This window comes from Streptomyces sp. NPDC058678, from assembly GCF_042714835.1.
Classification (GTDB): domain Bacteria; phylum Actinomycetota; class Actinomycetes; order Streptomycetales; family Streptomycetaceae; genus Streptomyces.
Map to the genome: position 1 here is coordinate 1 of NZ_JBHXSG010000001.1, position 57,671 is coordinate 57,671.

Below are 57,671 nucleotides of genomic sequence, written 5' to 3' on the forward strand. Positions count from 1 at the left end.
GCCCCACCCGGGGCGGCCCGCGCGACGGTCGGTTCGTGACCCGGGGGAGGGGTATCAAGATGACGGCGTCGAAAGGGACGTGATGGGGCCGGGAACATCCAGCGGGTCGACGGCACTCGACTCCGCCACACGTGAACTCACCCGCGCGGTACTGCTGTTCAGCCTGGCCGGCCGGATGCGTCCGGCCGACTCCCCGCCGGGCGCTCTCGTCGACCGCTACGACTTCGGCCGCTTCGAACCGCACCTGAGGTCCAGCGAGAAGGTGCTCCCCGTACCGGTCCTGGCCGTGCCCGCCGCACCGGAGGACCTCCACCTGCCGCACGGCAGCCACGGCCTTCCCCTGGCCACGGTCGAGATCATGGTCGCCGCCACCCCGCGCGGTGACGTGACCCTGCTCCTGGACTGCGGCTTCGCCGCCGACACCGAGCCCGCCGCCCTCGCCGCCTGGCTCGCGGACACCTGCTTCCACCGCGAACGCATCCGCCTCGGCGGCAGACCGCTGCTGGACGTGCTGAACGAGCGGCTCGCACTGCCGACACCGCTCGCCCACGGCCAGAACGTGCACCAACTCGTCTTCCCCGGCGGACGGCTGCTGCACGCCCTGCTCGCCGACGGCGACGGCGACGGCGACGACGAGGCCCGCCGGCCCGCCCTGCTCAACGAGATCGTCTACCGCGGCAAAATGCCGGCGACCCACACCCCCGACCTCGACGCCACCATGCCGCCCAACCTGCGCGCCCACGGCGTCACCCTCTCCTCCCACGGCCGCGGCGTCTCGGTCCAGGCCGGCTGGGCCCCACACGTGGAGAACGGCCTGACCCTGGTCGCGCTCGGCATGATCTCCGCGCTCGCCACCCTCCAGCGCACCCGCCTCGCCGCCTTCGAGACGATGCGGGCCAACGAACGGGCCCTGACGGACTCGCCGTACGAGGTCCGCTCCCTCATCTCCCGCCTCTCCGCGGGCGTCAACGAACTGCAACTGGACCTGGCGTTCGGCGTCGAGGCCTACGTCGACAGCCTGCTGATCCCCGAAATGCTCATGGAGAGGTTCCAGTCCTCGCTGCGCGACGCCCTCGGCATCCGCGACAGCCTCGACAACTCGGCCCGCATGGTCGAGCGCCTCACCTCCGTGATCAGCGCCCGCTCCGCCGCCCTGGACGCCGAACTCGCCGAACGCGACGACCGCCGCGACCGCACCGTCTCCGCCCTCGTCGCCGCGGCCACCCTCATCGCACTGCCGCCGACCCTGCTGCTGACGTTCTTCGGGATCAACGGCACCAACGTCGACGCCGGCCGCTCCATCCTCGACCTGCACACGTACGGCACGGCGTACGCGCTGGCCTGGCTTCCCTTCGTGGTCCTCGTCGTGATCGGATACGTCCTGCTCAGGCGGGTCAGCCGACGCTCCGGCACCCTCCTGTCACCGCCCGACGGCGGGCCGCCCGCACCGGTGCCGCCACCCCGATCCGCCTCCGGGAGCTGAGTCGACCATGCGCCTTGGAAGGTGACCTGACCGTGCCGCGACGACCCGCCGTATCGGCCCACCGGGGAGGATCCGAACGCGCCGCGGCCGCCACCTGGGCGGCGTACGAGGACGCCATCGCCTCCGGCGCGGAGTACGTCGAGTTCGACATCCGGCGTACCGCCGACGGTGTCTTCGTCGTCTACCACGACCCCCGAGTCGCGCACTCCGGCCCGCTCCTGTCCCGGATCACGCACGCCGAGCTGAGCGAGCGCGCCGGGTACGCCGTGCCGGTCGTCGACGACGTCATGGCCCTGATCGCCGGGAAACTGTTGGGGCACCTGGACCTGAAGGAAATGGGGCACGAGCGCGAACTGATCGACCGGGCGATCGCCCTCCTCGGTATGGACGGTTTCGTCGCCACGACCCTGGAGGACGCCTCCGTCGCCGCCATCAGGCGGGCGTTCCCCGCCGTACGCACGGCCCTGTCCCTGGGCCGGGACCGCAGGGACGTCGGCCCGGCCCGGCTGCCGGGGATCCGGCTGAGCGAGCTGCTGCCCATGCGGCGGGTCCGCGCCTGCGGCGCGACCGGTATCGCCGTGCACCAGGGGCTGGCGCGCGCGAACGTCCTGCGCGAGGCGGCCCGGCACGGCCTCTACACCATGGTCTGGACGGTCAACGAGGACGCCCCGATGCGCGCCTTCCTCGCGGACCCGCGGGTGGACGTCCTGGTCACCGACCGGCCTCGGCGGGCGGTCGCCCTGAGGGGCGGAAGGCAGGACGAGCGCAGACTGGGGTACCCGTCCGTGTGACGGAGCCCTCCACCGACCAGACCCACCCATTGACAAGAAGGCACTCAAGTTTTGTGCTGGAGTGCGGGAGGCTCCCTGGCGGAAGGGGACAGCGATGGGACGTGCGGTCGGAATCGATCTCGGGACCACGAACTCGGTGGTGGCCGTGCTGGAGGGCGGCGACCCCACCGTCGTCGCGAACGCGGAGGGGGCCAGGACCACACCGTCGGTCGTGGCCTTCGCGAAGAACGGCGAGGTGCTCGTCGGAGAGGTCGCCAAACGGCAGGCCGTGACGAACGTCGAGCGCACCGCGCGCTCCATGAAGCGTCACATGGGCGACGCGAACTGGCGCTTTCCCGACCAGGGCGCCATCGACGGCAACCGCTACCGGGCGCAGGAACTGTCCGCCCGGGTGTTGCAGAAGCTGAAGCGGGACGCCGAGTCCTACCTCGGCGAGGACGTCACCGACGCGGTGATCACCGTCCCCGCCTACTTCGACGACGCCCAGCGCCAGGCCACCAAGGAGGCCGGGGAGATCGCGGGCCTGAAGGTGCTGCGGATCATCAACGAGCCCACGGCCGCCGCCCTCGCCTACGGCCTGGACCGGGGCGAGGAGCAGACCGTCCTGGTCTTCGACCTCGGCGGCGGCACCTTCGACGTGTCGCTGCTGGAGATCGGTGACGGCGTCATCGAGGTCAAGGCGACGAACGGCGACACCCACCTCGGCGGTGACGACTGGGACCAGCGGGTCGTCGAGCACCTGGTGAAGAAGTTCAAGGGCCAGTACGGCATCGACCTCGGCAACGACAAAATGGCCCTGCAGCGACTGCGCGAGGGCGCCGAGAAGGCCAAGATCGAACTGTCCAGCTCATCCGAGACCACGATCAACCTCCCCTATGTCACCGCCTCCGCCGAGGGCCCCCTGCACCTCGACGAGAAGCTGACCCGCGCCCAGTTCCAGGAGCTGACCGCCGACCTCCTCGACCGCTGCAAGACCCCCTTCCACCAGGCGGTCAAGGACGCCGGCATCAAGCTCGCCGCGATCGACCACGTCATCCTCGTCGGCGGTTCCACCCGCATGCCCGCCGTCACCGAGCTGGTCAAGGAACTCACCGGCAAGGACCCGCACAAGGGCGTCAACCCCGACGAGGTCGTCGCCGTCGGCGCGGCCCTCCAGGCGGGCGTCCTGCGCGGCGACGTGAAGGACGTCCTCCTGCTCGACGTCACCCCGCTGTCCCTCGGCATCGAGACCAAGGGCGGCATCATGACCAAGCTCATCGAACGCAACACGACCATTCCGACGCGGCGTTCGGAGATCTTCACCACCGCCACCGACAACCAGCCCTCGGTCGGCATCCAGGTCTACCAGGGCGAACGCGAGATCGCCGCCTACAACAAGAAGCTGGGCGTCTTCGACCTCACGGGCCTGCCGCCCGCGCCTCGGGGCGTGCCGCAGATCGAGGTGGCCTTCGACATCGACGCGAACGGCATCATGCACGTGTCGGCGAAGGACCTCGCCACGGGCCGCGAACAGAAGATGACGGTCACCGGTGGCTCGGCCCTCCCCAAGGACGACATCGACCGCATGATGCGGGAGGCGGAACAGTACGCCGAGGAGGACCGTAAACGCCGTGAGGCGGCCGAGACCCGCAACCAGGCCGAGCAACTCGTCTACCAGACCGAGAAGTTCGTCCGCGAGAACGGTGACAAGGTCCCCGCGGACACCAGGTCGGAGGTCGAGTCCGCCGTCGCCGAGCTCAAACAGCTCCTGGAACGGAACGCCGAGACGAACGACCTGCGCACAGGCGTCGAGAAACTCGCCTCCGTCAGCCAGAAGATGGGCCAGGCGATGTACGCCCAGGCAGCCGCCCAGCAGACGCCCACCGAGGACACGGACGCCGGCCGGCACACCTCGCCGCAGGAAGAGGAGGGTGTGGTGGACGCGGAGATCGTCGACGACGAGCGGGACCAGGACGGCAGGGGCGGCAGGGGCGAGGCGGGAGGGGCGGCTTAGCTCTTCCCGAACCGGACTGCCGGTGGTCGTGCGGATGTGCGGGGTGGGCCGCGTGGGCCAAATGGGTCATGTGGGCCGCGCGGGGTCGGCTGCGCGGCGCTCAGAAGTCCTCGCGGCGCTCCCGGAGCAGCTTCTTGGTGCGCTCGGCCGACGCGGCGCGCGCAGACATGTGGTCCAGAACCTCCAGATGCGTCGCGACCTCCTTGCGGGAGTCGAGATAGAGGGCGCCGGTCAGATACTCGGTGAAGACCATGTCGGGCAGCTCCGGCTCGCCGAAACGGAACAACGAGAACGGCGCGTACGTCCCCGGGTGCGGGCCCTCCTCGAACTCCGCGATCTGCAGCGTGACCCGGTCACGCTCGGCGAACTCCAGGAGCCTGTCCAACTGCTCGCGCATGACCTCGCCGTGGATGCTCACCGGGCGCCGCAGTACCGTCTCGTCCATGATCACCCACAGGTGGGGCGGGTCCGGACGCTCCAACAGCCGCTGCCGCTCCATGCGCAGTGACACATGCCGGTCGGTCGTCTCCGGCCCCGCCTGCCCGATCGTCCCCGCCTCCATCACGGCACGCGCGTACGCCTCGGTCTGCAACAGACCCGGCACGAAGTGCGGTTCGTAGGAGCGGATGATCCGGGCGGAGCCCTCCAGGCTCACGTACATGCTGAACCACTCCGGCAGCACGTCGTGGAACCGCTGCCACCAGCCCGGCTGGTTCGCCTCCTCGGCCAGGTCTATGAAGGAGGCCGTCTCGTCGTCGCCGACACCGTACGTCTCCAACAGCACCTGGACATACGGTATTTTCAGCGCGACCTCGGCCATTTCCATCCGCCGTACGGTCGCCGGGGCCACCCGCAGAACCTGTGCGGCCTCCTCGCGCTTGAGGCCGGCCGCCTCCCGCAGTTCCTGCAGGCGTCTGCCGAGCACCACCTGACCCACGGTGGGCGCAGGACGCCGCTCACTCACGCCACGCCTCCCCTACGCGTCGAAGCTTGCGTGCAGTGTGCCATGTTCGATGGCGGTCTCATCAGTCCCAGGGGCCGGGAACAGGCCTCAGGGATGGGGGGCGATGCGCTTAACGGCGACCGGGATTACCTCAGGGGTAATCGACCGGGGCGTCGGCGGGCGGGATCGTGGTGGTACGGGTTCCGGGCCGGCGCACTCCGGTCCGGGATCCGCATCCGGCATCCGCATCCGGGATCCGGCATCCGCATCCGGGATCCGGCATCCGCATCCGGGATCCGGGATCCGGCACGGGATCCCACGCGAATGCGGCGTCCCGGATCCCGTCTTCCCCACTCGATCTCCACGGAGGGTGATTCGTCATGTCCGCGACCCAGCTCGCCGCGCTCGCCCGTAGCTCCGACCCGCACACCGTGCTGCGTCGCTTCCTCGTCCTGGACGCCGTGGTGACCGGGGCGAACGGCCTCGCCTACCTGGCCGCCTCCGGCCCGCTGGGGCGTTTCCTCGGCACGGACTCGGGACTGCTCCTCGGACTCGGTGTCTTCCTGACCGCGTACGCGGTGGCCGTCGGCCTGATCGCGGCCCGCGCCCACCCGGCCGCGCTGCCCGTCCGGGCCGTGATCGAGGCCAACCTCGCCTGGGCGGCGCTGAGTCTCGTCGCCCTGGGCCTGTGGCTGTCGCCGACGACGGCCGGCACGGTGTGGACCGTGCTCCAGGCTCTCACCGTCGCCGGGTTCGCCCTCCTGCAGTACGCCGCCCTGAGGAATCGTCAGGACATCAGTGAGTGAAGGTATTTGACCGTTGTCGGGTCGGCCGGGAGCAGCGTCTCGATGGCCAGCTCGGCGACGGTCACGTCCATGGGCGTGTTGAAGGTGGAGATGGACGAGATGAACGACAGCGTCCGTCCCTCGTGCTCGATCTGCATCGGCAGCGCGAAGTAGGCGAACGGCTCGGCCGGTTGTCCGTCCCGCACCTCGGCCGCCTCCTCCGGCACCGGGTACGAGGCGACCTCTTCGTACAGCGCCCGCAGCGGCTCCGAGCGGTGCAGGGCGATCTGCCGGCCCATCTGGGCCAGCAGATGCCCGCGCCACTCACGGAGGTTGCGGATGCGTGGCGCCAGGCCCTGCGGATGCAGGGTCAGCCGCATGGCGTTGAGCGGTGGCGCGAGCAGGGACTCCGGGATGCCGTCGAGCAGCATCAGGATGCCCCGGTTCGCCGCGACGACGTTGTACATCGCGTCGACCACCAGGGCCGGGTACGGCTCGTAGCCCTGGATCAGCCGTTCCATGCCTTCGCGGAGGGCGTCCAGCGCCGGATCGTCCAGCGGGGTCTCGGGGTAGTGCGGGGCGTAACCGGCCGCCAGTAGCAGCGCGTTGCGCTCGCGGACGGGGATGTCGAGGTGTTCGGCCAGCCGCAGCACCATGTCCTCGCTCGGACGGGAGCGGCCCGTCTCGATGAAACTGATGTGCCGGGCCGAGGACTCGGCGCGCAACGCCAGCTCCAGCTGACTGACCCGCCGTTGCTCCCGCCAGGCCCGCAGCAGCGGGCCCACCCCCTTGTCGGCGGGGGCACCGGCGGACGCGGCGGAACCGGACGCGAGAATGGTCATACGGACGACCGTAGCCGAGGAACGGCCGCGGTCGACGGGCAGTCGCAGCCGGGATGGCGGCGACCGTCGGCGAACAACCGTAGTCGAAGAACGGGCGACTGCAGACAATGGACAGTCGCCCGTGGTGAGTCGAGGAGTGGGCGCATGAGCCGGCCGCAGAAGCAGACACTGGAGACCGCCGCGGTCCACCGCGCCAGAGTGCGCGGCTGCCTCCTGGGCGGGGCCGTCGGCGACGCCCTCGGTTACCCCATCGAGTTCTCTTCCCTGGACCGGATCCGCGCGTCCCACGGTGAGCGCGGAGCGACCGGGTTCGTGCCCGGCGCGCACGGTGCGGTCGGCCGCATCAGTGACGACACGCAGATGACCCTGTTCACCGTCGAGGCCATCGTCCAGGCCCACGCGCGGGAGCGGGAGAAGGGCATCGGCGGCAGCTGGGCCGTGCTGCTGCGCTGGGCGTACGAGCGGTGGCTGGAGACCCAGACGAAGCCGGGCCCGGAGCAGGCCGCGCCGCCTCCGAGCGGCGCTCCCGCCGGCGGTCTGATCACGGAGGCCTGGCTGTACTCCCGCCGTGCCCCCGGCAACGCCTGCCTGTCCGGGGTCGCCCAGATGTACGCCCCCGACCCGTGGCTGGAACTCGACGGCAAGCCGGGTCAGGTGAACTCCGACTCCAAGGGCTGCGGCGCGGTGATGCGATCGGCCCCCTTCGGTCTGGTCAACCGCGCTGACGTGGCCTTCGCCATGGCCGCCCGCGGCGCCCAGATCACCCACGGCCACCCCACCGGCTACTACGCGGCGGGCGCGTTCGCCGCGATCGTGGCGCACATCGTCGACGGGGACTCCCTCGAAGGCTCGGTCCTGCGCGCCCTGCGCGAGCTGGAGCGCCACCGGGGTCACGAGGAGACCTCGGCAACGTTGCGTCAGGCCGTCGACCTGGCGGCGCAAGGCGCGCCGACGGCGGAGAAGGTCGAGTCCCTCGGCGCGGGCTGGGTCGCCGAGGAGGCCCTCGCCATCGGCGTCTACTGCGCCCTCGCCGCGACCGACGTGAAGGACGCCCTGCTGCTTTCCGTCAACCACTCCGGCGACAGCGACTCCACCGGCTCCATCTGCGGCAACCTCCTCGGCGCCCGGCACGGTGACGTCGGACTGCCGCACGCGTGGGTGGAACAGGTCGAGGGCCGTGCCCGGATCGCCGCCCTGGCCGACGACCTCGCGGCCTCGGCCCCCCTCTGGGGGAGTGTCCGCGACTGACCACCGGGGAACCCTCCTGACCAGGGCCGAAGCAGCCCGGCTGTGGCAGGCTGAAGGAACACCCGACATCCACGAAGGAGCGAGGTCATGCCCGTCGAACCGCTGTCGCAGAAGGACATCGAGGACCGTCTCGCGGAGCTGCCGGGCTGGTCGCTCGACGGCGACCGCCTCGCCCGTTCCTACCGGCTCGGCACGCACTTCGCCGCCACGGCGATGGTCGTCCACATCGCCCAGGTCCAGGAGGAACTCGACCACCACTCGGATCTCACCCTCGGCTACAACACCGTCTCCCTGACGGTGAACACCCACAGTGTGGGCGGGGCCGTGACCGAACTGGACTTCGAGCTCGCGGCGAAAGTGGAGGCGCTCGCCCCCGGCCACGGAGCCCAGTGACGCAGGTGCTGGACTACGACAAGGAGGCCGACGCCTACGACGCCACCCGCGGCGGCGAGCCCAGAGCCGCCGCGGCCGCAGGCGCCGTCCTCGGCATGGTCCCCGCCGACGCCCGCCGCCTGCTCGACGTCGCCTGCGGCACCGGGATCGTGACCCGTCGCCTGGCGGCAACCCGGCCGGCGCTGCGGGTGACGGGCGCGGACCTGACGTACGGGATGGCCCGGACGGCGTCCCTGCGGCTGCCCGGGGCGATCGTCCTCGCGGACGGCCGCCGGCTGCCGTTCCCCGACGGGGCGTTCGACGCCGTCACCAGTGTGTGGCTGCTCCATCTGCTCGACGGGCCCGACGACGTCCGGGCCGTCGTCGCCGAGTGCGCCCGCGTGCTGCGGCCGGGCGGCGTGTACGTCACCACCGTCGACAAGGCCGCCGCGCACGACGTGGGCAGCGACATCGACGCGGTGCTCGCGCCGCGCCCGCGTCGGCCGGCCCAGGACGGGCACGGAGCCGTTGTGTCGTATGCAGTCGCCTGTGGACTGGATCCGGTGGGAGAGACCCTCTTCCCCGGCCTCGGTCAGGGCCGCAGCCCGCGCAGTACGGTCGCGGACCTGCGGCGCGGCTGGTTCACACGGCTGCCGCCCGGCCATCCGCTCGTCGAACGGTTCGCCGCCGGCCTGCGGGCGCTGCCCGACCAGGACCGGCCGCGGCCCGACCCGGTGTTCACGGTGCTGGCGTTCCGGAAGACCGGCTGAAGTCCATGGACCAGTTGGTCACCCAGGTGTCCCCGTCGTCCACCGAGAAGGCCTGTTCCCAGCGGGCCGTGGTGGCGGAGATCCCCGACCACACGAACCGCACCCGCACGTCCTTCCCGTCGTGTGTGTCGTCGCCGTGGAACACGCCGTGCCCGCCCTCGAAGCGGCCGATGACCGGCGGGAACAGTCTTCCACTGCGGCTGGAGGACCAGTTCAGTGACCACTGCCGGCTCTCCCGGTCGAAGAGCCGTAGCGTCAGCCCCTTCCATCCCTGACCCGGCACGTCCAGTTCGTCGATGTTCGCGGCCCCGTCGAACAGGCTCCAGCAGCGGCCGGCGGCATCGAATTCCTCCCAACCGCTGTCCGGGTCGAGGCCGACTGGTGTCCATCCTGCTGCTGCTCCAGACCCGCGGCCGGATGACCGCCGCCCAGCTCGCCGAGGAACTGGAGGTCTCCGTCCGCACGGTCTACCGGGACGTCGAAGCGCTGAGTGCCGCCGGTGTCCCGCTGTACGGGGACGCGGGCCACGCCGGTGGCTACCGTCTCCTCGACGGCTACCGCACCCGTCTCACCGGCCTGACCGCCGGAGAGGCGCAGGCACTGTTCCTCTCCGGGGTCCCCGGTCCCGCCGCGGACCTCGGTCTCGGTGCCGTCCTGGCGGCCGCCCAGCTCAAGGTGCGGGCCGCCCTGCCGACGGAACTGCGCGCGCACGCGGACCGGATCAGCGGGCGCTTCCACCTCGACGCTCCGGGATGGTACGCGGACGGGGTCGAGACGCCGTACCTGTCGGCAGTCGCCGACGCGGTATGGAACAACCGTATCCTGAATATTGTATACCGTCGCTGGCGTGCGCCCACCGATGTGGAGCGCCGCCTCGAACCGTACGGACTGGTCCTCAAGGCGGGCCGCTGGTACGTCGTCGCCGGCCCCGAACCACGCACCTTCCGCGTCGACCAGATCCTCGAAGTCACCACCGGCGCAGCGGAATTCTCCCGCCCCGACGACTTCGACCTGACCGCGTACTGGACGGCCCACCAGCGCGACTTCCATGCCCGGCTCCGGCAGGGCGAGGCGGTGGTGCGCCTGGCGCCGGGCGTGCGGCTCGCCAGGCAGACAGTGGCCGACGGACATACCGACGACGACGGCTGGACCGTGGCGACGGTCCCCATCGAGTCCCTCGACCACGCCCACGCCGAGTTCCTGCGCCTGGGCACCGGCATCGAGGTGCTCGAACCGCCCGAGCTGCGCGCGAAAATCGCCCGCACGGTCGCCGAATTGGCCGAAAGATACGGCAACTCGATCGCGCACGGCGGCGACTGAGGAGGAACGGAACCCGCCCGTCCTCCCAGGAGGTTCGCCCCGTGCAGAACCCGCACCCGCACGCGCAGTCACACCCCCAGCCGGACCCGGAGCCGCTCCCGCGCAGGCACCGCAGACGCCGAGTGCTCCTCACGGCGGCAACCGCCGTCGCGGCCCTCGTGGGCGCCGGACTCACCACGTCCCTCGGCGCCGACACCGCCGAGGCAGCCACCGCCCGCCAGGTCGAGAAACTCGACCGCGGAGTCGTCAGCGTGCACATCGACAGCGGCAACCTGGTCAGCTGGCGCTGGCTCGGCACCGACCCGAACGACGTCTCCTTCAACGTCTACCGAGCCGGCACGAAGGTCAACTCCACCCCGGTCACCGGCTCCACGAACTACTTCCACTCCGGCGCCCCCGCCCAGGCCGACTACACCGTCCGCGCGATCGTCGGCGGCGTCGAGCAGAGCGACTCCGTCCACGCCGTCCAACTCCGCACCGGCTACAAGGACGTACCCATCACCCCGCCCGCCGGCGGCACCACACCCGACGGCGTCGCCTACACCTACGAGGCCAACGACGCCTCCGTCGCCGACCTCGACGGCGACGGCGCGCTGGACTTCGTGCTGAAGTGGCAGCCGACGAACGCCAAGGACAACTCTCAGTCCGGCTACACCGGCAACACGATCGTCGACGGCGTCAAGCTCGACGGCACCCGGCTGTGGCGCATCGACCTGGGGCGCAACATCCGTTCCGGCGCGCACTACACGCAGTTCCAGGCGTACGACTACGACGGCGACGGCAAGGCCGAGGTCGCCATGAAGACCGCCGACGGCACCAAGGACGGCACCGGCGCGGTCATCGGCAGCTCGTCCGCCGACCACCGCAACTCCAGCGGCTATGTGCTGTCCGGCCCCGAGTTCCTGACCATGTTCAACGGCCAGACCGGCAAGGCGATGCAGAGCGTCGACTACGTCCCGGCCCGCGGCACCGTGTCGTCGTGGGGCGACTCGTACGGCAACCGAGTGGACCGTTTCCTCGCGGGAACGGCGTACCTGGACGGCTCCCGCCCCTCGCTCATCATGGCGCGCGGCTACTACACCCGCTCGGTGATCGCCGCCTGGGACTGGCGGAACGGCACCTTCACCCGCCGCTGGACCTTCGACACCTCCTCCTCCACCAACGCCGGCAAGGGCTTCGACGGCCAGGGCAACCACAGCCTGTCCATCGCCGACGTCGACGCCGACGGCAAGGACGAGATCGTGTACGGCGCCATGACCGTGGACGACAACGGTTCCGGGCTGTGGACGACCAAGACGGGCCACGGTGACGCCGGCCACGTCGGGGACCTCAACCCCTCGCGGGCGGGCCTCGAGTACTTCAAGGTCTCCGAGAGCACCAGCCAGCCCGGCTCGTGGCTGGCCGACGCACGCACCGGCGCCCTCCTGTGGCAGACGGCCTCCGGCGCCGACAACGGCCGCGGAGTCGCCGCCGACATCTACGCCGGCAGCGCGGGCGCGGAAGCCTGGTCCGCCTCCGACACCACCCTGCGCTCCGCGACCGGCGCCTCCCTCGGCCGCGAGCCCTCCAGCATCAACTTCGTGAGCTGGTGGGACGGCGACACCGTCCGCGAACTCCTCGACGGCACCCGCATCGACAAGTACGGCACCTCCGGCGACACGCGCCTGCTGACCGGCTCGGGCGTCCACTCCAACAACGGCACCAAGGCCACGCCGGCCCTGTCCGGTGACATCCTCGGTGACTGGCGCGAGGAGGTCGTCTGGGCGACGTCGAACAACACGGCACTGCGGATCTACTCGACCCCGACCGAGACCAGCACCAAGATCACGACCCTGCTGCACGACACGATGTACCGCACGGCATTGGCCTGGCAGAACACCGCATACAACCAACCGCCGCACCCGAGCTTCTTCATCGGGAGCGGGATGGCGACGGCACCGCGGCCGACGGTCTACACACCCTAGTCACCGCCCGTCCCAGCCACCGTCGCTGCGGTGGCTCGGTACGGAGGGCGCGTGCCGCGGCCGGCACGCGCCCTGTGAGTTCGTCAGCTCACCTTGCAGCTCTGATCACCGAGCTTGAACGCCGCCGGTTTCGTGTTCGTCCCCGACCAGCTCCCCGTGAACCCGAAGCTCACCGACGAGCCCGCCGCCACGTTGGCGTTCCACCCGACGTTCTTGGCCGTCACCGCCGTGCCCGACTGCGCGTACTCGGCGTTCCACACCTGCGACACCTTCTGCCCGTCCGCGAAGGTCCAACCGAGTGACCAGCCGTTCCACGCGGTTGAGCCGGTGTTGGACAGTTGCACGTCCGCCTGGAAGCCGCCCGACCACTGGTTGGTGACCTTGTACGTCACCGCACAGGCGCCGGTCGGGGTCGGGTCGGGGCCCGGTCCCGGATCCGTTCCGCCGCCTCCGGTATCGGAGCTGTCGCCGTAGATGACGCCACGGCCGTTCGTCGCCACGTACACACGGCCGTACACCCGCGGGTCACCGGTGATCGCCGCACCCGTCCAGCCCCATTCGTGGGCATCGTCGTTGATGCGGGTCCAGGTCGCGCCCTTGTCGGTGGAGCGGAAGATGCCGCGTACTCCACCGATCTTCGCGCTGGTGTAGAGCGTCTGGTACGACGCCCCCGTCGCCGCCTTGCCGAAGCCGATCGTGTCGGCCTGTTCGACGCCGGAGAGCTTGGCGAAGGTCGCGCCGCCGTCCGTGGAGTGCCACAGCCCGTACGCGCCGTCGCTCGCACCGCCCGCCAGCCACACATCGCCCTTCGTCCCGGGCAGCGCCTTGAAGCGGACGCTGTCACCGCTCGGCAGGCCGGTCGCCGAGGACGCGGTGAAGGTCGCGCCGCCGTCCGAACTGACGTAGAACTTCCCGGACTTGAAGCCGTAGAAGACCTTCGGGTCCACCCGGTCCGACTCGACGATCGCGCCCGCGGGGATACCGCTCGACGCCGCCCAGGACGAACCGAAGCCCGTCGCGTACTGCACACCCGTGCCCGCCGGGCTCCACACGAACCGGCTGCCGTCGGCCGCCGCCGCGACCGTGCCGCCGCCGCTGACGCCCGAAGGGTCGGTGCCCGCGAACCAGTTGGCGCCGTTGTCCGTCGAGAACGCGATGTGCGGCCCCGAGTCGAGGTTGCCGACCCGGACGACCGTGTTCGGGGTGGTCTCGGCGAAGTCCAGACTGGTCGTCGAGGTGAAGTTCGGCGAGGTGAACATCATCGAGGGGACCTTCGTCAGGTCCGTGTGCCGGAAGCCGCCGATGTCACCGAGGGCGCTCAGCAAAGGGGCGCCGGAGGGAGGCGACGCGAGGTCGTTGACCGCTGTCTCCTCCAGGCCCTGCACCATCGGCTTGATGGTGAACTGGCTTCCGCTGTCCCAGTTGGTGAGGTTCTCCGTGCCGTAGACCGTCGCGCCGGTCCCGTACATCATCCGGTCGGAGTCGAACGGGTCGATCTCCAGCGACTCGGTCATCCAGCCCAGCTTCGGGGCCTGCTCGGGCGGCGAGGGGTTCGCGCCCCAGGTCAGCCACGGGGAGGACGACACGTCCATCGTGTAGCGGTTCGAACGGTTGGGATACGAGGAGTAGTCCCACGCCTTCGTCCAGGTGCCGCCGCTGTCCGTGGAGCGGAAGATCTGGGTGTCCGGCCACCAGGAACTGTAGGCGGTGGCCATGACGGTGCCGGGCTTCTGCCGGTCCACCGTCAGCCCGCTGAAGCCGTAGTAGGTGTCGGCCTCGGCGACCGGGCTGATGTTCGTCCAGGCGCCGGTCGCGGTCGCGTACCGCCACAACTGGCCCTTCCCGCCGTCGTACGGGCCCCCCTTGTCGCTGTAGGCGAGGTACAGGTAACCGTTCTTGGCGTCCAGGACGCCCTTGTGCGCGAGGTATCCCGTCGGCTGCCCGGCGAGCCTGCCCCAGGTCGCGCCTCCGTCGGTCGACCCGTACACCGAGTTCTGCAGGTCCGCGACCCCGACGTAGACCGTCTTCGTCGCGTTCCCGGCCGTGCCCGTGGACTCGTCGAAGGTGACCCAGGCGATGCCCTGGTTGTCGCTCGAGTACCCGCTGGTGTCGGACGGGTCCGCCACGTAGTTGCCGACGTTGGGGAAGTTCGTCACCTGCGACCAGGTGACACCGGAGTCCGTCGACCTCCACAGGCCCTTGCCGCTCGGCGCGCCGAGGTACAGCACGCTGTTCTTGTTCGGGTCGATCGCCAGCCGCTCGCCCATGCCCCGGCCGGGCATGTTGCCGCCCAGCTTGAAGGGCAGGTCGGTCCTCTGCCAGCTGGCGCCCCGGTCGGAGGACCTGAGCACGGCCCCGTTCCCCGGATCCCAGCTGTTCGTGTACGTGCCGACAGCCGCGTACACCTTGTTCGGGTCCACGGAGTCCGAGGCCAGACCGGCCACGCCCGTGTGCCCCCAGTCGTCCCAGCCGACCGAGTCCAGCAGGGGCGTCCAGGTCTTCGTCGACTCCTGCCAGCGGTAGGCACCGCCGATGTCGGTACGGGCGTACGCCAGGTTCTTCTCGGTGCGGTTGAAGACGATGCCGGGGACGAAGCCGCCGCCGTCGACGCGCGCGTTCTTCCAGGTGTACGTGTCGGCGGCGAGCGCCGGCTTCGCGGTGTCGGCGGCCAGTGCGGGCGGGGTGCCCGCGAGCAGACCGGCCGCGAGTGCCAGTACGGCCGTGAGGATGCGGGTTCTTCGCACGGTGGGGGACCTTCCTTTCGGGAGGGCCTTGCGGGGGGAGGGCCGTGCAGGAGGGAGCGTGCGAGGGCCGGGCGGCCCCCAGTGCGGGTGGGGGCCGCCCGGCCAGGTGGCCTCGTCGTCAGGTGACGAGACCGCGTACGCGGAGCTTTCAAGCGGTTCCGGCGAAGTGCGGTGAGCCACCGCGCCCTTCAGGGGCGCGGGGAACTGCGCGACCAGCCACACACGGCCCGCAGCCGAACACCGCCCAACCCGCGGAGCGCTTGGCGGGGGCTATTCGAGAAGCTCCGCGTACGAGCCCATGGCCAGGGCGATGTCCGCCTGGGCCCAGAACCGGTGGTACGTGAAGGAGGGCGCGGCTCCGCCCGCCAGGTAGGCCTCGATCTTCGACCAGGCCGGGTCGTCCTCGTAGAAGGAGCGGATGGAGTCGAAGGTCGACGACGAGTTGATCGCGTCGCCGTTCGGCATGGTGCCGGTCCAGCCGCTCGGGACGTACACGCCGTCGTCGAAGCGGTTGTAGTCGGCGCGGGTCTCCGGGACGGCGATGCCGAGGCTGTCCTGGTAGTTGCCCCACATGCCGTCGAGCAGTGCCTTGGCCGTGGTCGCGGCCTGGGTGTCGCCGGAGCGGTCCGCGTAGTACGTCAGGGTCTTGGCGTACGCGGCGGCCACACCGACGTCGTTGGTGTAGTCGGCGACGGTGACGTGCAGGCCGCTGTTGGCGCCCGGGCTGGTGGCGTTCCAGGTGTCGGGCTGGCCCGACCACTGGAGCGTCGACGGGATCAGGTAGGTGCCGTCCGGGTTGACCGTGGTCTTGGACAGCGCCCAGTCGACCCACTTGTCGAGGACCGCCTTGGCCTTCGCGTCACCCGTCTGCTGGTAGTACTCGGCCACCCGCTCCATCGACCACGCCTGGAAGCCGAACCACTGGTTGGACGGCGGGTCGTGGTAGACGGGCTGCTGGTCGTAGTACATGCCGTAGAACGTCGACTTCCCGGCCGGCGGCGTCGCGTAGCGGCCCGCCCAGCTGTTGGTCGCGCCGCCCGCGATGGCACCTTCGTCCGACTGCAGCCAGCGGTAGAACTCCAGCTGCCGGTCGAGCGACTTGGCCCAGTCCGCCTGCCCGGTCGCCGACTTGGGCTTCAGGTCGGCGTAACTGCTCAGCGCGTACGCGGCCAGGGGGTTCTGGTAGCCGCCGTGCGCGTGGCTGGAGCCGATGCGCCAGGCCCAGCCGGCCGAGGTGTCGGTGGCACCACCCCAGGCGTAGTACCAGGACATCAGGTACATCGAGGCGTCCTTGCCGGTGCCGGCCGCACAGGCCGACGGTCCGACACAGTTGCCGATCTTCTTGAAGTACTTGTCGTACATGGAGTAGCGCAGGTAGTCGCCCATCTTCGCGGCCTTGCCGACGGTCGCGGAAACGGCACTGCCCTTGCCCTGCTCCTTCGCCCAGACGTCCGCCCAGTACGCGGCCTGCACGGCCCGCGCGTCGGCGTCCGGGGCGTTGGTGAACTTCCACTGCTTGGCGTACGACGCGTCACCCGTGAACAGGTCCAGGTAGCCGTTCTTGCCGCCGTACTTGAAGGCGTCGCAGGTCGGCTGCGGCACCGTCTCCCACACCGACTCCTGCGCGCCGCGCTGGAAGGTGTTGATGTACGACGGCCCGGTGTCCGTCGGGCCCGCCTCGCACTTGCCGGGCGAGTTGCCGTAGCCGTAGACGTTGTCGACGTCCTGCAGCCAGTGCATACCGTAGACATCGTCCGTACCGTATGCAGTCTTCAGTTCACCGGCGATCGGATCCGAACCGACCGGGACCGACGCGTCGAGCTTCGCCGGGTACTCGTTCGGGGTGTCCAGCTCGGGCGCGTACGTCGCCGGCTTCGAGGCGTTGTAGAAGGAGTTCGTCGGCTGGTCGGCGTGGGTGGGGATCATGAACTTCTCCATGATGTCCCAGGCGCCGTTGAATTTCGTCCAGTCGCCGGTGACCTTGCCGTACATGGCCTGCAGCCACAGAAGGTAGCTGTACGCCTCCGACGTCGTCTCGTGTCCGTGGTCCGGAGCCTCGACGATCAGCGTCTCGACCGAGTGGTAGGGGATGCCCTCGGGGGAGAAGTAGCCGCTGGCCGGGTTGGTGATCTTGCCGTACAGCTCCAGGAAGCGGGCGTCGTACTCCTTCGACGCCGCGATCTGGGTGACCGTCACCGTGGACTTCGCGTGGCCGGTGGCCGTCGACTCGAAGGTGGCCGCGCCGGTGCCGGAGGCGTTGGCCGTGATGGTCACCTTCTGTGCGGTGTTCCAGTTCGACGGGGTGAAGGTGAGCGACGCCCCGCCGGTCACCGAAAGACCCGTGTTGCCGCCGGTGCGGGCGGTCGTGACCGTCACGTTGGCGGACGGCTGGGTCGACAGCTTCACGTCGAACGTGCCCGTCTTGCCCTGCTGGACGGCCAGCTGGTTGGTCGAGGCCACCACCGCGGGACCCGACGCGACCGTGATGCCGACCGGCGTGGACTCCGCGGACGCGCCCAGACTGTCGTACCCCTTCGCGAGGAGCGAATGACTGCCCACGGTCAAACTGGAGGCCGAGAGCGAGTACGGCGCCGTCGTGTCCGTGCCCAGCAGCGTGGTGTCGTCGTAGAACTCCACCTTGCTGATCGTCGCGCCGTCCGCGGCCGCGGCGGTGGCGGCGAGCGGAACCGCGTCCCCCTGCGTGTAGACCGCGCCCGCCGCCGGGCTGGTCAGCACCGTGATCGGCGGCTGGTGCGCCCCCGTACAACTGGTGCCGTTCACCGCGAAGGCGGCCGGATTCGCGTTCGTGCCGCTGTAGGTGAACTGCGCTCCGGTGGAGACGGCGGCACCGACGGCGATCGTGCCGTTGTACGACGCGTTCTTCACCGTGATCGCCTGGCCGGACTGGGACCAGGAGCCGTTCCAGCCGGTGCCGCTGAGCTTCTGGTTGCCCGCGTAGCTGTAGGTCAGGGTCCAGCCGGCGATGGGATCCGTGCCGCGGTTGGTGATCGTCAGGTCCGCGGTGAAACCGGAGCCCCAGTCGTTCGTCTTGTAGTCGACACTGCACTGAAGTGGCGCCGCTTGGGCGGGAGTTGAACCCGCACTCAGCATGGTGAACGGAAGTGCCAGGGCCGCCACGACGGCGGTCCACAAACGCCGGGCGGTCCGGCGTCTTGCTCTGGGGGGCATGGGCTGGTTCCTCCTCGCGGCTCGGAGATGTCAAGGCTTGAACCAGTGGGAGCGCTCCCATAGTGGGGACGGGGGTGGAAGGGGTCAAGGTGCTTGAAGAGTCGAAAAGATTCGACAATCGACGTTGAGGGAAAGTCAGTAACTCCTCTGTTCTTTGCCGTCACTTGGCGCTAGCTTCGTTGACACCAGTGGGAGCGATTCCATCAGTCGACGCGTCTGTCACGACGCGCCCGAACTGCAAGGACTCGCTCATGCGACACCCCCCGCGTTCAGTACTTTTAGCCGTCGCCGGCGCTTTCGCACTTGTCGGGTCCATGACCGTCACGGCGGTCACGGCGTCCGGCGCCGCACCCGCCTGCACGGTGGAGTACTCCGTCACCAGCCAGTGGGACACCGGCTTCCAGGGCGCCGTCAGAATCACCAACAACGCAGCCTCCGTGAGCAGTTGGAAGCTGACCTTCGACCTCACCAACGGCCAGAAGGTCAACCAGGGCTGGAACGCCAAGTGGTCCCAGTCCGGTACGACCGTCACCGCCGCCAACGAAAGCTACAACGGCTCGCTCGGCACCGGCGCGAGCATCAGCGCCGGATTCCTCGCCACCTCGTCGGGGAGCAACGCCGTACCGACGTCGTTCCGGTTGAACGGCACCACCTGCAACGTCGACGCCGAACCGTCACCCACCCCGGATCCGACCGATCCGCCGGACCCCGGGGACGGCACGGCACCCGTCCTGCGCGTATCCGGCAACAAGCTCGTGGACCCCGAGGGCGACACCCGCCGCATGCTCGGCGTGAACCGGTCCGGCGGCGAGTTCATGTGCGTCCAGGGCCGCGGCATCTTCGACGGCCCGGTCGACGACGCCTCCGTCAAGGCGATCGCCGACTGGAACGCCAACACCGTCCGTATCCCCCTGAACGAGGAGTGCTGGCTGGGCCTGACCAACATCCAACCCGAGTACGCCGGCGCCAACTACATCAACGCCGTCAAGGACCTGGTGGCGAAGGTGAAGGCGAACGGCATGACGCCGATGCTCGAACTGCACTGGACCTACGGCCAGTACACCGGCAACTCCTCAGGCTGCGCGGACGTGCACGCCAGCTGCCAGAAGCCGATGCCCGACATGCAGTACACACCGTCCTTCTGGACCTCGGTGGCGAACACCTTCAAGGACGACCCCACCGTCGTCTTCGACCTGTTCAACGAGCCCTACCCGGACCGCGCCACCTCCACGACCACCCAGGCGTGGCAGTGCTGGCGGGACGGCGGCACCTGCCCCGGCATCGGATACGAGGTCGCCGGTATGCAGGATCTCGTAGACAGCATCCGCACTACCGGCGCCAGAAACCTGATTCTGGCAGGCGGGATCGCGTACTCGAACGACCTGAGCCAATGGCTCACGTACAAGCCCACCGACCCGGCGGGCAATCTCGCCGCCGCCTGGCACGTGTACAACTTCAACGCCTGCTCCAACGAGAGCTGCTGGAACTCCACGCTCGCCCCGGTCGCCGCCCAAGTGCCGCTCGTGGCCGGCGAGATCGGTGAGAACACCTGCGCGCACGGCTTCATCGACCAGGTCATGAAGTGGTTCGACGACCACGGTCTGTCGTACCTGGGCTGGACGTGGAACACCTGGAACTGCAACACCGGTCCCGCCCTGATCTCCAGTTACGACGGCACGCCCACGGCGTTCGGAACCGGGCTGCGCGACCACCTGCGCTCCCTGAACGGCTGACAACTCCCGCAACCGAGTCACCCGCAACCGAGAAGGAACCCGCACTCATGAGTCGTACCAGAACCGCGATACTCGCTGCCCTGGCGCTGGTCGCCGGGGCCTCCGGGACGGCCTTCGCCGTCGTTCCCGGGGACGTCGGCGCCGCCGCCATCCCCTGCACCGTCGACTACAAGGTGCAGAACCAGTGGGACACCGGCTTCACCGCCGCCGTCACCGTCACCAACAACGGTGCCGCCAAGTCGAGTTGGGCCGTGAAGTGGTCGTACGCCGGTAACCAGAAGGTCACCAGCGGCTGGAACGCCAAGGTCAGCCAGAGCGGCACCGCAGTCACCGCCACCAACGAGTCCTACAACGGCACCCTCGCCACCGGCGGTTCGGCCAGCTTCGGCTTCCAGGGCACCTACAGCGGCACCAACGCCCTCCCGGCCACCTTCACCCTCGACGGCGTGACCTGCAACGTCGACAACGGCGGCGGCGGACCCACCGATCCGCCGGACCCGACCGGCCCCAAGGTCGACAACCCGTACTCCGGCGCCAAGGTGTACGTGAACCCGGAGTGGTCCGCGAAGGCCGCCGCCGAACCGGGCGGCAGCCGCATCTCCAACCAGCCCACCGGCGTCTGGCTCGACCGCATCGCCGCGATCAACGGCGTCAACGGCGGCATGGGCCTGCGCGCCCACCTCGACGAGGCGCTCAAGCAGAAGGGCTCCGGCGAACTCGTCGTCCAGCTGGTCATCTACAACCTGCCCGGACGCGACTGCGCGGCTCTCTCCTCCAACGGTGAGCTCGGCCCGACGGAGATCGACAAGTACAAGACGCAGTACATCGACCCGATCAAGGCGATCCTCGCCGACGCCAAGTACGCCGGGCTGCGGATCGTCACCACCATCGAGATCGACTCGCTGCCCAACCTCGTCACCAACACCGGCAGCCGGGTCACCGCCACCCCGCAGTGCGACGTGATGAAGGCCAACGGCAACTACCAGAAGGGCGTCGGCTACGCCCTGAACAAGCTCGGTGACGTGCCCAACGTCTACAACTACATCGACGCCGGGCACCACGGCTGGATCGGCTGGGACGACAACTTCGCGCCCACCGCCACCCTGATGAAGGAGGCGGCCACCACGGAGGGCGCCACCGTCAACGACGTCCACGGCTTCATCACCAACACGGCCAACTACAGCGCCCTGAAGGAGAACAACTTCACCATCAACGACTCCGTGGCCGGCAAGTCCGTCCGCGAGTCCAAGTGGGTCGACTGGAACCGCTACGTCGACGAGCTCTCCTTCGCCCAGGCCTTCCGGAACCAGCTGGTGACGACCGGCTTCAACTCCGGCGTCGGCATGCTGATCGACACCTCCCGCAACGGCTGGGGCGGTTCGGCCCGGCCCACCGGCCCCGGTGCCATGACCAGCGTCGACACCTACGTCGACGGCGGCCGCTACGACCGCCGCTTCAACACCGGGAACTGGTGCAACCAGTCCGGTGCGGGTCTCGGTGAGCGCCCGAAGGCCAGCCCGGCCGCCGGGATCGACGCGTACGTCTGGATGAAGCCGCCGGGTGAGTCCGACGGCTCCAGCAGCGCCATCCCGAACGACGAGGGCAAGGGCTTCGACCGGATGTGCGACCCGACGTACACGGGCAACCCGCGCAACAACAACAACATGTCCGGCGCCCTGCCGAACGCCCCGGTCGCCGGGCACTGGTTCTCGGCACAGTTCCAGGAGCTGATGAAGAACGCCTACCCGGCGCTCTGACCCACCGGAAGCCCCCGGCAAGTCCACTGAGACACCTGGCAGTTCCCTGAAAGTCCCCTGACGTGATCCGCCGGGGTCAGCCCTCCCGGGCCAGACCCCGGCGGATCGCGAACTCCACCGCCGAGTAGTCGCCGTCCTCACGCTCCAACACGTAGGGCACGGCGGGACACAGCGGCGGCTGCGCCATGAAACGGGGCCGCGTGCCGTGATGCGGCTGCGCGGCGTGTACCAGGAACGGATGACACAGGTACACGTCGCCCGGGCCGCCGGTGGCGTACGCGACCGGGCGATGCGCGGAGGCCGCCGCCACCTTCGGGCCGAGCTCCATGAACGAGGCGCCCTGTTCGCCGTACGGCTCCAGCACCCGCGGTACGCCGAGGTGCGAGCCCACCCGGATGCGGGTCGGCGCGTCGCCCTCGCTGACCTCGGTGAACAGGAACAGCATCAGCAGCGCGCGATCCCTCGACCGCAGGTTTGTGTGATATGCCGAGGCGCCGTCGGGGAGACAGCTGCCCTCGATGTGCCAGCCCGCGTCGTCCGGTTCCTCCTCGTGCGGAAAACGGAGCGGAAAGCTGCCCAGCGAGTAACGGGGCTCCCAGCGGCCCTCGCCGACCAGCAGGTCGAACGCCTCATGCAACGCGGGGGAGTTGGCGGCCGCCGCGAACGGACCCTGCGCCAGACCGGCCACCCAGTGCACTGGGTCCTTCCAGGTCGCCGGGTCATCGGCGTCGTACCCCGTCTCCCGCCACAGCAGCCGGACGCAGTCCTCGGCGACACGCGGCGGGAAAGCGCCCTCGATCTTCACGCAGCCGTCCGAGAGGAAACGCTCCACCAGCAAGTCGCCCATACGGCCGTCGTGGGTGCCCGGCGTCCGGCTGCGCACCTCATTTTCTCGCGGCCACTGGCGCCTCCCGATGGGACATGGCGCGCCGATTTTTTGCTGTCGCGGCAACAGCGGTGGCCTCACGACGGTGCGTCGGCGCACCCTTGCCGCATCCGGACGAGAGGCTGATACCCATGGCGCATCACCACGACCACGACGCCGGCCACGGCCAAGATCACGAGCCTGGCCGAGGCGGGCAAGGCCACGGCCCCGGGCACCGGCACGGTCACGGCCACGGCGACACGGACATCGACTGGAACGAGATGGCCCCGCTGCTGGAGAACCAGGCGGAGCTGTTCACCCCCCTGTACGAGCGAGCCCTGGCGTGGCTCGGCCACAAGCAGACCGATCCCGGACTGATCGTCGACGCGGGCAGCGGCCCCGGCGTCGTCTCCTGCCTGCTCGCCGACGCCTTCCCCGGCGCCCGGGTCGTCGCCGTCGACGGCACCGAACCGCTGCTGGAACGGGCCCGGGCCAGGGCCGGGCGTCTCGGTGTCGCCGACCGTTTCGACACCCGCGTCGGTGAACTGCCCGGTGTCCTCGACGACTTGGAGTATCCCGCCGACCTGCTGTGGGCCAGCCGGAGCCTGCACCACCTCGGCGACCAGCGTGCCGCCCTCACCGCCTTCGCGGCCCGGCTCGCACCCGGTGGCACGCTCGCCCTCCTGGAGGGCGGCCTGCCCGCCCGGTTCCTGCCCCGCGACATCGGCATCGGACGGCCCGGACTGCAGGCGCGCCTCGACGCGCTCGAGGAGGAGTGGTTCGCGAGGATGCGCGCGGACCTGCCCGGCGCTGTCGCCGAGACCGAGGACTGGCCGGCGCTGATGACCGCGGCCGGCCTCCGGCCGACCGGCACCCGCAGCTTCCTGCTCGACCTGCCCGCCCCGACCACCGACCGGGCCCGCGCTTACGTCGCCGCCTCACTCCGTCGCCTCCGCGACGGCTTCGGCGACCGCCTCGACGCCACCGACCGTGCCACCCTCGACCGGCTCCTTGATCCTGAGGACCGGGCGAGCGTGCACCTTCGGCCGGATGTCTTCGTGCTGGCGGCGCATACGGTGTACACGGCTGTGCGTACTGGATGAGTGTGTACGGGATGCGGTCGTCGGTCGGCGGTCTGTCGGCGGTCGTCGGTCGGTCGTGGACCGTCGACCGCGTGGGCGCATCCCGTATGCACCACCGCGTATACGGGATGCGTTCTACCGACCGCGGGAGGTCGGTCAACAGTGGCCCGGCCGGGCGTACACCGTGATCCGAGCCCCCTGGGCGTGCCGGGTACGACAGGCGACGAAGTACGTGGCAAGGACCTGCCGCTTGACCGCCTCCTGCGGCACACGATCCACCGGCTGCCCGGAAGGGTCGCCCACCGCGAGGATCCGCGCCGTCGTCAGCATCCGGGCGCGAATGACGGTGGCGGGCACCTCCGTGCCGTACAGCGTGTGCGAGGCGACCGGACCACGGTCCAGGGCGATATCGCGCAGGCCGTGCACGGCCCCCGGGTCGGGCAGTGACCAAACCCGGCGCCGGGAAGGCATGAAGACGACCCCGTCGGCGTCCCCGCCCATCGAGCGGACGGCCGCGGCGATGGCGGTGACGTCGTCGGTACGGCTCTGCGGTGTGCGCAACTCAAGGGTGATCGGCAGCAGTGCCAGTGGGGCAGCCCCGGCGGCGAGTACGGCGACGGCCCGGATCCGGCCGGCCGCGCGGACGAGCCGGTCGAGCGCGGCACCGACCAGCAGCGCGGTGCCCGCATGGCCGTAGAGGACGTAGCGGTCGACGTACAGCGGCTTGACCAGTGAGACCAGCAGGAGCAGAAGGGCGGGGAGGATGAGCAGCGGCAGCGCCAGCGCGGTGAGCCCCACGTTCTCCCGGCTTCGGCCGCCGCCCCCGACCAGTGCCGCGCAGGCCACTCCGAGCACGGTCACCCCGACGAAGCCCACGAGGGCGCCGGCCCCGACGCCGCCGATCCACGCCACCTGATCCGACTGGCGTGTACTCAGCGCGACCAGCGGGGCGAGGCCCGCACAGACCGCGAGCGCCACCAGGACCCCCGTCCGGCGGGCCGCGCGGGGCAGCGCCACCAGGTGCGCGGTGAGAGCGAGTACCGCGAACTCGTGCAGCAGACACGAGACCAGCACGACCACGCCGTAAGCGGCCCAGGTCCGGCCCGTGCGCCGCCGGACGGCTCGCACCAGCAGGTACGACGCCCAGACGACCAGGGCACAGACGAGTGCATACGATCGACCCTCTTGCGCATACCGCTGCACCGGCGGCAGCAGCGCGAAGACGACCCCGGCGACAAGCCCCGTACGTGGTCCCGCGAGACGCCGCCCCAGCAGCACCAGCGTCCCCGTCGCCGCGGCGGTCGCCAGCACCGACGGCAGACGCAGCACCAGCAGCGGATCCGCCCCGTCGAACAGCCGGAACAGGCCGTGCAGGAGCAGGTAGTACAGCCCGTGCACGGCGTCGACCTCGGCCAGTGTCGCCCACAGGTCGGGCAGCGAACGCCGTGCCATGTCGTACGTCACCACCTCGTCCCGCCACATGCTCCCCTCCCGCCGGAGGCCCCACAGGCCGAGAGCGAAGGAGAGGGCGACCGGAACCAGCGTGTGCCACGGGGCGCGTGCACCAGGGGCGACAGTGGGCGCGGGAGGCAACCGGGCATGCCCGAGGAGAAGTCCTGGAGTATGTGTGGCGGCGATGGCTGACTCCGGTGCGAGGCGGGAAGCGCGAGGCCCTGCGAGCGGGCCGTGCGACTGCGTGCACCGACGAGTCCAGGCGTCGGCGGGTTGTTGGGCAGCCCCGGTACGGAGCACCAATCAATCCGCTCAAGCTGGTCGTTGGCGTGGGGGACGGCCGTGAACGAGGGGGAGACACGCATGGGACGCCGGGAGAAACCGCTGGACCCCGGGGCGGGAGCGGTACAGCGCTTCGCCTACGAACTGCGCAAGCTGCGCGACGAGGCGGGCACCCCGACCTACCGTGCGATGGCACACCGCGCCGGCTACTCGGCGCCCACGCTCTCCGCCGCCGCGTCCGGCGAACGGCTGCCGACCCTGCCGGTCCTCCTGGCCTACGTCACCGCGTGCGGCGGCAACCCCGGTGAGTGGGAGGACCGTTGGCGGGAAGCCGTCGCCGACTCGGCCGACGCCCGCGAGTCCGACGGCACCGACGGCGACGACAGCCCCTACCCGGGACTCGCCCGCTTCGAGACCGGCGACGGGGAGCACTTCCACGGCCGGGACGAGCTGATCGCCGAACTGCTCCGGCTCACCTCCCGCACGCGGTTCGCGGCGATCGTCGGCGCGTCGGGGAGCGGCAAGTCGTCGCTGCTGCGGGCGGGGCTGGTGCCGGCGTTACGGCTTACGGCCGAGAGTGGTCGGCGGTACGCGGTCGCCGGTGTTCCCGCGTCGCGACCGGCGACGGATGACGGTGGACGGTATGCAGCAGCAGACCGTATCCGCTCCCCGCAGAGGACGACCGGCGACCGGCGACGGTATACCGCCGACGGTCGCCCGGCGCCGCACTCGACAACAGGCGTCAGTCGACTGCATACAGTCGACCCCGTCCCGCCGCACCTCGCCGCCATTCGGCTGTTCACCCCGGGCCCCCACCCCGCCCGCGCCCACGACGCCCTGTTCGCCCCGCACGACACACCGGGCGACACACTCCTCGTCGTCGACCAGTTCGAGGAGGTCTTCACGCTCTGCGCCGACGCCGCCGAACGCGGTCTCTTCCTCTCCCGGTTGCTCGCGGCGACGGACCCGGCCTCCCGGCTGCGCGTCGTGATCGCCGTGCGCGCCGACTTCTACGGCCGTTGCGCGGACCACGGGCCGCTCGCCGAGGCGCTGCGGGACTCCGCACTGCTCGTCGGGCCGATGTCGCCGCGGGCGTTGCGGGAGGCCGTGGTGCGGCCGGCCGCCGCCCGTAGGCTCGTCGTCGAACGTGCCCTGACCGCCCGGATCGTGGCGGACGTGGCCGGTGAACCGGGCGGTCTGCCGTTGATGGCACACGCGCTGCGCGAGGTCTGGCGCCGTCGCGTGGGCAACACGCTGACCCTGGCCGCCTACGAGGCCGTCGGTGGCGTCCAGGGGGCCGTCGCGCACACCGCGGAAGCCGTCCACGCCCGGTGCACGCCCGCCGAAGCGGCCGCCCTGCGCGCACTGTTGCTGCGCCTGGTGAACCCCGGTGACGGCACCGAGGACACCCGCCGCCCCGTCGGCCGCGCAGAACTCGACGCCGACGAGACGACCGCCCGTGTCCTGGAACGCCTTGTCGACGGTCGGCTGTTGACCGTCGACGGCGACACGGTCGACCTGGCCCATGAGGCACTGCTCGGCGCCTGGCCACGACTGCGAGGCTGGCTGGACGAGGACCGTGACCGGCTGCGTCTGCACCGTCGGCTCACCGAAGCGGCCCGGAGCTGGACCGAGTTGGACCGGGAGGCGGGTGCGCTCTACCGGGGCACCCGGCTGACCGAGGCGCGCGAAACCTTCGGAGACGGAGGCGAAGAGGAGCTCTCCTCAGGCGAATTGAACCGCCTTGAGCGCGACTTCCTGGCCGCGAGTGTGGCGGCGTACGAACACGGTCGGAGGGTCGCGACCCGGGCCGCGCGCCGGCTGCGTGCGCTGTCCGGCGCGCTCGCCGTGTTGCTGTGCCTGGCCGTGGTCGCGGGCCTGGCGGCCTGGCGGCAGAGCGAGGCCAGTGCGCGGCAGCGCGACGAGGCCGAGGCCCGCAGCGCTGCCGCGCTGGTCGGCACGCTGCGATCCACCGAACCGCGCACCGCGATGCGTCTGGCGCTCGCCGCGTGGCGTACCGCCGACCTGCCCGAGACGCGGCAGTCCCTGCGGACGGCGGCGGCGCAGAGCGAACAGGACGTGTTCGTCCAGCCGGAGGTGGGCTCACGCGCGCTCAACGCCCCGGCCTGGCTCAGCCAGGACGGCAGGATCCTGACGACCGTCGTCCACGACCAGGCCGTGCAGTGGGACGTGGCGGAGCACCGGCGTGTCCGTTCCGTGGAGCGCGAGGGCCTGTCCGAGCGGGTGGTCGGCGTCAGCGCGGACGGCCGGTCGGTCGCGTACCGTAGCGCCGACGGCGGCGGCATGGTGATCGCCGGGCTGGCGGACGGCAGCACACGTCATCTGCCGATCGGCTCGTGGGGAGACACCGACGTTGCCTTCGGGGCGAGCGGGCGCACGTTCCTGGTACGGCGTCCCGTCCGCGGCTCGGACAGCGGCCGGGCGACCCTCGACCTGTGGGACATACGGCGGCAGAAAATGCTGTTCCGGTACGAGCGGGGCAGCGACGACGGCCCGCTGCCCGTGCTGAGCCGCGACGACCGTCATATCGCCTGGTGTGCGCAGGACGGCGACCAGTTGAAGGTCCTCGACGTCGCCGAAGGGCGCCTCGTCACCACGCCGGTGCCCCGGGCGACCGAGCGGGCACTGTGCCAGGGGGACCTCACCTTCACCTCCGACCAGCGGGCGCTGGCCTCCGGCACCTCCGAGGGGATCGTGACGTGGGACTTCCGTGCCGGCCGGGAACGTCCCCGGCTGCCGATGGCGGGTGGCGCGCACGTCGTGGAGTTCGTCGGCGCCTACGCCCTGGCCTGGGGCAAGGGAGCCTTCACCCTGTGGCGTACGGACCTCCCCGACCCGGCGGACGACAGCGCACGCGAGCCGCTCCTCACCTATCCCGTGGCCGCCTCCGGGATCGGAGACCTCCGGCTGGACCCCGGCGAGGGTGTGCTGCGCTACCGGGAGGGCGGACGGACCAACGTCGTGAGCACCCTCTCGTTGCACGGGCTGACGGGAAGCACCTGGCGGGACGAGCCCGCCACCGACGCGACACCGCCCGTCACCGTCGCCGGTGCGGAGATCGTGGCGGTCGACACCACCGGCCGCACCGCGCTGACCTCGGAGGGAACGCTCGTCGACGCGTCAACGGGCAGGCGGCGCAAGGAAGCCCGGGGAGTCGACGGCGAGGACTACCTCACCACGGCCGCGTTCAGCCAAGACGGCGGATACCTCGCCGCAGCCGACTATCAGGGCCGCCTCACCCTGTGGGACGCGCACGCCTGGCGCAGGATCGCCGTCCTGCGGGCCGTCGGGTCCACTGTGCAGGGGGTGGCGGTGGCGTTCTCCGCCGACGGTTCGCTCCTCGCGGGCAGCGCGCCCGACGGTTCCGTGCAGGTGTGGGAGACGGCCTCGCCCGCCCTGCCGCCGGCCACGCTGCCGGCCGGGGACGGGCCGGTCCGCACGCTCCGGTTCACCGAGGACGGCGGCCGGTTGCGCATCACCACCCCTCATCTCGCCCAGCGCAGCCGACCGTTGGCGGCGAACCGGGCAGCGGACGAGGTGTGCGCGCGGGCACAACGCGGACTGACCGAGGCCGAGTGGCACCGCTACTTCCCCTCAGCCGAGTACCGCGGCACCTGCGGATCGTGAACTGCCCCCTGCCCCTGCGCCCGGCCCTGCGCCCGGCCCTGCGCCCGGCCCTGTCCCCGCCGGCTCCCCGAACCGACCCCCACCGCCGACCACTTGACTTCGAGAGCGCTCCAACTGATGGACTCCCCGTCATCAACCCGAACGCAAGCTCCACCGAAGCCCCAGGGGGAACCATGACCGACTCTCCGGTCGCGCTCGTCACCGGGGGCGGCAGCGGCATCGGCGCCGCGGTCGCCCGACGGCTGCTCGACGCCGGCGGGCGTGTGGCCGTCACCGGCCGCAGCGAGGCACGACTGCGTGGATTCGCCGAGGAACTCGGCCGTCCCGACGGTCTGTTGACGCTCGCCGGCAACGCGGCCGAGTACGACAGTATCCAGTCGGCTGTCGACCGTACACTCAAGGAATTCGGTCGACTGGATACAGTCGTCGCCAACGCCGGCTTCGCCACCCACGACTCCGTCGCGGACGGCGACCCCGCCGGATGGACCGAGATGGTGCTGACCAACGTCCTCGGTCCGGCCCTGCTCATCCGCGCATCGATCGACGCCCTGAAGGAGACCCGGGGCCGGATCGTGCTCGTCGGCAGTGTCGCCGGGTTCGTGCCGACGCCGGGCAACATCTACGGGGCGACGAAGTGGGCGGTGACCGGTCTCGCCGAGAACACCCGTCGGCAGGTGACGGAGTTCGGCGTGGGCGTGACGCTGATCGCGCCCGGCCGGGTGGAGACCCCGTTCTGGGACAGCAACGGCAGCCTGCCGCCCGGGCATCTGCTCACCGCCGACCAGATCGCCGACTCCATCGTGTGGGCCATGGGGCAGCCCGCCGGCGTCGACGTCAACACGGTCGTCGTACGGCCGATCGGGCAGCCCAACTGACGGCAACTGGCGGTCAGTTGTCGCGAAGGAACCGCTTCGCCAGCCGCTCGCCCAGGGGTGCCGCCGCCTTGCGGCTCTCGATGGGGGACACCCGCGAGTTCCTGAACAGGATGTAGGTCACCCCGAGCCCCGTGCCGCCCGTCGCGGGGTCCGGGTCGATGCCGAGGGACCGTGCGGTGGCGTACGAGGCCTCGCCGATGATCTTCGTGGGACCGGTGTCGCCGACGACGGCGTACCGGACCTTCCCGTCGTGGATCACCGCGACCACGCCGCCGCCCTTGACGCCCGCCCGGGCCGGGTTCCAGATGCCGCTCGCCGCAGGCACGACGACGTACGGCAGGCTGTCGGAGCGCAGGGGCCTGCCGTCGGACTGGCGGAAGGCGGTGTCTCCATGGAACCAGGGGTCGGTCCGCTCGTTGCACTTCGCGGTGCGCCGGCCGTCGCAGTCGATGTCCATGTCGGCCTTCCAGAACACAGCGCCCTTCTTGCCGCACACCGGGATCGTGGCCCGGGTGTTGGCGTCGGTGCGGTACCTGCCGCGGGAGATCTGCTTGCAGGACGTCACCTTCGCGAGCAGGTCGGCCGCGCTGACCGAGCCTTCCCGCGCCTGCGTCGGGCGCGGGGCGGCGTGGGCGCTCGCGGGGGGCGGGAGTTGCCCGGCGGCGAGCAGGGCGGCGGCGGCGAGCGCGGTGAGGGTCAGTGTCCGGAGGTGCACTGCGAGGGGGCCTTCCGTAGGGAAACACGTTAAGGAAATCCGTTAATAACGAGTCCCTACCATGTGGATCCGGGGCCGCTCGCCGACCCGGCCGCGTCCGTCCCCCGCGTGGGTGGCGGACATGGCAGCGCCCCGGGGCCGGCACCACCGAGGTGGTATCGGTCCCGGGGCGCGAGGCCGGGAAAGGTCAGGCAGCGTCGAGTGTCGCCGGGTCCGGGCCCAGACGACGGTCCTCGTTCAGCGCGCTGATCGCCGCCAGGTCCTCGGCGTCCAGGCTGAAGTCGAAGACCTCGATGTTCTCCTTGATCCGCGACGGCGTCACGGACTTCGGGATCACGACGTTGCCGAGCTGGAGGTGCCAGCGCAGCACGACCTGGGCCGGGGTGCGGTCGTGCTTCTGGGCGATGGCGACGATCGCCGGAACCTCCAGGAGGCCCTTGCCCTGTCCGAGCGGCGACCAGGCCTCGGTGGCGATGCCCCGCTCCGCGTGGTACTTGCGGGAGGCGTGCTGCTGAAGGTGCGGGTGCAGCTCGATCTGGTTGACCGCCGGGACGACGGACGTCTCGGCGACCAGTCGCTCGAGGTGCTCGGTGAGGAAGTTGGACACACCGATGGCGCGCACGCGGCCGTCGGCGAGGAGCTTCTCGAAGGCCCGGTAGGTGTCGACGTACTTGTCCGCGGACGGAAGCGGCCAGTGGATCAGGTACAGGTCGACGTACTCCAGGCCGAGTTTGGCCAGCGACGTGTCGAAGGCGCGCAGCGTGGAGTCGTATCCCTGGTCGCTGTTCCAGAGCTTGGTGGTGACGAAGACGTCCTCACGGGGCAGTCCGGAGGCCGCGATGGCCTTGCCGGTGCCTTCTTCATTGCCGTAGATCGCCGCTGTGTCGATGCTGCGGTACCCGGCCTCCAGCGCGGTGGTGACCGCCTGCTGCGCCTCGTCGTCCGGCACCTGCCAGACTCCGAAGCCCAGCTGGGGCATCTCGACGCCGTTGTTGAGGATGATCGGGGGGACCTTGCTGCTCACGAGCTCTTGATCCTTACGGTTGTCGTCAGGTGGTACTCCATCGTCAACGATCACGAGCCGTAATGCATTCCTGACCGGGGAATCGGTGGGAATCAAAGGAAATCGGCTGGAATGTGCCGGTTCCGAGCGTCCTGCCCGGTGCAGCGCGTCATGCCCGGTACAGCGCCTCGACCTCGCCCGCGTAGGCGTTCTCGATCGCCTTGCGCTTCAGCTTCAACGACGGGGTGAGCAGGCCGTGTTCCTCGGTGAAGGGCTGGGCGAGGATGCGGAAGGTGCGGATCGACTCGGCCTGGGAGACCAGGGTGTTGGCGGCGACCACGGCCCGCCGTACCTCCGTCTCCAGATCCGTGTCGCGCACCAGCTCGGCGGGTGTCATCCGCGGTTTGGCGCGCATGGCCAGCCAGTGCTCCACGGCCTCCTGGTCGAGGGTGACGAGGGCGGCGATGTAGGGGCGGTCGTTGCCCACGACGATGCACTGGGCGACCAGCGGATGGTCGCGCACCCGTTCCTCCAGCCCGCCGGGGGAGACGCTCTTGCCACCGGAGGTGACCAGGATCTCCTTCTTGCGGCCGGTGATGGTGAGATAGCCGTCCTCGTCGAGGGAGCCGAGGTCGCCGGTGGCGAGCCAGCCGTCGTGCAGGGCTTCGTCGGTGGCCTTGGGGTTGTTGAGGTAGCTCTGGAAGACGTTCTCGCCGCGCAGCCAGATCTCGCCGTCGTCCGCGATGTGCACGGTCATCCCGGGGATGGCCTGTCCGACGGTGCCGTAGCGGGTGCGCTCGGGCGGGTTGGCGGTCGCGGCGGCGGTGGTCTCGGTGAGGCCGTAGCCCTCGTAGATGTGCACGCCCGCGCCCGCCCAGAACAGCCCGAGCTTGCGGTCCATCGCCGAACCGCCCGACATCGCGTGCCGGATGCGGCCGCCCATCGCGGCCCGCACCTTGGAGTAGACGAGTTTGTCGAAGAGCTGGTGCTGCATGCGCAACCCGGCCGAGGGGCCGGGTCCGATGCCCCAGGCCTTCGCCTCCATCGCGTCCGCGTACTTCACCGCGACCGCGACGGCCTTCTCGAAGGCCCCGGACCTGCCTTCCTTCTCGGCCTTGCGGCGGGCGGCGTTGAACACCTTCTCGAAGATGTACGGCACGGCGAGGAAGAAGGTCGGCTTGAAGGCGGCCAGGTCGGGCAGCAGGGCGGCCGCGTTCAGCTGCGGCTGGTGGCCGAACTTGACCTTGCCGCGGATTCCGGCGATCTGGACCATCCGTCCGAAGACGTGCGCCAGCGGCAGAAACAGCAGGGTCGCCGCCTCGTCGCCCTTCTTGGAGTGGAACACCGGCTCCCAGCGCTCGATGACCGTGTCCGCCTCGTACATGAAGTTACCGTGCGAGATGACGCAGCCCTTGGGGCGGCCGGTGGTGCCCGAGGTGTAGATGATCGTCGCGACCGAGTCGGGGGTGACCGCCTGCCGGTGCCGGTGCACCACCTCGTCGTCGAGGTGGGCGCCGGCTTCGTACAACTCCTGCAGGGCGCCCGCGTCGAGCTGCCACAGCTGGCGCAGTTGCGGCAGCCGGTCGATGACGGTGGCGATGGTCATCGCGTGGTCCTCGTGCTCCACGACGGCCGCCGTGCACTCGGAGTCGTACAGCATCCAGAAGCACTGCTCGGCCGACGACGTGGGGTAGACGGGCACCACCTGGGCGCCGATCGTCCACAGGGCGAAGTCGAACAGTGTCCACTCGTAGCGGGTGGGGGACATGATCGCGACCCGGTCGCCGAAGCGGACGCCCTGGGCCAGCAGGCCCTTGGCGAGGGCGAGGACCTCGTCGCGGAACTCGGCGGCGGTCACGTCCCGCCACCGGCCCGTCTCGTCCTTGCGGCCGAGCGCGATGTGCAGCGGGTCGTCCTGGGCATGCTGGAAGACGACGTCGGCCAGTCCGCCCACCGGCGGTGCCAACGCCAACGGAGGGTTGGTGAACTCGCGCAATCCCCGCTCCCCGCCTCTTGTGACGCTCCGCACAGCGCCGTGAAAGCTACCCCACCCCGGGGACGGGCGGGAGGGGGGCGGAAACCGAGCAGTGCTCACGTATGCACTGGTCAGTGACGGAAAATGCGCTCACATGGGGAAGGGTCGGACAGAAAGCTGACGGTTGAGTAAGTTTCGGTGCCGTAATCTCCACCGAATCTGTACGACCTGATTACGGCCACGGCAGTGACCGGAATACGACCGTCGACCCCGGCCCCGTGCCCTCAGCCGCGCTGTGCGACCCCCTCCTCCGTCAGCGTCGGAGCCACCGAATCCGTCACACGGCCCCGCACCGTCCGCGGACTCCTCACCAGCGCGAGCACCAGCACTCCGGCGACCACGGCCACCAGGCCGGCGACCAGCGCCGCCCGGTCGAGCCCCGCGGCGAAGGCCGCCCGCAGGGTGGGCTCGGAGAACGTCCCGGCAAGCACCTCGGCGCCGCCGCCCGCCAGGGCGTGGGCCGCGTCGTGCGGCAGCGTGTCCTGCATCCGGGAGGTGAGGACCGTGCCGCTGAGGGCGATGCCGATCGCGTACCCGAGCTGCCGGAACGTGTTGACCGCGCCGCCCGCCATGCCGGACCGCTCCGGCGGCACCGCGGCCAGCGCGGCGCCCGCGAGGCCGGGCGACATCAGCCCCGTACCGGCACCCACCAGTACCAGTCCCGGAATCAGCGCGTTCGCGCCGGAGTCCGCGTCCAGGCCCGCCATGCAGAACTGGCCGGCGCCGATCAGCAGCAGCCCGCCCCCGATGGTGATCCGGGCCGGCACCCCGTGCAGCAGCCGCCCTCCGGCCGCCGCCACCACGAACGAGGCGAGGGACATCCACAGGAACTGCACGCCACCACGCACCGCGCTCATGCCGAGCATCGTCTGCAGCCAGATCGAGATGTACGCCAGCACACCGAACGCCGCCCCGTTGAAGGCGAGCGCGCCCGCCATGACGCCCGAGAACGCGGGCTTCGTGAACAGCCTCAGATCGAGCAGCGGGTCCGCACCGCGGCGCTCAACGGTGAGGAACGCCGCCAGCGCCACGACCGCCGCCGCGAACCAGACGAGCGTGCCGCTCTCGGTCCACCCGTGCGACCCGGCCCGCACCGCCCCGTACGTCACCGCCCCGGCGAAGGCCGCGAAGGTCACCGTGCCCGCCCAGTCGACCCGCCGCCCCTGCCGGCCCCGCGACTCGGGTACGACCCGCAGTGTCAGCCAGACCGCCGCCACACTGACCGGCAGGTTCACGAAGAAGATCCACCGCCAGCCCGGCCCGTCGGTGAGCAGCCCGCCGACCAGCGGTCCGACCGCTGCCGCCGCCCCGCTGACCGCGCCCCACACCCCGAGCGCAGTCGACCGCTGCCGCCCCTGGTAGACGGAGCCCAGCAGCGGCAGCGTCGTGGCGAACATCGCCGCCGCGCCCACGCCCTGCAGCCCGCGCGCGGCGACCAGCATCCCGGGCCCGGTCGCGAGGCCGCACCATAGCGACGCGCCCGCGAACAGCACCACGCCCACGACGTGCACCCGCCGCCGCCCCAGCACGTCGGCGGCGGCCCCCACCCCGAGCAGCAGCGCCGCCAGCGCAAGCGCGTACCCGTCCATCACCCACTGCAGGTCGCTCAGCGACGCGTCCAGCGCCCGGGCCATGTCCGGCAGCGCCACGACCGCGATCGTGACGTCCAGCAACAACATGAACGTGCCCAGGCACACCGCCGTCAGCGGCCCCCATGTACGCATCTGCCCCACTCCCTCTGTCACCTGTGTGCTCCGTACGATGGGGCGCGCTTGGCAGATCGCTGCGGTATCAGGCCGCCCGGCGCCGAAATCCGACAGGGGCGAGCCGCATGGAGATGGAATCCCACACCTTCGACAAGCTCGATCTGCAGCTGCTTGACGCGCTGGAGGTGAACGGCCGCGCCTCCTTCAGCCGGCTCGGGGCGGTGCTCGGTGTCTCCGACCAGACCGTCGCGCGCCGCTACCGCAGGCTGTGCGCGGAGGGCGGCGGCCTCAGGGTCGTCGCCGTCCGGGACGCCGAACGCCTCGGGCAGGACCAGTGGACCCTGCGGCTGCGCTGCGTCCCCGACAGCGCCCTGGCCGTCGCGGACGCGCTCGCCAAGCGCCCCGACACCAGCTGGATCGGCATCGCCGCGGGCGGCACCGAGGTGATCTTCGGTACCCGGCCGCGCAGCGCCGGTGACCGCGACGACCTGATGCTCGGCAAACTCCCGCGCACCCCGCGCGTCATGGAGATCCGCGCCCACCAGATGCTGCACCGCTTCTACGGCGGACCGAGCGGCTGGCTCCGCAAGTTCGCCGCGCTCACCGCGGACCAGCTCGCCGCTCTCGGTCCCGGACCGGTCTCCACCGAGGGCCCGGCCCGCATCGACCCGGAGGACGAGGCCCTGGTCGTCGCGCTGGAACAGGACGGCCGCGCCACCTACCCCGAACTGCAGCGCGCCACCGGCCGTTCGGAGTCCGCCGTCAAACGACGCCTCGCCGCCCTGCTCGCCTCCGGCGCGGTCTACATCGACGTGGAGTACCACTCCGAGGCCATCGGCTACCCGGTCGCCGCCGTCCTGTGGATCACCACCACCCCGGCCGCCCTGCACTCAGTCGGCGAGGCCCTCGCCACCCACGACGAGATCGCGCACGCCGCCGCCACCGCCGGCCCCTCCAACATCATCGCCACCGCCGTGGTCCGGAGTACGGCGCACCTGTACGCCTACCTCAGCGGCCCGCTCGGCCGGCTGGACGGGGTCCAGCACGTGGAGGTCTCGCCGTTCCTGCGGCGCGTGAAGCAGCTCACCTACCAGCAGCCGTCACGCTGACGCCCGGCCGTCACGCCGCGTCAGCGTCGGTGCAGCCGGTCCCCGCCCGCCAGGACCGCCGCCGCCAGCGCGTCGGCGGCACCCTGGGCGGCCGTGCGGCGGCGGCCGTGGACCAGGACGAAGTCGACCCGGCCGAGTTCCGGCAGCCCCGACCGGTCGGGGACGCGCACCAGGCCCGGCGGGATCAGCCCCCGGGAGTGGGCCATCACGCCGAGGCCCGCGCGGGCCGCCGCGACCAGCCCGCTCAGGCTGGCGCTGGTGCACGCGACGCGCCACGCCCGCCCCTGCCGCTCCAGCGCCTCCAGGGCGAGCGCCCGGGTGATGCCCGGCGGCGGGTACACGATCAACGGCACCGGCCGGTCCGCGTCCAGACGCAGCCGCTCCGCGCCGATCCACACCAGTTCGTCGTGCCAGACCAGTTGTCCGCGCGGATCCTCGGGACGCCGCTTCGCCAGCACCAGGTCCAGCTTCCCGGCCGTCAACTGCTCGTGCAGCGTGCCCGACAGCTCGACCGTCAGCTCCAGGTCGACCTCGGGATGGTCGTGCCGGAAGCCTTCCAGGATCTCCGGCAGCCGGGTCAGGACGAAGTCCTCCGACGCCCCGAACCGCAGCCGGCCGCGCACCCGCGTCCCCGTGAAGAACGCCGTCGCCTGCTCGTGCACCTCCAGGATCCGGCGCGCGAAGCCGAGCATCGCCTCGCCATCCTCCGTGAGCTCCACGGAGTGGGTGTCCCGGGTGAACAACTGCCGCCCGGCGGCGTCCTCCAGCCGCCGCACGTGCTGGCTGACGGTGGACTGGCGCAGCCCCAGCCGCCGGGCGGCCTGCGTGAAGCTGAGCGTCTGCGCCACCGCGAGGAACGTACGCAGCTGGGAGGGGTCGTACACGGACGCCAGGCTATCGCGGAACGTGATGACAGTGAGTGCGGTGTACGGGATTCCCGATCGCCGGGTTCGAGAGCAGGATGGAGCGGGGACCCGTGACCCTCCGCACCGCACCGACAGCACCGACAGCACCGACAGCACCGAGTAAGTGGAGCACCGTGAAACGCCTGCGATGGCCGAGCTGGATGCCGATCGACCCGTACATCCTGCTGCTGCTCGGGACGGTGGGCCTCGCGGCTCTCCTCCCCGCCCGCGGGACGGCGGCCGACGTGGCCTCCGGCGCCTCGACGGCCGCGATCGCCTTCCTCTTCTTCCTCTACGGCGCCCGCCTGTCCACCCGTGAGGCGCTGGACGGGCTCAAACACTGGCGGCTCCACGTCACCGTCCTGGCCTGCACGTTCGTCGTGTTCCCGCTGCTGGGCCTGGCCGCCCGCGGATTCGTCCCCGTCTTTTTGACCCACCCGCTCTACCAGGGCCTGCTCTTCCTCACTCTCGTCCCCTCGACGATCCAGTCGTCGATCGCCTTCACCTCGATGGCCCGCGGCAACGTGCCCGCCGCGATCTGCGCCGGCTCCTTCTCCTCCCTGGTGGGGATCGTCGTCACCCCGCTGCTGGCGGCCGCCCTGCTCGGCAGCAGCGCCGGCGGGTTCTCCGCCGACTCCCTGCTGGAGATCGTGCTCCAGCTCCTGGTGCCGTTCCTCGCCGGGCAACTGCTGCGCCGCTGGATCGGCGGCTTCGTCACCCGGCACAAGAAGGTCCTCGGCCTGGTCGACCGCGGCTCGATCCTCCTCGTCGTCTACACGGCGTTCAGCGAGGGCATGGTCCAGGGCGTCTGGCACCAGGTCAGCCCCCTCAGGCTGGCCGGCCTGCTGGGCGTGGAGGTGGTGATCCTCGCCGTGATGCTCGCGCTGACCTGGTACGGCGCCAAGGCGCTCCGCTTCGACCGCGAGGACCGGATCGCGATCCAGTTCGCGGGCTCGAAGAAGTCCCTCGCCTCCGGACTGCCCATGGCGAGCGTCCTGTTCGGCGCGCACGCCTCACTTGCCGTGCTGCCACTGATGCTCTTCCACCAGATGCAGCTGATGGTGTGCGCGGTGATCGCCAAGCGCCGCTCGCAAGACCCCTACGACGGCCACGACGGCCGTGACGCCCGCGAGGCCCACGACGCCGACGGCGCCGCCCACGAGGAGGTCACCGCGCCGGCTTCAGCCGCAGGGTCACGAACCGCGGTCGGTACAGGGAAACGTTCCGATTGAGCTGCGCCGCCGCGCCCGTCGCCTCCAGCCAGTTGACGTCGTAGCTCAGCACCAGCCGTCCGTCGTCGCCGAGTTCCGGATGCGCCTGGGGGTTGTAGGCGGCGACCTGCCCCTGCGGCAGCGACGGGGTGAAGTCCTTCGCCGGGCCGTACCAGGGCCCGGTGGGCGAGCAGGCCCAGTACGAGGTCACCGTGGTCAGCCCGCGCGCCCCCGCCGCCATCGTGAACAGCACGTACGTCCCGCCCTGCCGCACCACGGAGAACGCGCTGCCCACCCCGGTGCGCCGCCCGTCCCCCAGCACCGCCCCCGGACGGGCACGCGCCGCCCACTCCGAGCCGTCCCAGTACTCCCAGGCGGCGGGGTCCGCGAGACCGCCCTCGGGCACCCGCGCCACGTACGCGTGTGAGACGGGCCGGGAGGCGGCCTGGCCGTCGTCGCCGCCGAACACGTACGTCCAGCCGCCCTTCTCGACCAGCGTCGTACCGAACAGCACCCGCCGGGACGGATCCTGGACGGGCCGCTGGTCGAGCACCTCGACCACCGACTCGACCCGCAGGTCGGGCAGGGACAGCGTGGCGACCTCGGTGGCGGTGGGCACCCCGTAGATCCACGGCGCCGGTCCCGCCGTCCGCACCCACAGCAGTACCCGCAGCACCTGTTCGTCGGAGCCGGGGGAGCGCGGCTCGACGCGGGCCGCGACCGGCCAACGCCACTGGTTGGGGCCCGGGTCGGGGAAGAGCGGGGCGGGCAGCGTGCCGGCGAGCCGCCCGTCGTCCATCAGCACGGCCGAGTTGCGCACCATGGGGGCCGTCCCGTCCCGCCACGCGTACGACTCGCCGACCGGGTTGGGCGGCCCGTGCACCTGGCCGAGGTAGGTGTCCGAGAACAGCCACAGCAGCCGTCCGTCCGGCAGCCGCACGGAGTGGGTGCCGTCGCCGCCGGTCCAGTCGTCGGTACGGGTCGCGTCGTCGCCGTAGCGGGCGAACTCGGTGGTCAGAGGGTCGTCCGTCGACCACGAGCCGACGGTATGCGGTATACAGTCTCCCGAATTCTGTCGTTCGTCGTCTTCCGGTAGCGCGCTGAGCAGCACCGCCGCGAGAACCAGGGTCAGCAGCAGGCCGACCACGGTCCCCGTCCGCTGTCGTGCTCGTCCGTCCTCGGGCACGCTCCCGGACGTTAGCGCCTGTTGCTCACGTGGTCCATGGGCAGCCACAGGACGGCGTTCCCCGCAAGTGCGCTCCCGGCCTTGATCTACTCGCCGCCCTCTTCCGGTCCGAACACTCCGGACATGGCATGTCTGACGGGCAGCCGTACTCGTTCTCCAGTGCGAACACGCCGTGCACCGCGGGCTTCAGGGTGCCGTCCGCGAACATCCGCCACAGCTCACGACGCCACCGCTCGCACCGCCATCGGCTGCCGAACGTGACCAGTTCATCGGCCTGTTGATCCGGATTTCCGGTACGGACGGCTGACGACGGATAACGTTCCGTCATGAACGCACCTCACCCCGCCGATTCACGGCTCGCGCTCGACCCCGCGCGCACCGCCCTCGTGCTCGTCGACCTGATGGAACGCATCGTCGCGCTGCCCCTGGAGCCCCGCAAGGGAAACGAACTCCTGGCAACGTCCGAGGAGTTGGCGGCCGGCTTCCGCTCGGTCGGCGCGCTCGTCGTGCTCGTCCGGGTCGAGCGTCCCGGTGTCGCCGAACAGCCGGCCGGCAGCGGGCTGGCGCCCGGCCTGCTCAGGGAGGGCGACATCGAGATCGTGAAGCGGACGATCGGCGGCTTCCAGGGCACCGGCCTGGACGAACGCCTGCGGGAACACGGCGTCACCACGCTCGTGTTCGGCGGCATCGCCACCAACCTCGGTGTCGAGTCCACCGCCCGCGCCGCCGGCGACCTCGGCTACGACCTGGTCTTCGTCGAGGATGCCATGGCCGCGTTCACCGCCGCCGAGCACGAGGCGTCGGTGCGCCTCGACTTCCCGAGGCTGGGGACGGTCGTGACCGCCGCCGAGGTGCGCTTCAGCACGGGGTGAGGCGGGGCCCCTGCGGCGCAGGGGGCGCTCCCCGCCGGTCGGGGCCCCGCCGCCGTGTCGCGGGGAGCCGGTCAGCCCTGGGCGGCCGCAGCCTGCAGAGCGATGCGGCCCTCGCCCGCGTACACGTTCATGGAACTGCCCCGCAGGAAGCCCACCAGGGTCAGTCCCGCCTCCGCCGCCAGGTCCACGGCCAGCGACGAGGGTGCCGAAACCGCCGCGAGGACCGGGATGCCGGCCATCACGGCCTTCTGCGCCAGCTCGAAGGAGGCCCGGCCCGACACCAGCAGGATCGTGCGGGACAGCGGCAGGTCCCCGTTCTGCAGGGCACGGCCGACCAGCTTGTCGACCGCGTTGTGCCGGCCCACGTCCTCGCGTATGTCGAGCAGCTCGCCGTCCTCGGTGAACAGGGCCGCCGCGTGCAGGCCCCCGGTCCGGTCGAAGACCCGCTGGGCCGCGCGGAGCCGGTCGGGGAGGCTCGCGAGCAGTTCGGGCCCGACGCGGACCGGGGGAGTGTCGGCGATGGGCCAGCGCGCGGTCGTACGGACGGCGTCGAGACTCGCCTTGCCGCACAGGCCGCAGGACGAGGTGGTGTAGACGTTCCGTTCGAGCGTGATGTCGGGCATCGTCACGCCCGGGGCGGTCTTCACGTCCACCACGTTGTACGTGTTCGAGCCGTCTGCGGTCGCCCCCGCGCAGTAGACGATGTGCAGCAGATCGGATGCGGCCGCCAGGACACCCTCGCTGACCAGGAAACCGGCGGCGAGCGCGAAGTCGTCACCCGGTGTGCGCATGGTGATCGCGAGCGGCTTGCCGTTCAGCCGGATCTCCAGCGGTTCCTCGGCGACGAGCGTGTCCGGGCGGCTGGAGACCACCCCGTCCCGGATCCGGATCACCTTGCGTCGTTCCGTGACTCGTCCCATGTCTGATCAGCCCCGGTTCTGTACGTGCTGGTAGCCGAAACGGCCCTTGATGCAGAGGTTGCCGTGGGTCACCGGGTTGTCGTGCGGCGAGGTGACCTTCACGATCTCATTGTCCTGCACGTGGAGCGTGAGGTTGCAGCCCACTCCGCAGTAGGCGCACACCGTGGTCGTCTCGGTCTGCGCCGACTCGTCCCACGTACCCGCCGCCCGCATGTCGAACTCCGACTTGAAGGACAGGGCTCCCGTGGGACACACCTCGATGCAGTTGCCGCAGTACACACACGCCGAGTCGGTCAGCGGCGCGTCGTGCTCGACGGCGATCCGGGCGTCGAAGCCGCGGCCGGTGACGGAGATGGCGAACGTGTTCTGCCACTGGTCGCCGCAGGCGTCCACGCACTTGTAGCAGAGGATGCACTTGTCGTAGTCGCGCACATACAGGTCGTTGTCGACCCGGGGTTCCTCGTCGAGCCGGGCCGCGTCGGGGCCGAAACGGTCCGGCTTCGCCTCGTACTCCTTGATCCACTCCGCGACTCTCGGTGTCGTCGACATGTCGACCGATGAGGCGAGCAGTTCGAGGACGATTCTGCGGCTGTGCCGGGCCCGCTCGGTGTCGGTCCTCACCTCCATGCCGGGCTCGGCCTTGCGGGAGCAGGCGGGGACCAGCGTGCGCGCGCCCTCGACCTCGACGACACAGAGGCGGCAGGCGTTCTTGGGGGTGAGGGTGTCGCCCTCGCAGAGTGTCGGGATGTCCTTCCCGGCCGCCCGGCAGGCGTCGAGAACGGTCGAGCCCTCGGGGACCCTGGCCTCCACCCCGTCGATGGTGAACTCCAGCAGGCGGCGGGGGATCCCCAGCGGTGTCACGGTCATTCGTACGCCCCCAGGCGGTCGATGGCGGATTCCACGGCGTTCCACGCGGTCTGCCCCAGACCGCAGATGGAGGCGTCCCGCATGGCGCGGCCGACCTCCCTGAGCAGGGCGATGTCGTCGGCCGCCGCCGCGCCGGTGCGCTCCGCGATCCGGTGCAGCGCCTCCTCCTGCCGTACGGTCCCGACCCGGCACGGCACGCACTGACCGCACGACTCGTCACGGAAGAACTCGGCGATCCGCAGGAGGAGTCGGGGCAGCGGGACCGTGTCGTCGAAGGCCATCACGACCCCCGAGCCGAGGGTGGTCCCTGCCTCGCGGGCGCCTTCGAAGGTGAGCGGGATGTCCCGTTCGTCCGGCCGTACGAAGCCGCCGGCCGCCCCGCCGAGCAGGACCGCCCGAAGCCCCTCGCGCACGCCCGCCAGCTCCAGCAGCTCGCCCAGCGTCGCGCCGAACGGCAGCTCGTAGGTCCCGGGCCTGGCCACACTCCCCGACACGCAGAACAGCTTCGGCCCGGTGGAACGTTCCGTGCCGATCGCCGCGTACGCCGGGGCGCCCATGGTCAGGATCGGCAGCACGTTGACCAGCGTCTCCACGTTGTTCTCGACCGTGGGCTTGCCGAACAGGCCCTTCTCCACGGGGAAGGGCGGCTTCGAGCGCGGCTCGCCCCGGTACCCCTCGATGGAGTTGAACAGGGCTGTCTCCTCCCCGCAGATGTAGGCCCCCGCGCCCCGCCGGATCTCGATGTCGAAGGCGTAGCCCTGGCCGAGAACGTCGTCGCCGAGCAGTCCACGGGCCCGCGCCTGGTCGACGGCATATTGCATACGGTGTAGCGCCCGCGGATACTCGCCGCGCAGATACAGGTATCCCCGGTGCGCGCCGGTCGCGTACGCCGCGATCGTCATCGCCTCCACCAGCGCGTACGGATCACCCTCCATGATCACGCGGTCCTTGAAGGTGCCCGGCTCGGACTCGTCCGCGTTGCACACCAGGTAGTGCGGGTGGTCGGGCTGCGACGCCGTGGCCTGCCACTTGCGGCCGGTGGGGAAGGCGGCGCCGCCCCGCCCGACCAGGCCGGAGTCGGTGACCTCACGGATGACTCCGGCGGGACCGAGGCCGAAGGCCCGGCGCAGGGCGGTGTATCCGCCGTGGGCGCGGTAGTCGTCCAGGCTCGTGGGATCCACCACGCCCACGCGACGGAGCAACGTCAACGACGGGTCCCCGGCCTGGGGCACCGCCATCGCCGCCGACGGCTCCTGCGGCGCCGAGTCGGGTGCGCTCGCGGCGAGGACCGCCCCCTCCACGGTCGCCGGCGCCGACACCGCCGTACGCACCGGATCCCCGGCCCTGACCGCGAGCGCGGCCGGAGCCCGCTCGCACAGGCCGAGGCACGGGCTGCGCTCGACCGACACACCGCTGCCGAGGCCCAGCCGGGACTCGACGCCGGCGCACAACTCGGATGCCCCGGCGGCCGCGCACGCCAAGTCGGTGCAGACGTGCAGCACGGTGGCGGGGCGCGGCTTGACCGAGAACATCGCGTAGAAGGTGGCGACCCCGTACGCCTCGGCCGGGGGCACCGTCAGCCGCCGGCACAGGTAGTCCAGGGCGCCCTCGCTGATCCAGCCGATCCGGTCGTTGATCGCGTGCAGCCCCGGCAACAGCAGATCCCGGCGGTCCCGGGCCGCGCGCCCGCCACGGGCCCACCTCAGGTCCGCGGCCGTCATCGCGTCGCGGTCCGCTCCCTCCCACGAGGACTCCGGGGGACCGAGCAGCGCGTCGACCGCCGCCCGCTCCTCGTCCGTCGGTTTGCTGTCACCGAAGTGCAGGTCCACTGCATCACCTCACGTAGGTCACGACCGGAAGCTTCTGGACGCGGATCGCCGACGCCTTGAACTCCGCCGTCCCCGCGATCGGGCAGTTCGCCTCGATCGTCAGCTGGTTGGTGTCCACCTCGTCGGGAAAATGCATGGTCATGAACGCCAGCCCGGGCCGCAGGGCGGTGTCGATCCACACGGGCGCGACGACCGACCCGCGCCGCGAGGCGACCCGCACCTCCTCGCCGACCACGACCCCGTACCGTTCGGCGTCCTCCGGGCACAGCTCGATGAACTCGCCGCGCCGCAGCGGGGACGCGAAACTCCCGCTCTGCACACCCGTGTTGTACGAGTCGAGCCGTCGGCCGGTCGTCAGCCGGATCGGGTACTCCTCGTCGGTGAGATCGACCGGCGGGTCGTGCCGGACCAGCCCGAAGGGAGCGGGCGTGCCCCGCCGTGCGGGGTCCTTCTCCCACAACCGGCCGTGCAGGTACGTCGGTTCGAGCCGGTCGGGGTCGGGACAGGGCCACTGGATGCCCTGGTGTTCCTCCAGGCGGTCGTACGTCATCCCGTAGTGGTCCGGCGAGACCGACCTGAGTTCGTTCCAGACCGACTCGGAGTCGGCGTACTTCCAGTCGTGGCCGAGCCGGGCCGCCAGGTCGCAGATGATGTCGATGTCCTCGCGGGCCTCGCCCGGCGGCGTCACGGCCCGGCGCACGCGCTGGACCCGCCGCTCGCTGTTGGTGGTCGTGCCCTCGGTCTCCGCCCAGCTGGCCGTCGCGGGCAGCACCACGTCCGCGAGCTCGGCCGTCTTGGTGAGGAAGATGTCCTGGACCACGAGGAAGTCCAGCTGCCGCATGCGCCGTACGGCCTGCTCGCTGTCCGCCTCCGACTGCGCCGGGTTCTCGCCGATGCAGTAGACCGCCTTGAGGGTGCCCTCCTCCATCGCCTCGAACATCTCGGTCAGGTTCATCCCGTAGTGCGGCTGGATGACGGTGTCCCAGGCGGACTCGAACTTCAGTCGCGCCACCGGGTCGAGGATGTCCTGGAAGCCGGGCAGCCGGTTGGGGATGGCTCCCATGTCGCCGCCGCCCTGCACGTTGTTCTGGCCGCGCAGGGGTTGCAGGCCGGAGCCGTAGCGGCCCACGTGGCCGGTGAGCAGCGAGAGGTTGATCAACGCGCGCACGTTGTCGGTGCCGTTGTGGTGTTCGGTGATGCCGAGGGTCCAGCACAGCTGGGCGCGTTCGGCGCGGGCGTAGGCGTGCGCCAACTCCCTGATGGCGGCGGCCGGAACGCCCGTCACCTTTTGCGCGAGCGACAGCGTCCACGGTTCGACGAGCTGCTTGTACTCCTCGAAGCCGCTGGTCGCCCGCTCGACGAACGCCTGGTTCGCGAGGCCGGCGTGGACGATCTCGCGGCCGATCGCGTGCGCCATCGGGATGTCCGTGCCGACGTTGAGACCGAGCCAGCTCTCCGCCCACTCGGCGGTCGACGTCCGTCGGGGGTCGACCGCATACAGCCGAGCGCCGTTGTGTATCCCCTTCAGCGCGTGCTGGAAGAAGATCGGATGCGCGAAACGGGCGTTGGAGCCCCACATCACGATGACGTCGGTGTGCTCGATCTCCTCGTACGACGACGTCCCGCCGCCCGAGCCGAACGCGGCCGACAGACCGGCGACGCTCGGGGCGTGACACGTCCGGTTGCAGGAGTCGACGTTGTTGGTGCCCATGACGACCCGGGCGAACTTCTGCGCGACGTAGTTCATCTCGTTCGTGGCGCGGGCGCAGGAGAACATGCCGAACGCGTCGCGCGCCGCCGCGAGTCCCCGGGCGGCGCGGTCCAGGGCCTCCTCCCAGGTGGCCTGCCGGAACGGTTCGTCGCGCGAGTCCCGGATCAGTGGATGGGTGAGCCTGGTGTAGGTCTTCGGGGTTCGATCGCGTTTCCTCATGCGGCGCTCCTCGACGCGAGCAGGTCCGAGATGGCGTGCACGGTGCGCAGGGTGGGCACCTCGACGCCGGTGATCTCCGCCAGCTCGACGACGGCCGCGAGCAGCACGTCGAGTTCGAGCGGCTTGCCGCGCTCCAGGTCCTGGAGCGTGGAGGTGCGGTGGTCGCCGACCCGCTCGGCGCCCGCGAGCCGGCGCTCGATGGAGACGCCGACCTCGCAGCCGAGGGCCTCGGCGACGGCCAGGGTCTCGGTCATCATGATCTCGATGACCCTGCGGGTGCCGCCGTGCAGGCACATCTGCCGCATGGTGGCGCGGGCCAGCGCGCTGATCGGGTTGAAGGAGATGTTGCCGAGCAGCTTGAGCCAGATGTCGTTGCGCAGGTCGGGCTCTACCGGGCACTTCAGTCCGCCGGCCTGCATCGCCTCGCTGAACGCCGTGCAGCGCGGCGAGAGGCTGCGGTCGGGCTCGCCGACGGAGAACCGGGTTCCTTCCAAGTGCCGTACGACGCCGGGCCCTTCGAGCTCGGTGGCGGCGTAGACCACGCAGCCGACGGCGCGTTCGGGTGCGAGCACGGCACTGACCGTGCCATGCGGGTCCACGCTCTCGACGCGGTGGCCGTCGTAGGGGCCGCCGTGCCGGTGGAAGTACCACCAGGGGATGCCGTTCTGGGCGGCCACGACCGCCGTGGAGTCGTGCAGGAGAGGCTCGATCAGCGGCCCGCACGCCGCGTACGAGTTGGCCTTGAGGCCCAGGAAGACGAAGTCGACCGGGCCGACCTCGGCCGGGTCGTCGGTGGCGTGTGCGTGCGCGGTGAAGTCGCCGCGTGGGCTGAGGACTTGCACGCCGTGCTGCCTCATGGCCGCGAGATGCGGTCCACGGGCGACGAGGTGCACGTCGGCGCCCGCACGGTGGAGCGCGGCGCCGACGTAGGCGCCGATCGCTCCGGCGCCGAGTACTGCGACTTTCATGCGAGGGAGCTCCGTTCGGTCGAGGGTACCGAGGAACTGCCGAACTCTGTCGACGAAATATTGTCTACAGTATGGAAGTTGTGCCAGCAAGGCTTCGCGCAGGATGCGGCCGACCTGGAAGCCGGGTCGGCGGGACCGTTCGGCGCGTACGGCATACCGCTCATCGCATACGGTCGACGCGCCGCCTTCTCAACGTCCCTGATCCTTCCTAACGTTCGGGATCATGAGTCCCCCAGTCGCACCCACAGGGTGGAGCCGCTGGCTGGTTCCGCCCGCCGCTCTCTCCGTCCACCTCTCCATCGGCCAGGCCTACGCCTGGAGCGTCTTCAAGCCGCCGCTCGAATCCGCGCTCGGTCTCAGCGGCACGCAGAGCGCGCTGCCCTTCCAGCTGGGCATCGTCATGCTCGGTCTGTCGGCCGCTTTCGGCGGCACGCTCGTGGAGCGCAACGGGCCGCGCTGGGCGATGACCGTGGCCCTGATCTGCTTCTCGTCCGGTTTCCTGCTGTCCGCGCTCGGCGCGGCGACCGACCAGTACTGGCTGATCGTCTTCGGCTACGGCTTCGTCGGCGGGATCGGCCTCGGCATCGGCTACATCTCGCCCGTCTCCACCCTGATCAAGTGGTTCCCGGACCGGCCGGGCATGGCCACCGGCATCGCCATCATGGGCTTCGGCGGCGGCGCGTTGATCGCCTCGCCCTGGTCGGCGCAGATGCTGGAGTCGTTCGGCAGCGACAGCTCGGGGATCGCGCTCGCGTTTCTCGTCCACGGGCTTTCGTATGCGGTCTTCATGACGCTGGGTGTGCTGCTCGTGCGGGTGCCGAGCGGCGGGAAGCCCACGGCCGACGGGCCGAGCGCCCTGACCGGACCGCAGGTCTCCGCCCGCGGCGCGGTGCGCACACCGCAGTTCTGGTGCCTGTGGGTAGTGCTCTGCATGAACGTGACCGCCGGTATCGGCATCCTGGAGAAGGCCGCCCCGATGATCACGGACTTCTTCGCGGACACCTCCACCCCGGTGTCCGTGTCGGCCGCCGCCGGCTTCGTCGCCCTGCTGTCCGCGGCCAACATGGCGGGACGTATCGGCTGGTCGTCGACCTCCGACCTGATCGGCCGCAAGAACATCTACCGCCTCTACCTCGGCGTGGGCGCTGCGATGTACGCGCTGATCGCCCTGTTCGGCGACTCGTCGAAACCCCTGTTCATCCTGTGCGCGCTGGTGATCCTGTCCTTCTACGGCGGCGGGTTCGCGACCATCCCCGCCTACCTGAAGGACCTCTTCGGCACCTACCAGGTCGGCGCGATCCACGGGCGGCTGCTCACCGCCTGGTCCACGGCGGGCGTCCTCGGACCGCTGATCGTGAACTGGGTCGCCGACCGGCAGGAAGAAGCCGGCAGGCACGGGGCGTCGCTGTACGGTCTGTCGTTCGTCATCATGATCGGGCTGCTCGTCGTCGGCTTCGTCGCCAACGAACTCGTCCGCCCCGTCCACGTCCGTCACCACATCCCCGCCCCGAGGGAGGAGACCGTCGATGTCCACCGACAGCAGTCAGAGTCCGCCTAGCCGGCGGGGGCTGATCACCTTCGCCTGGGTGTGGGTGGGAGCACCGCTCGCCTACGGGCTGTACGAACTGGTACAGAAGGCGACACAGTTGTTCACCGGCTGACCCTTCCGGAAGTGGTCGGGCGTCCCAGGGTCTGACGGAAGCCGACAAGCGGGGCCCCGGTTTCCTGTGGCTTCACTTGCCGCCGTACCCGCGAGTCACTGATCAGACTGGTGAATCCCGTTACCTGCAATGAGGGGGATTCGCCCATGAACGGCTCGCGCATCACTGCCGTCGGCCATTACCAGCCCGCCAGGGTACTCACCAACGAGGACCTGGCGGGCATGGTCGACACCAGCGACGAGTGGATCAGGTCCCGGGTGGGCATCCGTACCCGCCGCATCGCCGGGCCCGACGAGCCGGTCGACGAGCTGGCCGCGCACGCCGCCGCCAAGGCGCTCGCGGCGGCCGGCCTGACCCCCGCCGACATCGACCTGGTGTTGGTGGCCACGTCGACCGCGGTCGACCGTTCACCGAACATGGCCGCCAGGGTCTCCGCCCGGCTCGGCATCCCCTCACCCGCCGCGATGGACATCAACGTCGTGTGCGCCGGCTTCACCCACGCCCTGGCCACCGCCGACCACACCGTGCGGGCGGGCGCGGCGACCCGTGCCCTGGTCATCGGCGCCGACAAGATGTCCGAGGTCGCCGACTGGACCGACCGTACGACCTGCGTGCTGGTCGGCGACGGCGCGGGCGCCGCGGTGGTCGAGGCGGCGGAGGCGGAGCCCGGTATCGGGCCGGTGCTGTGGGGATCGGTGCCCGAGATGGGGCACGCGGTACGGATCGAAGGGCAGCCCGCGCGGTTCGCGCAGGAAGGCCAGAGCGTCTACCGCTGGGCGACCACGCAGCTGCCGCCCCTCGCCCGGCGGGCCTGCGAGCGCGTGGGCCTCACCCCCGCGGACCTCGCGGCGGTCGTGCTGCACCAGGCGAACCTGCGGATCATCGAACCCCTCGCGGAGAAGCTGGGCGCCGTCAACGCCGTGATCGCGCGCGATGTCATCGAATCGGGTAACACGTCGGCGGCGAGCATTCCGCTCGCGTTCTCCAAGCTGGTGGAGCAGGGCGCGATCTCCACGGGGGATCCGGTGCTGCTCTTCGGCTTCGGCGGGAACCTGTCGTACGCCGGACAGGTCGTCCGCTGTCCCTGACGTGCCCTGACGCGCCGGTACAACGGGATGTGACGAGGAAGACCGCCCGCTCCTCTGGCAACTGTGCACCGTAGACTGTAGACGAAAGACAATCGATACTGGGTCTACGGGTGACACCGGCTTTTACGGCTGCTGTGCACGGCCCGCCGAGGAGGGGGACCGCGATGTTGTCGACAGGACTGCCGCAGGGAGCAGTGCCCAAACTCGAAAGGCCCGGCCCGTTGCGGGACCGTGTCTACGAGGCGCTGCTCGAACTCATCACCACCCGCGCCCTGCAGCCCGGCCAGCACCTCGTGGAGAGCGAACTCGCCGGCCATCTCGGGGTCTCCCGGCAGCCGGTGCGCGAGGCGTTGCAGCGGCTGAACACCGAGGGCTGGGTCGATCTTCGCCCCGCGCAGGGCGCGTTCGTGCACGAGCCCACCGAGGAGGAGGCCGACCAACTCCTCACCGTGCGCACGCTGTTGGAGGCCGAGGCCGCCCGACTGGCCGCCGCGAACGCGGACAAGGCCGGCATCCAAGCGCTGGAGGAGATCGTGGCGCAGGGCAGGCTGGCGGTCGCCTCCGACGACGTGGACGCCGCCGTCGCCCTGAACGCCCGCTTCCACGGGAAGGTCATGGAACTCGCGGGCAACGCGGTCCTCGCCGAACTCGCGGCGCAGGTCGACCGGCGGGTGCGCTGGTACTACACGCCGGTGGCCCGGCAGCGCGGAAACCAGTCCTGGATCGAACACCGGGACCTGATCGCCGCGATCGCCGACCGCGACGAGCAGCGCGCCACCGAGCTCATGCGGGAACACACCGAGCACACGCGCCGCTCGTACCACGCCCGCCAACAGCCCTGACCCTCACGGGACTCAGAAGGCGTCCGCGTGCGCCCTCGCCCATGCGGCGAAGGCGCGCGGCGCCCGCCCGGTGACCTCGTGGACCGTCGGCACGACCACCGACTCGTCCAGGGTGCCGTCCACGCAGAAGCCGAAGAACGCGTCGACGTACGGCGTCGGCATCCGCGACTCCAGCTCGGCACGCGCCTCCTCGTGCGTCAGCCCCACGGCGCGCATGTCCCGGCCCAGCACCTCGCCGAGGACCCGGACCCGATCGGCGGGCAACAGCGGCCCGGGACCGATCAGTTCGAGGACGCGCCCCGCGAACTCGTCGGAAAGATCGCCGGCCACGGCCTCCACCCCCGGCGGCGCCCCGTCCGGGCGGTCGGCCCGGCTCAGCGCCCGCACCGGCCGGCCTGCCTCGGCCAGGGCGCGGACGAGTTCGGCACCCACGTTCCCCGTGGCCCCCGTCACCAGGGTCACACGGTCCCTCTCTCCGCTCCCGAGCCGGGCCCGGCCCGGGTCGTGCCCATTCGGCGGCGCACCGGCGGGAGACACCAGGGCACGGACCTCCTTTGTCCTGCGAGGGGAAAAAGTCTGCGGCAATCCGTGCACGACTTCTTCCCAGCTTCGGCAGCCGCTGCTACGTTCCCCTCGAAAGCCCGGCAACAGGTGGCCGATTGAGGCGGGGAGGGGCTCGTGAGACGCATGACGGCACGACCCGCGAACGCTCACCAGGCCCGCCTGCTGAAGCTGCTGCGTGACGGCGGCCCCAACTCCCGTGCGCAACTGGGAGATCAGGTCGATCTGTCACGGTCCAAGCTGGCCGTCGAGGTCGACCGACTGCTGGAGACCGGCCTGGTCGTGGCCGACGGACTCGCCGCCTCGCGCGGCGGCCGCCGCTCCCACAACATCAGGCTCGCGCCGGGCCTCAGGTTCCTCGGCGTCGACATCGGCGCGACCTCGGTCGACGTCGCCGTCACCAACGCCGAACTGGAGATCCTCGGCCACCTCAACCAGCCCATGGACGTACGCGAGGGCCCGGTCGCGGTCTTCGAGCAAGTGCTGGCCATGGCTGCGAAGTTGAGGGACTCGGGACTCGCGGAGGGGTACGACGGCGCCGGCATCGGCGTCCCGGGCCCCGTCCGCTTCCCCGAGGGTGTGCCGGTGGCTCCGCCGATCATGCCGGGCTGGGACGGCTTCCCCGTGCGGGAGGCGCTCAGCCAGGAACTCGGCTGCCCGGTCATGGTCGACAACGACGTGAACCTGATGGCCATGGGGGAGATGCACGCGGGCGTCGCACGCTCCGTGGGCGACTTCCTCTGCGTCAAGATCGGCACCGGCATCGGCTGCGGCATCGTCGCCGCCGGTGACGTCCACCGCGGGGTGACGGGCAGCGCGGGCGACATCGGGCACATCCAGGCCGTGCCCGACGGACGACCGTGCGCCTGCGGCAACCGGGGCTGCCTCGAAGCCCACTTCAGCGGGGCGGCCCTCGCCCGGGATGCCACCGACGCCGCCCAGCGGGGCCTGTCGGTGGAACTCGCGACCCGCCTGGAGACGAACGGCGGCCTCACCGCCGTCGATGTCGCCGCAGCGGCCGCCGCGGGCGACGCCACCGCCCTCGACCTGATCCGCGAGGGCGGCGACCGCGTCGGCCAGGTCATCGCCGGCCTGGTCAACTTCTTCAACCCCGGCCTGGTGGTGATCGGCGGCGGGGTCACCGGCCTCGGCCACACCCTGCTCGCCGCGATCCGCACCCAGGTCTACCGCCAGTCGCTGCCACTCGCGACCGGCAACCTGCCCATCGTCCTGGGGGAGTTGGGTCCCACCGCCGGAGTGATCGGCGCGGCCCGCCTCATCAGCGACCACCTGTTCTCACCCGCATAAAACACCGAATTCCCCAGCGCACCAGCACGCGTCGTACGCTCACCCGCCGACCCCATACGCCTGCCGACAGACTCCCCACGCCCGCCGGCAGACACCCTGCACCTGTCAGCAGACCGCATACGTTCGCCGGCAGACCTCATCCGGCACATCGCCGACCGCATACAGCTCACCGGCACCGCGCCCAGCTTCGCCCTGCCCTGAATCCGGCCCGCACGCCTGCCAGGGGGACCCGCACATGGCACCACGACCCACGCTGCTCAGCATGTCCGGCATCACCAAGTCGTTCCCCGGAGTCCGGGCCCTCGACGGCGTCGACCTCGACGTCCAGGCCGGAGAGGTGCACTGCCTGCTCGGCCAGAACGGTGCCGGCAAGTCCACCCTCATCAAGGTTCTGGCCGGCGCCCACCAGCCCGACACCGGCACCATCCGCTGGAGCGGCGATGCCGTCACGCTCCGCTCACCGATCGCCGCGATGCGCCTCGGCATCGCCACCATCTACCAGGAACTCGACCTGGTGGAGCACCTGTCGGTGGCCGAGAACGTCCACCTGGGCCATGAACCCACGGCGGCCGGTTTCGTCGTACGCGGCAAGGCGGCTCGAGCGTCAACGGCCAAGCTGCTCAAACGACTCGGGCATCCGGAGATCGACACCGGCCGCCTGGTGGGGGAGTTGTCGGCCGCCCAGCAGCAGATCGTGTCCATGGCCCGGGCGCTCTCGCACGACGTACGGCTCATCGTGATGGACGAACCGTCCGCCGCCCTCGACCCGGACGAGGTCGACAACCTCTTCCGGATCGTCGGCGACCTCACCGCCGACGGAGTAGCGGTCGTCTACATCTCGCACCGGCTGGAGGAGATCCGCCGCATCGGCGACCGGGTGACCGTCCTCAAGGACGGGCGGGCCGTCGCGGTGGGACTGCCCGCGAAGACGACGCCGACCCGCGAGGTCGTCGAGTTGATGACGGGACGCAACGTCGAGTACGTGTTCCCGGAACGGCCGGCGCGGGCACCCGACGGCACCCCGGTCCTGGAGGTCGAAGGGCTGACCCGGGACGGTGAGTTCGAACCCCTCGACCTGAGCATCCGTCCCGGCGAGATCGTCGGCCTCGCCGGACTCGTGGGCTCGGGCCGCTCCGAGATCCTGGAGACGATCTACGGAGCCCGCAAACCCACCGCCGGCCACGTCAGCGTCGACGGACGCCCGCTGCGACCGGGCAGCGTCCGCGCCGCCGTCCGCGCCGGTCTCGGACTCGCCCCCGAAGAACGCAAGGCGCAGGCCCTGCTGATGCTGGAGTCGGTCACCCGCAACGTCTCCGTGTCCTCCATGTCCCGCTTCGCACGCGCGGGTTGGATCGACCGCGGCGCCGAACTGCGGGCCGCGCGGGCCGCGACGCGCGAGCTGTCGCTTCGGCCCGACAACCCGGACGTGCCGGTGCGCACCCTGTCCGGCGGTAACCAGCAAAAGGCCGTCCTGGCCCGCTGGCTGCTGCGCGGCTGCCGGGTGCTGCTGCTCGACGAACCGACCCGCGGGGTGGACGTAGGCGCCCGCGCCGAACTGTATGCAGTCGTCCGTCGACTGGCTGATGAAGGCCTCGCCGTACTGCTGGTCTCCAGCGAGGTCCCCGAGGTGCTCGGCCTCGCCGACCGTGTCCTGGTGCTGCGCGAGGGCCGCGTCGTCCACACGGCGCCCGCCCGCGACCTCGACGAACACCGCGTACTCGACCTCGTCATGGAAGGAAGCCCCGCGTCATGACGCAGCCCGTCTCCCCGCCCCGGGACAGCGCCGACAAGGTGCCGTCGGCGAACGAAGCCCCGGCCTGGCGGTCCCTCGTCTTCCGCGCCGACGTGCGCACCCTCTCCCTCCTCGGCGTGCTCGCCGCGCTGATCGTCATCGGCGGCATCACCAAGCCGGAGGAGTTCCTCGACACCCGCAACCTCCAACTCGTCCTCACTCAGGCCTCGGTGATCGGCGTCGTCACCGTCGGGATGACCTTCGTCATCACCTCGGGCGGCATCGACCTGTCCGTCGGCGCGATCGTCGCCCTCGCCTCCGTGTGGGCCACCACGGTCGCCACGCAGGAGTACGGCTTCGCGGGCATCCTCTTCACCGCGGTGATCGTCGGCCTCGGGTGCGGCCTGGTCAACGGGCTGCTCATCGCGTACGGCGGGATGGTCCCCTTCATCGCCACCCTCGCCATGCTGGCCTCCGCCCGAGGGCTCGCCCTGCAGATCACCGACGGCCGCACCCAGATCGTCACCGTCGACGGCATCCTCGACCTCGGCGAACGCGACTCCTACGTGCTCGGCATTCCGCCGCTGGTCATGGTGTTCGCGGTCGTGACGATCATTGGCTGGCTCGTGCTCAACCGGACCACCTTCGGACGCCGCACGGTCGCCGTCGGCGGCAACGCGGAGGCCGCACGGCTCGCCGGCATCGACGTACGCCGTCAGCGGCTGTACCTCTACCTGCTGTCCGGACTGTGCTGCGGCATCGCCGCCTTCCTGCTGATCATCCTGTCCGGCTCCGGCCAGAACACCAACGGCAACCTCTACGAACTCGACGCCATCGCGGCCGCCATCATCGGCGGAACCCTGCTCAGCGGGGGTCGCGGCACCATCACGGGCTCCGTGCTCGGCGTCCTGATCTTCACCACGATCACCAACATCTTCGCCCTGAACAACCTGCAGAGCGACGTCCAGCAGATCGCCAAGGGCGCGATCATCGTCGCCGCCGTGCTGGTCCAGCGCCGTACCGCGAGCACGAACTGAGGAAAGGGTTCACCGCCATGCCAGAGCCGACTTACCCGAGCCGCTTCACCAGTCGCAGAGGACTGCTCTTCGGGACCGCCGCCGTGTCGGCGGGCGCCCTCCTCGCCGGTTGCACCAGCAACGACTCCAGTGACGACGAGCCGGCCGCGAACGATCGGCCGGCCGCCGAGGACAAGCCCGGCAAGGAGGTCACCATCGGCTTCGCCGGCCCGCAGGCCGACCACGGCTGGCTCAACGCCATCAACGACAACGCCAAGAACCGGGCGAAGAAGTACTCCGACGTCACCCTGGAGATCACCGAAGGCTCGAACGACACCGCCCAGCAGATCGGGCAGATCGAGACCCTCATCAACAAGAAGGTCGACGTCCTGGTCGTGCTGCCCGCCGACGGCAAGGCGCTCACCCAGGTCGGCCTCAAGGCGATGCGGGCGGGCATCCCGGTCGTCAACCTCGACCGGATCTTCAACACCCCGCAGGCATACCGCTGCTGGATCGGCGGAGACAACTACGGCATGGGCCTCAGCGCCGGTCACTACATCGGCGAGAAGCTCAAGGGGAAGTCCGGTGCGAGGGTCATCGAACTGGCCGGCCTGGACAACCTGGAGCTGACCAAGCAGCGCACCCAGGGCTTCGACGACGCGCTGAAGAACTACCCCGACATCAGGAAGGTGGCCCGCCAGGCGGCCGACTTCACGGTCGAGTCGGGGCAGGCCAAGATGGCCCAACTCCTGCAGGCACAGTCGAAGTTCGACGCGGTCTGGAACCACGACGACGACCAGGGAGTGGGCGCGCTGCGCGCCATCGAGCAGGCCGGGCGCGACGACTTCCTGATGGTCGGCGGCGCGGGCGCCCTGTCCGCCTTCCAGGCCATCAAGCAGGACAACGGCGTCCTGAAGGCGACCGTCCTCTACCCGCCGACCATGGCCGCCTCCGCGATCGATCTCGCCCGCGCCCTGGGCCAGACCAAGGGAGTCAGCGGCCTCGCCGAGTACGAGATCCCGGCGTCGATCACGCTCTACTCGGCCGTCGTGGACAAGGACAACGTCGACCAGTACATGTCCACCGGCTTCAAGTGAGGCGTCCCGCCGAAGGCGCCCGGTTCCTCGACGGCCCGGGCTGCACCCCCCACCGCGCCACCACGACGAGGAGGACACCGCGTATGGCACAGCCGCAGCAGTCAGCAGGGGCGGAGGCGAACGGGCCGGACAGGGCCGGGGCCGAGCGCCTGGAGGGGGCCGGGGCCGGGAAGCCGTCGCTGCGCGTCGGCATGGTCGGTTACGCCTTCATGGGCGCCGCCCACTCCCAGGGCTGGCGTACCGCGGGCCGTGTCTTCGACCTTCCCCGCACCCCGGTCCTGGCCGCGCTCTGCGGACGGGACGCGGCGGCCGTCCGCGCGGCGGCCGACCGGCACGGCTGGGCGTCCACCGAAACCGACTGGCGTGCCCTGATCGCGCGGGACGACATCGACCTCGTCGACATCTGCACCCCCGGCGACAGCCACGCCGAGATCGCCCTCGCCGCCCTGGCCGCCGGCAAGCACGTGCTGTGCGAAAAACCCCTCGCGAACACCGTCGAGGAGGCCGAAGTGATGACCCGCGCGGCCGAAACCGCCTATGAACAGGGCAAGTTGGCGATGGTCGGCTTCAACTACCGCCGGGTGCCCGCCACCGCGCTGGCCCGTTCGATGGTCGCCGACGGCCGCCTCGGCACCCTGCGGCACGTGCGGGTGACGTACCTTCAGGACTGGCTGGTGGACCCCCAGTTCCCGCTGACCTGGCGACTGCGCAGGGAACTGGCGGGCTCGGGATCGCTCGGCGACCTCGGCGCGCACATCGTCGACCTCGCCCAGTACCTGGCGGGGGAACCGCTCGCCGGCGTCTCCGCCCTCACCGAGACCTTCGTACGGGAGCGTCCGCTGCCCGGCGGCCCCGGCAGCGGCCTGTCCGCGACCTCCGCCGCCGGCAGCCGCACCGGTCAGGTGACCGTGGACGACGCCGCCCTGTTCACCGGCCGCTTCACCTCCGGCGCCCTCGCCTCCTTCGAGGCCA

At 70.7% G+C, this 57,671-nt stretch carries 44 protein-coding genes and 1 pseudogene (1 of these 45 running past the window's edge); 26 read left to right on the forward strand and 19 right to left on the reverse strand.

The window, feature by feature from the left end:
• The first annotated feature begins 82 nt into the window (after positions 1–82).
• The 3 genes from ACFWWR_RS00005 (at position 83) to dnaK (ending at position 4,267) form a co-directional block, all read left to right on the forward strand.
• Positions 83–1,483 carry a hypothetical protein gene (locus ACFWWR_RS00005; RefSeq protein ID WP_383873994.1) on the forward strand — a complete coding sequence of 467 codons (1,401 nt, stop codon included), beginning with the start codon at positions 83–85 and terminating at the stop codon, positions 1,481–1,483.
• A gap of 32 nt (positions 1,484–1,515) precedes the next feature.
• A complete protein-coding gene (locus tag ACFWWR_RS00010; RefSeq protein ID WP_383873997.1) occupies positions 1,516–2,274 on the forward strand; it encodes a glycerophosphodiester phosphodiesterase family protein in 759 nt (252 codons plus the stop codon).
• A 94-nt stretch (positions 2,275–2,368) separates the two neighbouring features.
• A complete protein-coding gene (dnaK, locus tag ACFWWR_RS00015; RefSeq protein WP_383874000.1) occupies positions 2,369–4,267 on the forward strand; it encodes a molecular chaperone DnaK in 1,899 nt (632 codons plus the stop codon).
• A 100-nt stretch (positions 4,268–4,367) separates the two neighbouring features.
• Here dnaK and ACFWWR_RS00020 read toward each other — a convergent pair whose 3' ends face one another.
• Positions 4,368–5,231, reverse strand: coding sequence for a helix-turn-helix domain-containing protein (locus tag ACFWWR_RS00020; RefSeq protein ID WP_383874003.1), 864 nt, complete (start codon positions 5,229–5,231; stop codon positions 4,368–4,370).
• 359 nt (positions 5,232–5,590) lie between these two features.
• Between ACFWWR_RS00020 and ACFWWR_RS00025 the strand changes: the two genes are divergently transcribed.
• Positions 5,591–6,016, forward strand: a complete 426-nt coding sequence (locus ACFWWR_RS00025) for a hypothetical protein (RefSeq protein ID WP_383874005.1) — start codon at positions 5,591–5,593, stop codon at positions 6,014–6,016.
• Here the strand turns inward: ACFWWR_RS00025 and ACFWWR_RS00030 are convergent.
• Complete coding sequence (locus tag ACFWWR_RS00030; protein WP_383874008.1) at positions 5,998–6,837, reverse strand: helix-turn-helix domain-containing protein; 840 nt, start codon at positions 6,835–6,837, stop codon at positions 5,998–6,000. The two genes, ACFWWR_RS00025 and ACFWWR_RS00030, sit on opposite strands and share 19 nt — an antisense overlap.
• Before the next feature lie 144 nt (positions 6,838–6,981).
• Here ACFWWR_RS00030 and ACFWWR_RS00035 point away from each other — a divergent pair, with 144 nt between their 5' ends.
• The 3 genes from ACFWWR_RS00035 to ACFWWR_RS00045 all read left to right on the forward strand — a co-directional run bounded on the left by ACFWWR_RS00035 (position 6,982) and on the right by ACFWWR_RS00045 (position 9,227).
• Positions 6,982–8,085, forward strand: coding sequence for an ADP-ribosylglycohydrolase family protein (locus ACFWWR_RS00035; protein WP_384301079.1), 1,104 nt, complete (start codon positions 6,982–6,984; stop codon positions 8,083–8,085).
• Between the two features lie 87 nt (positions 8,086–8,172).
• Positions 8,173–8,478: a 4a-hydroxytetrahydrobiopterin dehydratase gene (locus ACFWWR_RS00040; RefSeq protein ID WP_383874014.1), complete on the forward strand. Its 306-nt coding sequence runs from the start codon at positions 8,173–8,175 to the stop codon at positions 8,476–8,478.
• A gap of 5 nt (positions 8,479–8,483) precedes the next feature.
• Entirely contained in the window at positions 8,484–9,227 is a 744-nt protein-coding gene (locus tag ACFWWR_RS00045; RefSeq protein WP_384301576.1) for a class I SAM-dependent methyltransferase, read from the forward strand.
• Here the strand turns inward: ACFWWR_RS00045 and ACFWWR_RS00050 are convergent.
• Positions 9,196–9,600 (reverse strand): annotated as a pseudogene (locus ACFWWR_RS00050) (hypothetical protein); the annotation flags it as partial. The gene ACFWWR_RS00045 and the pseudogene ACFWWR_RS00050 sit on opposite strands and share 32 nt — an antisense overlap.
• A 44-nt stretch (positions 9,601–9,644) precedes the next feature.
• On the opposite strand from ACFWWR_RS00050, the gene ACFWWR_RS00055 reads away from it, so the two are divergent.
• Together ACFWWR_RS00055 and ACFWWR_RS00060 are read left to right on the forward strand one after the other, a co-directional pair.
• On the forward strand, positions 9,645–10,547 hold the full coding sequence (locus tag ACFWWR_RS00055; RefSeq protein ID WP_384301578.1) for a helix-turn-helix transcriptional regulator: 903 nt from the start codon (positions 9,645–9,647) through the stop codon (positions 10,545–10,547).
• A gap of 41 nt (positions 10,548–10,588) precedes the next feature.
• Complete coding sequence (locus ACFWWR_RS00060) at positions 10,589–12,511, forward strand: rhamnogalacturonan lyase (protein WP_383874017.1); 1,923 nt, start codon at positions 10,589–10,591, stop codon at positions 12,509–12,511.
• A gap of 83 nt (positions 12,512–12,594) precedes the next feature.
• Here ACFWWR_RS00060 and ACFWWR_RS00065 read toward each other — a convergent pair whose 3' ends face one another.
• Together ACFWWR_RS00065 and ACFWWR_RS00070 are read right to left on the reverse strand one after the other, a co-directional pair.
• On the reverse strand, positions 12,595–15,255 hold the full coding sequence (locus tag ACFWWR_RS00065) for a cellulose binding domain-containing protein (protein ID WP_383874020.1): 2,661 nt from the start codon (positions 15,253–15,255) through the stop codon (positions 12,595–12,597).
• Positions 15,256–15,525: 270 nt separating this feature from the next.
• Positions 15,526–18,444 (reverse strand): glycoside hydrolase family 48 protein, encoded by a 2,919-nt coding sequence (locus ACFWWR_RS00070; RefSeq protein WP_383874022.1) that lies wholly within the window; start codon positions 18,442–18,444, stop codon positions 15,526–15,528.
• Between the two features lie 251 nt (positions 18,445–18,695).
• On the opposite strand from ACFWWR_RS00070, the gene ACFWWR_RS00075 reads away from it, so the two are divergent.
• Positions 18,696–20,177, forward strand: coding sequence for a cellulase family glycosylhydrolase (locus tag ACFWWR_RS00075; RefSeq protein WP_384301081.1), 1,482 nt, complete (start codon positions 18,696–18,698; stop codon positions 20,175–20,177).
• Between the two features lie 47 nt (positions 20,178–20,224).
• Entirely contained in the window at positions 20,225–21,934 is a 1,710-nt protein-coding gene (locus tag ACFWWR_RS00080; RefSeq protein ID WP_383874028.1) for a glycoside hydrolase family 6 protein, read from the forward strand.
• Positions 21,935–22,010: 76 nt separating this feature from the next.
• Here the strand turns inward: ACFWWR_RS00080 and ACFWWR_RS00085 are convergent, their stop codons facing one another.
• Complete coding sequence (locus tag ACFWWR_RS00085) at positions 22,011–22,781, reverse strand: phytanoyl-CoA dioxygenase family protein (RefSeq protein ID WP_384301580.1); 771 nt, start codon at positions 22,779–22,781, stop codon at positions 22,011–22,013.
• Positions 22,782–22,951: 170 nt separating this feature from the next.
• Between ACFWWR_RS00085 and ACFWWR_RS00090 the strand changes: the two genes are divergently transcribed.
• Entirely contained in the window at positions 22,952–23,902 is a 951-nt protein-coding gene (locus ACFWWR_RS00090; protein ID WP_383874031.1) for a class I SAM-dependent methyltransferase, read from the forward strand.
• Between the two features lie 135 nt (positions 23,903–24,037).
• Here ACFWWR_RS00090 and ACFWWR_RS00095 read toward each other — a convergent pair whose 3' ends face one another.
• Positions 24,038–25,363: a glycosyltransferase family 39 protein gene (locus tag ACFWWR_RS00095; RefSeq protein ID WP_383874033.1), complete on the reverse strand. Its 1,326-nt coding sequence runs from the start codon at positions 25,361–25,363 to the stop codon at positions 24,038–24,040.
• Between the two features lie 333 nt (positions 25,364–25,696).
• Here ACFWWR_RS00095 and ACFWWR_RS00100 point away from each other — a divergent pair, with 333 nt between their 5' ends.
• On the forward strand, positions 25,697–29,263 hold the full coding sequence (locus ACFWWR_RS00100; protein WP_384301083.1) for a hypothetical protein: 3,567 nt from the start codon (positions 25,697–25,699) through the stop codon (positions 29,261–29,263).
• A 173-nt stretch (positions 29,264–29,436) separates the two neighbouring features.
• Positions 29,437–30,138 carry an SDR family oxidoreductase gene (locus ACFWWR_RS00105; protein WP_383874038.1) on the forward strand — a complete coding sequence of 234 codons (702 nt, stop codon included), beginning with the start codon at positions 29,437–29,439 and terminating at the stop codon, positions 30,136–30,138.
• Positions 30,139–30,151: 13 nt separating this feature from the next.
• Here ACFWWR_RS00105 and ACFWWR_RS00110 read toward each other — a convergent pair whose 3' ends face one another.
• The 4 genes from ACFWWR_RS00110 to ACFWWR_RS00125 form a co-directional block, all read right to left on the reverse strand.
• A complete protein-coding gene (locus ACFWWR_RS00110; protein WP_383874041.1) occupies positions 30,152–30,853 on the reverse strand; it encodes a glycoside hydrolase family 75 protein in 702 nt (233 codons plus the stop codon).
• Positions 30,854–31,040: 187 nt separating this feature from the next.
• On the reverse strand, positions 31,041–31,877 hold the full coding sequence (locus tag ACFWWR_RS00115) for an aldo/keto reductase (RefSeq protein ID WP_383874043.1): 837 nt from the start codon (positions 31,875–31,877) through the stop codon (positions 31,041–31,043).
• A gap of 148 nt (positions 31,878–32,025) precedes the next feature.
• Complete coding sequence (locus tag ACFWWR_RS00120) at positions 32,026–33,852, reverse strand: AMP-dependent synthetase/ligase (protein ID WP_384301085.1); 1,827 nt, start codon at positions 33,850–33,852, stop codon at positions 32,026–32,028.
• Positions 33,853–34,115: 263 nt separating this feature from the next.
• The gene (locus tag ACFWWR_RS00125) at positions 34,116–35,615 is read right to left on the reverse strand and encodes an MFS transporter (protein WP_384301087.1); all 1,500 of its coding nucleotides are present in this window, start codon (positions 35,613–35,615) and stop codon (positions 34,116–34,118) included.
• A 107-nt stretch (positions 35,616–35,722) separates the two neighbouring features.
• Between ACFWWR_RS00125 and ACFWWR_RS00130 the strand changes: the two genes are divergently transcribed.
• Positions 35,723–36,706, forward strand: a complete 984-nt coding sequence (locus ACFWWR_RS00130; protein ID WP_383874051.1) for an Lrp/AsnC family transcriptional regulator — start codon at positions 35,723–35,725, stop codon at positions 36,704–36,706.
• A 20-nt stretch (positions 36,707–36,726) separates the two neighbouring features.
• On the opposite strand, the gene ACFWWR_RS00135 is transcribed toward ACFWWR_RS00130, so the two are convergent.
• Complete coding sequence (locus ACFWWR_RS00135) at positions 36,727–37,590, reverse strand: LysR substrate-binding domain-containing protein (RefSeq protein ID WP_383874053.1); 864 nt, start codon at positions 37,588–37,590, stop codon at positions 36,727–36,729.
• Positions 37,591–37,772: 182 nt separating this feature from the next.
• Here ACFWWR_RS00135 and ACFWWR_RS00140 point away from each other — a divergent pair, with 182 nt between their 5' ends.
• Entirely contained in the window at positions 37,773–38,843 is a 1,071-nt protein-coding gene (locus ACFWWR_RS00140) for a bile acid:sodium symporter family protein (protein ID WP_383874115.1), read from the forward strand.
• Here the strand turns inward: ACFWWR_RS00140 and ACFWWR_RS00145 are convergent.
• Positions 38,779–40,008, reverse strand: coding sequence for a DUF4185 domain-containing protein (locus ACFWWR_RS00145; RefSeq protein WP_383874056.1), 1,230 nt, complete (start codon positions 40,006–40,008; stop codon positions 38,779–38,781). The two genes, ACFWWR_RS00140 and ACFWWR_RS00145, sit on opposite strands and share 65 nt — an antisense overlap.
• A 326-nt stretch (positions 40,009–40,334) precedes the next feature.
• Here ACFWWR_RS00145 and ACFWWR_RS00150 point away from each other — a divergent pair, with 326 nt between their 5' ends.
• Entirely contained in the window at positions 40,335–40,880 is a 546-nt protein-coding gene (locus ACFWWR_RS00150) for an isochorismatase family protein (RefSeq protein ID WP_384301090.1), read from the forward strand.
• A gap of 71 nt (positions 40,881–40,951) precedes the next feature.
• Here the strand turns inward: ACFWWR_RS00150 and fdhD are convergent, their stop codons facing one another.
• Genes fdhD through ACFWWR_RS00175 form a run of 5 tightly spaced genes read right to left on the reverse strand, consistent with a single transcriptional unit; the run spans position 40,952 to position 47,394 of the window.
• Complete coding sequence (gene fdhD / locus ACFWWR_RS00155) at positions 40,952–41,800, reverse strand: formate dehydrogenase accessory sulfurtransferase FdhD (RefSeq protein WP_383874061.1); 849 nt, start codon at positions 41,798–41,800, stop codon at positions 40,952–40,954.
• A 6-nt stretch (positions 41,801–41,806) separates the two neighbouring features.
• Positions 41,807–42,667, reverse strand: coding sequence for a 2Fe-2S iron-sulfur cluster-binding protein (locus ACFWWR_RS00160; protein ID WP_383874064.1), 861 nt, complete (start codon positions 42,665–42,667; stop codon positions 41,807–41,809).
• Positions 42,664–44,496, reverse strand: coding sequence for an NAD(P)H-dependent oxidoreductase subunit E (locus ACFWWR_RS00165; protein ID WP_384301094.1), 1,833 nt, complete (start codon positions 44,494–44,496; stop codon positions 42,664–42,666). Before ACFWWR_RS00165 ends, ACFWWR_RS00160 begins: the two co-directional genes overlap by 4 nt.
• A gap of 4 nt (positions 44,497–44,500) precedes the next feature.
• Positions 44,501–46,426, reverse strand: a complete 1,926-nt coding sequence (locus tag ACFWWR_RS00170; protein ID WP_384301098.1) for a molybdopterin oxidoreductase family protein — start codon at positions 46,424–46,426, stop codon at positions 44,501–44,503.
• Positions 46,423–47,394 (reverse strand): 2-dehydropantoate 2-reductase, encoded by a 972-nt coding sequence (locus ACFWWR_RS00175; protein WP_383874071.1) that lies wholly within the window; start codon positions 47,392–47,394, stop codon positions 46,423–46,425. Before ACFWWR_RS00175 ends, ACFWWR_RS00170 begins: the two co-directional genes overlap by 4 nt.
• A gap of 223 nt (positions 47,395–47,617) precedes the next feature.
• Between ACFWWR_RS00175 and ACFWWR_RS00180 the strand changes: the two genes are divergently transcribed.
• The 4 genes from ACFWWR_RS00180 (at position 47,618) to ACFWWR_RS00195 (ending at position 50,985) form a co-directional block, all read left to right on the forward strand.
• Positions 47,618–48,952: an OFA family MFS transporter gene (locus ACFWWR_RS00180; RefSeq protein WP_384301100.1), complete on the forward strand. Its 1,335-nt coding sequence runs from the start codon at positions 47,618–47,620 to the stop codon at positions 48,950–48,952.
• Positions 48,921–49,055: a hypothetical protein gene (locus tag ACFWWR_RS00185; RefSeq protein ID WP_383874077.1), complete on the forward strand. Its 135-nt coding sequence runs from the start codon at positions 48,921–48,923 to the stop codon at positions 49,053–49,055. The genes ACFWWR_RS00180 and ACFWWR_RS00185 overlap by 32 nt, the downstream gene beginning before the upstream one ends.
• A 146-nt stretch (positions 49,056–49,201) precedes the next feature.
• Positions 49,202–50,143: a beta-ketoacyl-ACP synthase III gene (locus tag ACFWWR_RS00190; RefSeq protein WP_384301102.1), complete on the forward strand. Its 942-nt coding sequence runs from the start codon at positions 49,202–49,204 to the stop codon at positions 50,141–50,143.
• Positions 50,144–50,307: 164 nt separating this feature from the next.
• A complete protein-coding gene (locus ACFWWR_RS00195; protein ID WP_383874082.1) occupies positions 50,308–50,985 on the forward strand; it encodes a GntR family transcriptional regulator in 678 nt (225 codons plus the stop codon).
• 12 nt (positions 50,986–50,997) lie between these two features.
• Here ACFWWR_RS00195 and ACFWWR_RS00200 read toward each other — a convergent pair whose 3' ends face one another.
• The gene (locus ACFWWR_RS00200) at positions 50,998–51,447 is read right to left on the reverse strand and encodes an NmrA family NAD(P)-binding protein (protein WP_384301104.1); all 450 of its coding nucleotides are present in this window, start codon (positions 51,445–51,447) and stop codon (positions 50,998–51,000) included.
• 225 nt (positions 51,448–51,672) lie between these two features.
• Here ACFWWR_RS00200 and ACFWWR_RS00205 point away from each other — a divergent pair, with 225 nt between their 5' ends.
• From ACFWWR_RS00205 to ACFWWR_RS00225, 5 genes are all read left to right on the forward strand, one after another.
• Positions 51,673–52,854, forward strand: coding sequence for an ROK family protein (locus ACFWWR_RS00205; protein ID WP_384301106.1), 1,182 nt, complete (start codon positions 51,673–51,675; stop codon positions 52,852–52,854).
• Positions 52,855–53,089: 235 nt separating this feature from the next.
• Entirely contained in the window at positions 53,090–54,607 is a 1,518-nt protein-coding gene (locus tag ACFWWR_RS00210; protein WP_384301108.1) for a sugar ABC transporter ATP-binding protein, read from the forward strand.
• On the forward strand, positions 54,604–55,623 hold the full coding sequence (locus ACFWWR_RS00215) for an ABC transporter permease (protein WP_383874092.1): 1,020 nt from the start codon (positions 54,604–54,606) through the stop codon (positions 55,621–55,623). The genes ACFWWR_RS00210 and ACFWWR_RS00215 overlap by 4 nt, the downstream gene beginning before the upstream one ends.
• Positions 55,624–55,640: 17 nt before the next feature.
• On the forward strand, positions 55,641–56,699 hold the full coding sequence (locus ACFWWR_RS00220) for a substrate-binding domain-containing protein (RefSeq protein ID WP_383874095.1): 1,059 nt from the start codon (positions 55,641–55,643) through the stop codon (positions 56,697–56,699).
• A gap of 83 nt (positions 56,700–56,782) precedes the next feature.
• On the forward strand, positions 56,783–57,671 hold the 5' portion of the coding sequence (locus ACFWWR_RS00225; protein WP_384301110.1) for a Gfo/Idh/MocA family protein. 374 nt of this gene lie beyond the right edge of the window; only the first 889 of its 1,263 coding nucleotides appear in the window; its start codon is at positions 56,783–56,785; its stop codon lies beyond the right edge, outside the window.

Excerpts from the sequence above, each read along its gene's own strand:
- ACFWWR_RS00030 (WP_383874008.1), bottom strand. The coding sequence starts at position 6,837 with ATGACCATTCTCGCGTCCGGTTCCGCCGCGTCCGCCGGTGCCCCCGCC.
- ACFWWR_RS00055 (WP_384301578.1), top strand. The coding sequence starts at position 9,645 with ATGACCGCCGCCCAGCTCGCCGAGGAACTGGAGGTCTCCGTCCGCACG.
- ACFWWR_RS00100 (WP_384301083.1), top strand. The coding sequence starts at position 25,697 with ATGGGACGCCGGGAGAAACCGCTGGACCCCGGGGCGGGAGCGGTACAG.
- ACFWWR_RS00090 (WP_383874031.1), top strand. The coding sequence starts at position 22,952 with ATGGCGCATCACCACGACCACGACGCCGGCCACGGCCAAGATCACGAG.
- ACFWWR_RS00150 (WP_384301090.1), top strand. The coding sequence starts at position 40,335 with ATGAACGCACCTCACCCCGCCGATTCACGGCTCGCGCTCGACCCCGCG.
- ACFWWR_RS00005 (WP_383873994.1), top strand. The coding sequence starts at position 83 with ATGGGGCCGGGAACATCCAGCGGGTCGACGGCACTCGACTCCGCCACA.
- ACFWWR_RS00025 (WP_383874005.1), top strand. The coding sequence starts at position 5,591 with ATGTCCGCGACCCAGCTCGCCGCGCTCGCCCGTAGCTCCGACCCGCAC.
- ACFWWR_RS00085 (WP_384301580.1), bottom strand. The coding sequence starts at position 22,781 with ATGGGCGACTTGCTGGTGGAGCGTTTCCTCTCGGACGGCTGCGTGAAG.
- ACFWWR_RS00105 (WP_383874038.1), top strand. The coding sequence starts at position 29,437 with ATGACCGACTCTCCGGTCGCGCTCGTCACCGGGGGCGGCAGCGGCATC.
- ACFWWR_RS00195 (WP_383874082.1), top strand. The coding sequence starts at position 50,308 with ATGTTGTCGACAGGACTGCCGCAGGGAGCAGTGCCCAAACTCGAAAGG.
- ACFWWR_RS00125 (WP_384301087.1), bottom strand. The coding sequence starts at position 35,615 with ATGCGTACATGGGGGCCGCTGACGGCGGTGTGCCTGGGCACGTTCATG.
- ACFWWR_RS00220 (WP_383874095.1), top strand. The coding sequence starts at position 55,641 with ATGCCAGAGCCGACTTACCCGAGCCGCTTCACCAGTCGCAGAGGACTG.
- ACFWWR_RS00075 (WP_384301081.1), top strand. The coding sequence starts at position 18,696 with ATGCGACACCCCCCGCGTTCAGTACTTTTAGCCGTCGCCGGCGCTTTC.
- ACFWWR_RS00175 (WP_383874071.1), bottom strand. The coding sequence starts at position 47,394 with ATGAAAGTCGCAGTACTCGGCGCCGGAGCGATCGGCGCCTACGTCGGC.
- ACFWWR_RS00210 (WP_384301108.1), top strand. The coding sequence starts at position 53,090 with ATGGCACCACGACCCACGCTGCTCAGCATGTCCGGCATCACCAAGTCG.
- ACFWWR_RS00140 (WP_383874115.1), top strand. The coding sequence starts at position 37,773 with ATGCCGATCGACCCGTACATCCTGCTGCTGCTCGGGACGGTGGGCCTC.
- ACFWWR_RS00095 (WP_383874033.1), bottom strand. The coding sequence starts at position 25,363 with ATGTGGCGGGACGAGGTGGTGACGTACGACATGGCACGGCGTTCGCTG.
- ACFWWR_RS00190 (WP_384301102.1), top strand. The coding sequence starts at position 49,202 with ATGAACGGCTCGCGCATCACTGCCGTCGGCCATTACCAGCCCGCCAGG.
- ACFWWR_RS00080 (WP_383874028.1), top strand. The coding sequence starts at position 20,225 with ATGAGTCGTACCAGAACCGCGATACTCGCTGCCCTGGCGCTGGTCGCC.
- ACFWWR_RS00185 (WP_383874077.1), top strand. The coding sequence starts at position 48,921 with ATGTCCACCGACAGCAGTCAGAGTCCGCCTAGCCGGCGGGGGCTGATC.
- ACFWWR_RS00040 (WP_383874014.1), top strand. The coding sequence starts at position 8,173 with ATGCCCGTCGAACCGCTGTCGCAGAAGGACATCGAGGACCGTCTCGCG.
- ACFWWR_RS00215 (WP_383874092.1), top strand. The coding sequence starts at position 54,604 with ATGACGCAGCCCGTCTCCCCGCCCCGGGACAGCGCCGACAAGGTGCCG.
- ACFWWR_RS00035 (WP_384301079.1), top strand. The coding sequence starts at position 6,982 with ATGAGCCGGCCGCAGAAGCAGACACTGGAGACCGCCGCGGTCCACCGC.
- ACFWWR_RS00160 (WP_383874064.1), bottom strand. The coding sequence starts at position 42,667 with ATGACCGTGACACCGCTGGGGATCCCCCGCCGCCTGCTGGAGTTCACC.
- ACFWWR_RS00130 (WP_383874051.1), top strand. The coding sequence starts at position 35,723 with ATGGAGATGGAATCCCACACCTTCGACAAGCTCGATCTGCAGCTGCTT.
- ACFWWR_RS00180 (WP_384301100.1), top strand. The coding sequence starts at position 47,618 with ATGAGTCCCCCAGTCGCACCCACAGGGTGGAGCCGCTGGCTGGTTCCG.
- dnaK (WP_383874000.1), top strand. The coding sequence starts at position 2,369 with ATGGGACGTGCGGTCGGAATCGATCTCGGGACCACGAACTCGGTGGTG.
- ACFWWR_RS00070 (WP_383874022.1), bottom strand. The coding sequence starts at position 18,444 with ATGCCCCCCAGAGCAAGACGCCGGACCGCCCGGCGTTTGTGGACCGCC.
- fdhD (WP_383874061.1), bottom strand. The coding sequence starts at position 41,800 with ATGGGACGAGTCACGGAACGACGCAAGGTGATCCGGATCCGGGACGGG.
- ACFWWR_RS00170 (WP_384301098.1), bottom strand. The coding sequence starts at position 46,426 with ATGAGGAAACGCGATCGAACCCCGAAGACCTACACCAGGCTCACCCAT.
- ACFWWR_RS00205 (WP_384301106.1), top strand. The coding sequence starts at position 51,673 with ATGACGGCACGACCCGCGAACGCTCACCAGGCCCGCCTGCTGAAGCTG.